Annotated in this window: 51 protein-coding genes; 10 read left to right on the top strand and 41 right to left on the bottom strand. The window is 59.7% G+C overall.

What is annotated here, in order from left to right; translation table 11 throughout:
* The 16 genes from VGK14_RS02575 to rlmD all read right to left on the bottom strand — a co-directional run.
* A partial coding sequence (locus VGK14_RS02575) for a flagellar hook-length control protein FliK (RefSeq protein ID WP_414691694.1) occupies positions 1 to 822 on the bottom strand: 822 nt, incomplete at its 3' end.
* A 56-nt stretch (positions 823 to 878) separates the two neighbouring features.
* On the bottom strand, positions 879 to 1,340 hold the full coding sequence (fliJ, locus tag VGK14_RS02570; protein ID WP_331507361.1) for a flagellar export protein FliJ: 462 nt from the start codon (positions 1,338 to 1,340) through the stop codon (positions 879 to 881).
* Positions 1,340 to 2,752, bottom strand: a complete 1,413-nt coding sequence (gene fliI / locus VGK14_RS02565; RefSeq protein WP_331507360.1) for a flagellar protein export ATPase FliI — start codon at positions 2,750 to 2,752, stop codon at positions 1,340 to 1,342. The genes fliJ and fliI overlap by 1 nt, the downstream gene beginning before the upstream one ends.
* 94 nt (positions 2,753 to 2,846) lie before the next feature.
* Positions 2,847 to 3,485, bottom strand: coding sequence for a flagellar assembly protein FliH (locus VGK14_RS02560; protein WP_331507359.1), 639 nt, complete (start codon positions 3,483 to 3,485; stop codon positions 2,847 to 2,849).
* A gap of 23 nt (positions 3,486 to 3,508) precedes the next feature.
* Complete coding sequence (gene fliG, locus VGK14_RS02555; RefSeq protein WP_331507358.1) at positions 3,509 to 4,504, bottom strand: flagellar motor switch protein FliG; 996 nt, start codon at positions 4,502 to 4,504, stop codon at positions 3,509 to 3,511.
* A gap of 2 nt (positions 4,505 to 4,506) precedes the next feature.
* Entirely contained in the window at positions 4,507 to 6,168 is a 1,662-nt protein-coding gene (gene fliF, locus VGK14_RS02550) for a flagellar basal-body MS-ring/collar protein FliF (RefSeq protein ID WP_331507357.1), read from the bottom strand.
* A 175-nt stretch (positions 6,169 to 6,343) separates the two neighbouring features.
* Positions 6,344 to 7,033 (bottom strand): Bax inhibitor-1/YccA family protein, encoded by a 690-nt coding sequence (locus VGK14_RS02545; protein WP_331507356.1) that lies wholly within the window; start codon positions 7,031 to 7,033, stop codon positions 6,344 to 6,346.
* A gap of 111 nt (positions 7,034 to 7,144) precedes the next feature.
* Positions 7,145 to 7,870: a hypothetical protein gene (locus VGK14_RS02540; RefSeq protein WP_331507355.1), complete on the bottom strand. Its 726-nt coding sequence runs from the start codon at positions 7,868 to 7,870 to the stop codon at positions 7,145 to 7,147.
* An 86-nt stretch (positions 7,871 to 7,956) separates the two neighbouring features.
* On the bottom strand, positions 7,957 to 9,012 hold the full coding sequence (gene nagZ, locus VGK14_RS02535) for a beta-N-acetylhexosaminidase (protein WP_331507354.1): 1,056 nt from the start codon (positions 9,010 to 9,012) through the stop codon (positions 7,957 to 7,959).
* Between the two features lie 4 nt (positions 9,013 to 9,016).
* The gene (locus VGK14_RS02530; protein WP_414691695.1) at positions 9,017 to 9,802 is read right to left on the bottom strand and encodes an ABC transporter permease; all 786 of its coding nucleotides are present in this window, start codon (positions 9,800 to 9,802) and stop codon (positions 9,017 to 9,019) included.
* 85 nt (positions 9,803 to 9,887) lie between these two features.
* On the bottom strand, positions 9,888 to 10,805 hold the full coding sequence (nikB, locus tag VGK14_RS02525; protein ID WP_331507365.1) for a nickel ABC transporter permease: 918 nt from the start codon (positions 10,803 to 10,805) through the stop codon (positions 9,888 to 9,890).
* 5 nt (positions 10,806 to 10,810) lie between these two features.
* Positions 10,811 to 11,290 carry a L,D-transpeptidase gene (locus tag VGK14_RS02520; protein WP_331507352.1) on the bottom strand — a complete coding sequence of 160 codons (480 nt, stop codon included), beginning with the start codon at positions 11,288 to 11,290 and terminating at the stop codon, positions 10,811 to 10,813.
* 42 nt (positions 11,291 to 11,332) lie between these two features.
* Positions 11,333 to 11,950: an FMN-binding negative transcriptional regulator gene (locus VGK14_RS02515; protein WP_331507351.1), complete on the bottom strand. Its 618-nt coding sequence runs from the start codon at positions 11,948 to 11,950 to the stop codon at positions 11,333 to 11,335.
* A gap of 13 nt (positions 11,951 to 11,963) precedes the next feature.
* Complete coding sequence (locus tag VGK14_RS02510) at positions 11,964 to 13,397, bottom strand: ABC transporter substrate-binding protein (RefSeq protein ID WP_414691693.1); 1,434 nt, start codon at positions 13,395 to 13,397, stop codon at positions 11,964 to 11,966.
* Positions 13,398 to 13,406: 9 nt separating this feature from the next.
* On the bottom strand, positions 13,407 to 13,565 hold the full coding sequence (locus VGK14_RS02505; RefSeq protein WP_331507350.1) for a hypothetical protein: 159 nt from the start codon (positions 13,563 to 13,565) through the stop codon (positions 13,407 to 13,409).
* Between the two features lie 26 nt (positions 13,566 to 13,591).
* Positions 13,592 to 14,902 (bottom strand): 23S rRNA (uracil(1939)-C(5))-methyltransferase RlmD, encoded by a 1,311-nt coding sequence (gene rlmD / locus VGK14_RS02500; protein ID WP_331507349.1) that lies wholly within the window; start codon positions 14,900 to 14,902, stop codon positions 13,592 to 13,594.
* A 283-nt stretch (positions 14,903 to 15,185) separates the two neighbouring features.
* Here rlmD and VGK14_RS02495 point away from each other — a divergent pair, with 283 nt between their 5' ends.
* On the top strand, positions 15,186 to 16,163 hold the full coding sequence (locus VGK14_RS02495; RefSeq protein ID WP_331507348.1) for a helix-turn-helix domain-containing protein: 978 nt from the start codon (positions 15,186 to 15,188) through the stop codon (positions 16,161 to 16,163).
* 6 nt (positions 16,164 to 16,169) lie between these two features.
* Here the strand turns inward: VGK14_RS02495 and eutC are convergent, their stop codons facing one another.
* The 11 genes from eutC to VGK14_RS02440 all read right to left on the bottom strand — a co-directional run bounded on the left by eutC (position 16,170) and on the right by VGK14_RS02440 (position 24,890).
* Positions 16,170 to 17,009 (bottom strand): ethanolamine ammonia-lyase subunit EutC, encoded by an 840-nt coding sequence (eutC, locus tag VGK14_RS02490; RefSeq protein ID WP_331507347.1) that lies wholly within the window; start codon positions 17,007 to 17,009, stop codon positions 16,170 to 16,172.
* Positions 17,006 to 18,397: an ethanolamine ammonia-lyase subunit EutB gene (locus VGK14_RS02485; protein WP_331507346.1), complete on the bottom strand. Its 1,392-nt coding sequence runs from the start codon at positions 18,395 to 18,397 to the stop codon at positions 17,006 to 17,008. The genes eutC and VGK14_RS02485 overlap by 4 nt, the downstream gene beginning before the upstream one ends.
* Before the next feature lie 66 nt (positions 18,398 to 18,463).
* A complete protein-coding gene (gene eat, locus VGK14_RS02480) occupies positions 18,464 to 19,843 on the bottom strand; it encodes an ethanolamine permease (protein WP_331507345.1) in 1,380 nt (459 codons plus the stop codon).
* 15 nt (positions 19,844 to 19,858) lie between these two features.
* The gene (locus VGK14_RS02475; RefSeq protein WP_331507344.1) at positions 19,859 to 20,299 is read right to left on the bottom strand and encodes a TorF family putative porin; all 441 of its coding nucleotides are present in this window, start codon (positions 20,297 to 20,299) and stop codon (positions 19,859 to 19,861) included.
* A 189-nt stretch (positions 20,300 to 20,488) separates the two neighbouring features.
* A complete protein-coding gene (locus VGK14_RS02470) occupies positions 20,489 to 21,265 on the bottom strand; it encodes a 3'-5' exonuclease (protein ID WP_331507363.1) in 777 nt (258 codons plus the stop codon).
* A gap of 83 nt (positions 21,266 to 21,348) precedes the next feature.
* Complete coding sequence (locus VGK14_RS02465; protein ID WP_331507343.1) at positions 21,349 to 21,762, bottom strand: YdbL family protein; 414 nt, start codon at positions 21,760 to 21,762, stop codon at positions 21,349 to 21,351.
* Between the two features lie 10 nt (positions 21,763 to 21,772).
* Positions 21,773 to 21,967, bottom strand: a complete 195-nt coding sequence (locus VGK14_RS02460) for a hypothetical protein (protein ID WP_331507342.1) — start codon at positions 21,965 to 21,967, stop codon at positions 21,773 to 21,775.
* Between the two features lie 51 nt (positions 21,968 to 22,018).
* On the bottom strand, positions 22,019 to 22,975 hold the full coding sequence (locus VGK14_RS02455; protein ID WP_331507341.1) for a hypothetical protein: 957 nt from the start codon (positions 22,973 to 22,975) through the stop codon (positions 22,019 to 22,021).
* 2 nt (positions 22,976 to 22,977) lie between these two features.
* Complete coding sequence (locus VGK14_RS02450) at positions 22,978 to 24,249, bottom strand: transposase (protein WP_331507340.1); 1,272 nt, start codon at positions 24,247 to 24,249, stop codon at positions 22,978 to 22,980.
* A 6-nt stretch (positions 24,250 to 24,255) separates the two neighbouring features.
* Entirely contained in the window at positions 24,256 to 24,675 is a 420-nt protein-coding gene (locus VGK14_RS02445; protein WP_331507339.1) for a DUF5615 family PIN-like protein, read from the bottom strand.
* A complete protein-coding gene (locus VGK14_RS02440; protein WP_331507338.1) occupies positions 24,675 to 24,890 on the bottom strand; it encodes a DUF433 domain-containing protein in 216 nt (71 codons plus the stop codon). The genes VGK14_RS02445 and VGK14_RS02440 overlap by 1 nt, the downstream gene beginning before the upstream one ends.
* Positions 24,891 to 24,955: 65 nt before the next feature.
* Here VGK14_RS02440 and tnpA point away from each other — a divergent pair, with 65 nt between their 5' ends.
* Positions 24,956 to 25,411 (top strand): IS200/IS605 family transposase, encoded by a 456-nt coding sequence (gene tnpA, locus VGK14_RS02435; RefSeq protein ID WP_331507337.1) that lies wholly within the window; start codon positions 24,956 to 24,958, stop codon positions 25,409 to 25,411.
* A gap of 19 nt (positions 25,412 to 25,430) precedes the next feature.
* On the opposite strand, the gene VGK14_RS02430 is transcribed toward tnpA, so the two are convergent.
* The 8 genes from VGK14_RS02430 to VGK14_RS02395 form a co-directional block, all read right to left on the bottom strand.
* On the bottom strand, positions 25,431 to 27,692 hold the full coding sequence (locus tag VGK14_RS02430) for a type I restriction endonuclease subunit R (RefSeq protein WP_331507336.1): 2,262 nt from the start codon (positions 27,690 to 27,692) through the stop codon (positions 25,431 to 25,433).
* A gap of 12 nt (positions 27,693 to 27,704) precedes the next feature.
* A complete protein-coding gene (locus tag VGK14_RS02425) occupies positions 27,705 to 27,980 on the bottom strand; it encodes a plasmid stabilization protein (protein ID WP_331507335.1) in 276 nt (91 codons plus the stop codon).
* Positions 27,977 to 28,234 (bottom strand): type II toxin-antitoxin system Phd/YefM family antitoxin, encoded by a 258-nt coding sequence (locus VGK14_RS02420; RefSeq protein WP_331507334.1) that lies wholly within the window; start codon positions 28,232 to 28,234, stop codon positions 27,977 to 27,979. The genes VGK14_RS02425 and VGK14_RS02420 overlap by 4 nt, the downstream gene beginning before the upstream one ends.
* 99 nt (positions 28,235 to 28,333) lie before the next feature.
* A complete protein-coding gene (locus tag VGK14_RS02415) occupies positions 28,334 to 29,761 on the bottom strand; it encodes a restriction endonuclease subunit S (protein ID WP_331507333.1) in 1,428 nt (475 codons plus the stop codon).
* A complete protein-coding gene (locus tag VGK14_RS02410; protein WP_331507332.1) occupies positions 29,758 to 31,521 on the bottom strand; it encodes a class I SAM-dependent DNA methyltransferase in 1,764 nt (587 codons plus the stop codon). Before VGK14_RS02410 ends, VGK14_RS02415 begins: the two co-directional genes overlap by 4 nt.
* Before the next feature lie 37 nt (positions 31,522 to 31,558).
* A complete protein-coding gene (locus tag VGK14_RS02405) occupies positions 31,559 to 33,328 on the bottom strand; it encodes a hypothetical protein (RefSeq protein WP_331507331.1) in 1,770 nt (589 codons plus the stop codon).
* 10 nt (positions 33,329 to 33,338) lie between these two features.
* Positions 33,339 to 34,226, bottom strand: coding sequence for a cysteine synthase CysM (gene cysM, locus VGK14_RS02400; protein WP_331507362.1), 888 nt, complete (start codon positions 34,224 to 34,226; stop codon positions 33,339 to 33,341).
* Between the two features lie 6 nt (positions 34,227 to 34,232).
* Complete coding sequence (locus VGK14_RS02395; RefSeq protein ID WP_331507330.1) at positions 34,233 to 34,727, bottom strand: disulfide bond formation protein B; 495 nt, start codon at positions 34,725 to 34,727, stop codon at positions 34,233 to 34,235.
* A gap of 80 nt (positions 34,728 to 34,807) precedes the next feature.
* Between VGK14_RS02395 and VGK14_RS02390 the strand changes: the two genes are divergently transcribed.
* Together VGK14_RS02390 and VGK14_RS02385 are read left to right on the top strand one after the other, a co-directional pair.
* Positions 34,808 to 35,431: a DedA family protein gene (locus VGK14_RS02390; protein WP_331507329.1), complete on the top strand. Its 624-nt coding sequence runs from the start codon at positions 34,808 to 34,810 to the stop codon at positions 35,429 to 35,431.
* 33 nt (positions 35,432 to 35,464) lie between these two features.
* Positions 35,465 to 36,697: a methyl-accepting chemotaxis protein gene (locus VGK14_RS02385; protein ID WP_331507328.1), complete on the top strand. Its 1,233-nt coding sequence runs from the start codon at positions 35,465 to 35,467 to the stop codon at positions 36,695 to 36,697.
* A gap of 42 nt (positions 36,698 to 36,739) precedes the next feature.
* On the opposite strand, the gene VGK14_RS02380 is transcribed toward VGK14_RS02385, so the two are convergent.
* The 3 genes from VGK14_RS02380 to VGK14_RS02370 are packed head-to-tail and all read right to left on the bottom strand — an operon-like array spanning position 36,740 to position 43,680.
* Positions 36,740 to 40,075 (bottom strand): UvrD-helicase domain-containing protein, encoded by a 3,336-nt coding sequence (locus tag VGK14_RS02380; protein ID WP_331507327.1) that lies wholly within the window; start codon positions 40,073 to 40,075, stop codon positions 36,740 to 36,742.
* Positions 40,068 to 42,761, bottom strand: coding sequence for a PD-(D/E)XK nuclease family protein (locus VGK14_RS02375; protein WP_331507326.1), 2,694 nt, complete (start codon positions 42,759 to 42,761; stop codon positions 40,068 to 40,070). The genes VGK14_RS02380 and VGK14_RS02375 overlap by 8 nt, the downstream gene beginning before the upstream one ends.
* The gene (locus VGK14_RS02370; protein WP_331507325.1) at positions 42,754 to 43,680 is read right to left on the bottom strand and encodes a 5'-nucleotidase; all 927 of its coding nucleotides are present in this window, start codon (positions 43,678 to 43,680) and stop codon (positions 42,754 to 42,756) included. The genes VGK14_RS02375 and VGK14_RS02370 overlap by 8 nt, the downstream gene beginning before the upstream one ends.
* Positions 43,681 to 43,795: 115 nt before the next feature.
* Here VGK14_RS02370 and greB point away from each other — a divergent pair, with 115 nt between their 5' ends.
* Together greB and VGK14_RS02360 are read left to right on the top strand one after the other, a co-directional pair.
* Complete coding sequence (gene greB, locus VGK14_RS02365; RefSeq protein WP_331507324.1) at positions 43,796 to 44,296, top strand: transcription elongation factor GreB; 501 nt, start codon at positions 43,796 to 43,798, stop codon at positions 44,294 to 44,296.
* A 159-nt stretch (positions 44,297 to 44,455) separates the two neighbouring features.
* Complete coding sequence (locus VGK14_RS02360; protein WP_331507323.1) at positions 44,456 to 45,724, top strand: diguanylate cyclase domain-containing protein; 1,269 nt, start codon at positions 44,456 to 44,458, stop codon at positions 45,722 to 45,724.
* Between the two features lie 32 nt (positions 45,725 to 45,756).
* Here VGK14_RS02360 and VGK14_RS02355 read toward each other — a convergent pair whose 3' ends face one another.
* Both VGK14_RS02355 and VGK14_RS02350 read right to left on the bottom strand, forming a co-directional pair.
* Complete coding sequence (locus VGK14_RS02355) at positions 45,757 to 47,040, bottom strand: serine/threonine-protein kinase (RefSeq protein WP_331507322.1); 1,284 nt, start codon at positions 47,038 to 47,040, stop codon at positions 45,757 to 45,759.
* A 1-nt stretch (position 47,041) separates the two neighbouring features.
* Positions 47,042 to 47,368, bottom strand: a complete 327-nt coding sequence (locus VGK14_RS02350) for a hypothetical protein (RefSeq protein WP_331507321.1) — start codon at positions 47,366 to 47,368, stop codon at positions 47,042 to 47,044.
* Positions 47,369 to 47,658: 290 nt separating this feature from the next.
* Here VGK14_RS02350 and VGK14_RS02345 point away from each other — a divergent pair, with 290 nt between their 5' ends.
* From VGK14_RS02345 to VGK14_RS02330, 4 genes are all read left to right on the top strand, one after another.
* Positions 47,659 to 48,723 (top strand): cytochrome D1 domain-containing protein, encoded by a 1,065-nt coding sequence (locus VGK14_RS02345; protein WP_331507320.1) that lies wholly within the window; start codon positions 47,659 to 47,661, stop codon positions 48,721 to 48,723.
* Positions 48,724 to 48,853: 130 nt separating this feature from the next.
* Entirely contained in the window at positions 48,854 to 50,017 is a 1,164-nt protein-coding gene (locus tag VGK14_RS02340) for a sensor histidine kinase (protein ID WP_331507319.1), read from the top strand.
* 42 nt (positions 50,018 to 50,059) lie between these two features.
* On the top strand, positions 50,060 to 51,559 hold the full coding sequence (locus VGK14_RS02335; RefSeq protein WP_331507318.1) for a PAS domain-containing sensor histidine kinase: 1,500 nt from the start codon (positions 50,060 to 50,062) through the stop codon (positions 51,557 to 51,559).
* A 3-nt stretch (positions 51,560 to 51,562) separates the two neighbouring features.
* The gene (locus tag VGK14_RS02330) at positions 51,563 to 52,396 is read left to right on the top strand and encodes a response regulator (RefSeq protein WP_331507317.1); all 834 of its coding nucleotides are present in this window, start codon (positions 51,563 to 51,565) and stop codon (positions 52,394 to 52,396) included.
* A gap of 202 nt (positions 52,397 to 52,598) precedes the next feature.
* On the opposite strand, the gene VGK14_RS02325 is transcribed toward VGK14_RS02330, so the two are convergent.
* Positions 52,599 to 54,509 (bottom strand): sigma-54-dependent Fis family transcriptional regulator, encoded by a 1,911-nt coding sequence (locus VGK14_RS02325; RefSeq protein ID WP_331507316.1) that lies wholly within the window; start codon positions 54,507 to 54,509, stop codon positions 52,599 to 52,601.
* Between the last annotated feature and the right edge of the window lie 264 nt (positions 54,510 to 54,773).

The following is a 54,773-nucleotide window of genomic DNA, read 5'->3' as shown; positions in this document are numbered from 1 at the left end:
CAGATTGGCCTGACCATCCGCGATATTAACCCGCACCTCCAATGGCCCAAGAGCCGGGGGATTCAGATGGATTTCGGCTCCGCGCGTCTGATTTCCCACCATCCACACCACTTTATCGCCGAGACCCGTGCCCCAGTTTTCCGCCCCCACTCGCTGCGGAACAGACAAACCTGGTTGACTGGTTGCCGGCACTTTATCCGTAGTCAATAAACTTGCCTGCAATTGTTGCGCGGGGACAGAGCTGCTCTGTGTCTGTGCTAGCGACGTGTCCGGCAAGACGAGATCGGCCTTTTTTTCGGCAAGTACAGCACCGAATTGCAATTGCCTCGGCTCAGCCAGATCCGGCATATCCGATGTTTCCGGCAAAATCCGGGAATTCGCTGCAGCGGTCGCATCAACCGAACCGGCATTACCAACCGGCAATTCTTTGCCGCTTGCCACTTTTACATTAGCCAGCGCCTCAGATAATCCTGCCGCGGAAGCTGCGGGAGCACTCGAAACAGCTGGTAGAACTTTTTGCATCGGGATCAGGGCGGGATCTACCAATACCTGCGGAAGCATCCCCAGCAACGATGCGGCATCCTGCACATCACCATCCTCGGCTTCCGTTCCTTTCGTGGTTCCTTTCAGCGCAGCCTCTGCAGTTGCGGCAGCTTGCGGAGCAGCCAACGCGATCTGCTTGGCTAGCAGAACGCCGAAATTGCCGGCGGCCGGCGCCTCCGCGGCAGCGATATCGGATGACGCGCCCACATTGGATGTTTCGACATTCTGCGCGTTCGTACCATGGGTAGAAAGCTGAGATGAAACTGCCAGGTTTTCCATATTGCCGGTTGCCAATTAATCAGTTAATCGACTTAAAGCAATCTATATGCCAAAGATTACTTGTGAGGCGGCGCATCCTCGGCGGCACGGCGTCTCAGATTATGCTGGGCAAACTCGTCCTGAACCTTCTGATCGCGGCGGTTTTCCTTCTGCAATTCGCTGCATTCGTGCCGCTCGCGCAGCACATGATAGGCTTTGACCTCGCGCTCGCGCTCTTGCCAGAGCAGTTGCGCATCCTCCCAACGCTGCTGGCAGCGCTGTACTTCAATCGATTGCGTGCGTATTGCCAGTTCGAGTTTGGCAATGAATCTTTGAAAATCCATCATCGCATGCACGGTCATGCCGCCGGCGCTATTGTTGACCAGCCGCGAATGATAGTCCGCAAGATAGCTCTCGAGCTGACGCAACTTTTCTTCAGCCTGCGTCCATTGGCCCCGCAGATGCTGCAGCTCCTGTGCCGCCGACTCGCTACGCTCCTCTGCAAACTTGACTAGTGGCTGCAGGCGAAAGGTGGCCATTAAATAAAGCTTTCGGTTGTCTCGCCGCCCAGCAATGCGGCAAGCTGGCTGCGACTGTCGGGTACATTAAAATGCTCAGGAATCGCTTGCCGCAGAAAAGTCTCCAGGCGTGGATAGATTGCAATTGCCTCATCGATTTCAGCGTCGCTGCCGCGCACATAGGCGCCGACGCTGATCAGGTCGCGGCTACGCTGAAAGCGGGAATATAGCTGCTTGAAGCGGCGCACCAGGTTGAGTTCCTCCTCCGACAACAACGCCGGCATGACGCGGCTGATCGAAGCCTCGATATCGATTGCCGGATAATGCCCGGAATCCGCCAGCGAACGCGACAATACGATATGGCCGTCGAGGATGGCGCGCGCGGCATCTGCGATGGGGTCCATCTGATCATCCCCTTCCGCCAGCACGGTGTAGAAAGCGGTGATGGAACCGCCCCCGTCGCTGCCGTTACCGGCACGCTCCACCAATTGCGGCAGCTTGGCGAATACCGAAGGCGGATAGCCGCGCGTCGCCGGCGGCTCACCAACCGCCAACGCGATTTCGCGCTGCGCCTGGGCGTATCGCGTGAGTGAATCCATAATCAGCAGCACGTTCTTGCCCTGGTCGCGAAAATATTCCGCGATCGCTGTCGCATACGCCGCGCCGTGCAGGCGCGACAGCGGCGAGGTATCGGCCGGCGCCGCGACTACAACCGAGCGCGCCAGCCCCTCCTCGCCCAGGATCTGCTCGATGAACTCCTTGACCTCGCGCCCGCGCTCGCCGATCAGTCCCACCACATTGACATCCGCGTTGGTGTAACGCGCCATCATGCCCAGCAGCACGCTCTTGCCGACGCCGGAGCCCGCGAACAATCCCATGCGCTGGCCGCGCCCCACCGGCAACAGGGCGTTGATGGCGCGCACCCCCACGTCCAGCGTTTGATTAATGGGGGCTCGCGTGAGAGGGTTGATCGGGCGACTTTGCAAGGGCGTGCGTTCGGCGAGATGCAACGGGCCTAGCTGGTCCAAGGGGCGACCGCTGCCATCCACGACGCGCCCCAGCAGTTCAGGCCCCACCGGCACTTGCTTGACGCGGTCTTCGGTGCGGCGCCGGAATAAATGCAGCAATTGACCGGCCTGGGGATGAGGCGGGGCGGTTTCCAGCAGCGCCACGCGCGCGCCCGGATGAACACCATAGACATCCGTAGACGGCATCAGCAGAAGGCGCTCACCGGAAAACCCGACCACCTCCGCATCCACGCTCTGGCCGTCCGGCAGCGACACTACGCAAACGCTACCGACCGGAGCCTTGATTCCGACCGCCTCCATCACCAGCCCCGCCACCCTGGTAAGGCGGCCGGTAACCATCCACGGCGAGATACGCGGCAATGCCTCACGGCAGTTGCCGAGCAGGTTGCGGCAGTTCTCTAGCATCGGAGTGGTCAAGTTGGCATCGAACCGAAATCAGTCATAGTCGTTGGCGTGCGCGCATTTACTGTACGCCTCTTGCCAGTTTAACGCGGTACAACTATTCGGCATCTTCCAGCCACGAATTATTCTGCCCCAACGCTGCAGCAATTCGCTGCCAGCGACTGGGCAGGCTGGCATCCACCTCGGCAGAAGCGGTCTCTATCAGGCAGCCGCCGCGCCCGAGGCGCGGATCTTCTACCAGCCTCCAGCCGGCATGGGTAAGCTCGGCACTCAGCAATTCACGGACCAGCACGGCATCTTCCGGATGCAGATGGATATGAGGATGCTGGGTATTTTGCGGCAGGCTCTCCATCGCGCTCCGGATCACTGAAAGCAGCAATTCCGGCTTCACCTTCAATACCTGCCGCAGCATTTGCTTGGCAATATCCAGCGAGAGCGCCAGCAACTCATGCCCCAACTCCTGCTCCAGACTCTTCATCGCGGACTCAAGCCCAGCTATCAGCATGCGCAAGCGTTCCGCTTCCGCCTGGGCCTTGGCCAGCCCATTCTGATAGCCGGTAGCCATGCCCTCGCGGTATCCTGCCTCATAGCCTTCGCGGTGCGCATCATGATGCACCCGCTCCAATTCCTCAGCCGTGGGCAGCTTTACTTGCTGACGGTCGTGACCATCCAGGTCTTTTGGCTTCCAGCGCAGAAGATCCGGTAAATCTTCACCGGGGGTGAAATTCCCGGCCATTTAAATCGTATCGCCCATGACCATCACACGAATGCCTCTTCGCCCTTGCCGCCCAGCACGATCTGCCCCTCGTCGGCCAGACGGCGAACGATCTTGAGGATCTCCTTCTGTTCCGCCTCGACTTCGGAAAGCCGTACCGGCCCCTTGGCTTCGAGGTCGTCGCGCAACATTTCCGCGGCTCGCTGGGACATGTTCTTGAAGATTTTCTCGCGCAATTCCGGTGTAGCGCCCTTCAATGCCACGATCAGCGATTCCGATTGCACCTCACGCAACAACAGTTGAACACCACGATCGTCAATCTTGATCACATCCTCGAATACGAACATTTCATCCTGGATTTTTTGCGCCAGTTCGGCATCGAGCTCCTTGATGTTGCCAATGATGCTGCTCTCCGCCGCGGTTCCCATGTAGTTGAGGATTTCCGCAGCGGTCTTGATGCCACCCATCGCAGTTTTCTTGATATGGTCTCCGCCGGACAGCAGCTTGGTCAGCACGTCGTTCAGTTCGCGCAATGCGTGCGGCTGAATACCATCCAGCGTGGCAATCCGCACCATGACATCGTTGCGCAAGCGCTCGACGAAATGGCCGAGAATCTCGCTGGCCTGGTCGAACTCGAGGTGCACCAGGATGGTGGCAATAATCTGCGGATGCTCGTTCTTGATCAATTCGGCCACGGAAGTCGCATCCATCCATTTAAGGCTTTCGATGCCGCTGGTATCTCCGCCCTGCAGGATGCGTTCAATCAGGTTGGCGGCCTTGTCGTTACCCAATGCCTTGGTCAATACCGCACGAATATATTCGTCCGATGCCATGCCAAGCGTGGTGCGCTCCTCGGTTTGCGCACGAAAATCGCGTAAGGTCGATTGAATCTCCTCGTGCGTGACGTTCGACAACGCCGCCATCGCCGTGCCTATTTTCTGCACTTCTTTCGGCCCAAGAAACTTGAGCACATTGGCGGCTTCCTCTTCGCCGATGCTCATCAACAGGATTGCGCTCTTGCGAACGCCTTCATCATCCATGCTCATACCTTGGACACCCAGTCTCTCACGACGTTGGCGACAATCTTGGGATCCTCCTTGGCCATGTCCTTGGCCATTTGCATATCATCTTCATAACTGTGCGCGCGTCTGCCGCCGCCAATATGCACCACATCTCCGCCGTGCCCACCTAACTCCAACTCCCTCTCTTCGAGCTCCTTCCGCTCCAGGCGCATGCGATGCGCTTCTCCTGCCGCCGCCAATTCGCTCAAGGCTGGACGGATCACCCCCATCACCAGGTATATCAGGATGCCGGCGATAATCAGGTATTTCACCACATCCTTGGCCAGCGCGACCATGGCCGGATCTTTCCATATCGGCGCACTCACGGTCGACGCTTCTTCGCCCGGATTGAACGACGCATTGACCACATTCAGGGTATCGCCTCGCGTCTGGTTGAAGCCCATGGCCTCGCGCGCGAGGTTGTAAATCTGCATCAACTCCTCTTTGGTCAGGGCACGGTAGTTAACTTTGCCCTTCTTGTCCTTTTCACCTCTGTTATTGACGACGACCGCCACTGAAAGCCGTTTAATGCTGCCAACAGAGGCACGCACATGGCTGATGGTTTTATCCAGTTCAAAATTAGTGGTGGATTCCTTGTGAGTCGTGCCGCTTGCGCCGGCTGCTGCATTATTTGCACCGGCCCGCCCGCCAGGCGCGTTAATCGGTGCGGTTGCGCCGCCCGGCGGCTGGTTCGACAAGGCGCCTGGCACACCCCCTGCCGCAGCTCCGGTGTCCGATTGCGTCTCCGACGTTTGCGAACTGCGGATGGCGCTTTGCTGCGGCGTCGGGTTGGGCTTGTAAGTTTCAGCCGTCTGCTCGGTCATCGAAAAATCGACATCGGCTGTCACTTGCGCACGCACATTATTTGGGCCGGTGATCGGCGCCAGAATATCCTCGATGCGACGGATATACGTCTGCTCCACTTCATGCAGATATTCCAGCTGGCTGGAGTCCAGCCCCAGCGAGTTCTGCTTGTTATTGGATGTCAGCAAGGTGCTGTTCTGGTCGATGATCGTAACATTGGACGGTGGCATGTCCGGCACGCTGCTCGCCACCAGGTGCACGACACCCTCCACCTGGGCCTTTTCCAGCGTGCGTCCGGGATAGAGATTGATCAGGATGGAAGCCGAAGGCTTTTGCTGCTCCCGGACGAAAACGGTTTCCTTGGGAATCGCCAAATGCACGCGCGCGCCCTGCACCGAAGAGATAGCTTCGACGGTGCGGGTAATCTCACCTTCCAGCGCGCGTTGATAGGCGATATTCTCCTGAAACTGGGTAACCCCGATCTTCATGTTATCCATCAGGTCGAACCCTACCGCGCCGCCCTTGGGTAACCCCTGCGAGGCCAATTTGAGGCGGGCTTCGTACACCATGCCGGACGGCACCGTGATGGCGCCGCCGCCCTCGGCCATCTTGAACGGGATATTCAGTTTCTGCAGGGAATCGATTACCGCGCCGCCATCGCGGTCGGAGAGGTTGCTGTAGAGAATGCGGTAATCGGGGGTCTGCACCCAGATCCAGGAACCGACGACAATGGCAACTACTACCGCTACTGCCACCATCAGCCCGACTTTACGGCCCGGTGGAAGGTCGTTGAATCCGCGCACCAGCGCGCTCAGAGATTGTCCGGATGCCTCGGCCATATTGTTCTAAAAGTTAATCGCAACGGCGGTTGCGGGAGCCCCGCCATTGTAAAGGAAAAGGCACCCAAACGGCTGCCTGACTATCGCATCGACAATGAAAAAGCGGGCCCACTTGCGTGCGGCCCGCCCGACTTTTTATTCGCGTCTAACCGCGAAATTTGTATATCGCCTCAACTCAATCGCGCTCGCCCAACAATGCCATCAACAGGCTCAGCAAGTTGACGAACAAGTTATAGATATCCAGATAAAGCGCTAGCGTCGCCATCACATAATTGGTTTCACCGCCCTGGACAATACGGCTGACGTCGTACAGGATATAACCGGAAAACAGCAGCACCGAAATTCCCGACAGCGCCAGCGCCATTGCCGGAATCTGGAAGAACAGATTGGCGAACGAAGCGATGACCAGCAGGATCAGGCCGATGAACAGGAAGTTGCCGAGGAAACTGAAATCCTTCTTGCTCACTGTGGCTATGCCCGCCAGGCTCATGAAAATAACCCCTGTGCCACCTGCTGCCAGCCCGACGATTTGACCACCGTTTCTCAAGTGCAATGCCACTTGCAGGATGGGGCCCAGCATCAGGCCCATGAAACCTGTCAAAGCCAGAAGCAACACGACCCCGACCGCAGAATTACGATTTGCAGAGATCCCCATGAACAACCCGAACATTACCGCCAGCATTACCAGCATCGCCATGAACGGGTGCAAGGCCATGAAAGAAAAATTCATGCTCATGCCGGCCAGCGCGCCTGCCACAGTGGGGAGCATCGACAAGCCCAGCAGCATATAAGTGTTGCGCAAAACTTTGTGAGTGCCCAGCGCGGTTGCAGTCGGCGAACCGGCAAGTTGGTATTCAGATGACATAAGGTTGATTTCCTGTGGTTGAAAAATATCTGGCTGTAAGACTAACCAATGCCGGCGAAAGTTTCAAGCTTGCCGGAATCCGGGGATGCGTACTCAACCGGAGATGCGAATTCAAAAAGAACCGACGCTGAAATAAGTAGCCACGGCATTACGGGCAGCGAAGCTGCTCGCCGATGCCTGCTGCGCAGCCAGCGCCTGCCGGGAAGCGGTTTGTGCAACTGCCCTTTGGGCATCGTTATGGTCGCTCTCGACGGCACTCGGGCGATGACTCAAGTTATTCCGGTTTTGGTCGCTAATGCCGCTACTGGAAAGTGGTTTGTCATTCACCTTTTCAAGACGGGAAGCAAGTCCGGAAAATGCCGCCAGCGTATTCGCCCGGTCATTCTCAAATGCCTTGTCGAGCCGCTGCTGATTGACGGCAAAACTACCGTCCTTCTGGCGTTCAACGCCGGACTTCAGCAATGCGGATGCCCCTGCGCCATCCTTGCCGGCAATGGCTTGATCGACATTGCCGAGGGTCTGCCTGGCGCGATTGTCGGAACTGGCGGCAGCCGCCGCTTGACGGAGGGAGTTGAGGGAACCGACCACACCTTCTACTGCGACCTTGAAATCCCCCAGGTTGGGTGGCCGGCTGAAGTCCTTGAGCGCCTGTGCCCTGGCCTGCAGATCATCTAGTGAAAATCTGACGACTCCGAACGGACTGAGCTTGGCAATAGCGCTGCTTCCCTTGCGCTGATCGAGAAGAACGGGATTTTGACTCGCATTGCTGCCCTGCGATTGCGCCGCAAAGACATCAATCGTACTGGAGGTTGAAACGGAGGTGCCGGATATTGCCACTTGATCCCCGTGTCCTTAATGATGCTGAACTGGTTCGAGTATAAGTCACGAACACATAAAGATCAAGCCAGGAAGCAGAATTTCTTTTACCCGTCAGTAAGTTGCAAATCGCCCTCGACGATGCCGATGGATGCCACCTGCTGCAGCGCCATGACAAATTCCGGGTCTTCGTGCAATTCGTCCGTGGTCGGCGGATGCGGTTTGCCGTGCATGCGTGCCAGACGCGCCATGCTGAGTGCCGGCATTTTCCACTGCAGCGTATCCAGCAACTCGTCCGCAAGCTCGGGCCGATTGCATACCAGCACCATATCGCAGCCTGCATTCAAGGCGGCCAGCGCGCGCTGGGTGACGTTGCCGGCCACGGTCGCGCCTTCCATCGCCAGATCGTCGCTGAAGATCATGCCGTGGAAGCCGAGATGCTTTCTCAGCACCTGCTGCAGCCAGATGCTGGAAAAGCCGGCCGGCTTGCCGTCCACCTTGGGATAAATCACGTGCGCCGGCATCAGCGCTACCATACCGGCATCGATCATGCGGCGGAAAGGTTCGAGATCATCCTGTTCGATCTGGCTGAACAGGCGCTCGTCCACCGGGATTTCGGTATGCGAATCGGCCGCAACAAAGCCGTGTCCGGGAAAATGCTTGCCCACCGCCGCCATGCCACCATGCTTGAGTCCCGCCATCAGCGACTGCGCCAGTTCGGCGATGGCTTCGGTCTTGCGGTGAAAGGCGCGGTCGCCGATGACGCCGCTGCTGCCAAAATCGATATCCAGCACCGGCGTGAAGCTGAAATCCACGCCGTGCGCGCGCAACTCGGCAGCCAGCACCCAGCCAGCCAGTTCGGCCAGTTGTCGGGCTTTCTTGGGGTTGCGGTCCCAGATATTGCCCAGTTCGCGCATCGGCGGAATACGGGTGAAACCGTCGCGGAAGCGCTGCACACGGCCGCCCTCGTGATCCACCGAGATCAAGAGCGGCGGCTGGCGCAGTGCATGAATGGACGCGGTAAGCGCCTTCAGTTGCGCCGGCGACTGGTAGTTGCGCCTGAACAGGATAACGCCGCCGACCAAGGGGTGCTGCAAACGGCGGACATCGTCCGCATTGAGTTCGGTGCCCTCGATATCGAGCATGATGGGGCCGAGCGACATGGTTTTACCTTTTTACGTCCAGAGTGTCGCGCAGTTTATCGCCCATTACGTTTACCGCCAACACCAGCGACATTAAACTCAGGCCCACAGCCAGCACATAATGCGGCGCCACCAGCAGATAGCGCACCCCGTCGCGCAGCATCGCACCCCAGGAAGCGTGCGGCGGCTGGATGCCGAGGCCGAGAAAAGACAGGCTGGCTTCAGCTACAACGAGACTGGCGATGCTGTAAGTCGCTTCCACCAGCAACGGCGCGGCCAGCAACGGCAGCATATGGCGCAGCAGGATGCGCGGCGTGCTGGCGCCCAGCACCTTCGCCGCCAGTACATGCTGCCTGCCGCGCAGCGACAGCGCCTGCGCACGGGTCAGCCGCGCATAACCCACCCACGACGTCAGGCACAGCGCCAGGATCAGGTTGCCGATGCCGGGGCCGAGCACGGCGGCAAATGCGATCGCCAATAAAATACCCGGAAAAGCCAGAAACACGTCGGTGACATGCATCAGCAGGCGATCCAGCCAGCCGCCGTAATAACCGGCAGCGAGGCCTACCAGCGTACCCAGAGTAAATGTGACCAGCGTCACCAGCGCCGCCACGGTCAGCGAGATGGATGCACCGGCCAGCAGCCGCGCCAGGATGTCGCGGCCGAGATCGTCATGGCCCAGCCAGGCCGACGCCCCCGGCCCGGTCAGGACTCTGTCCAGATGAATGGCGTCGGGTGACGTGCCCAGCCACGGCGCTGTCAACGCGGCAACGGTCCAGAACAGAAGAACGGCTAATGGGAAACCGCCGATGAACGCCGATGAACGCCGATGAATAATAAATCGGTAGCAACTGGGGAAATGATCTTTGTCGGCGTCCATCGGCGTCTATCGGCGGTTAATTCATACTTTCAAACCGCACGCGCGGATCGAGCCGGGCATAGGCCAGATCCGCGGCCAGATTGACCAGCACATAAGTCATCGCGATCACCAGCACGCAAGCCTGGGTCACCGGGTAATCGCGCTTCTCGATCGACTCCACCAAGAGCCGTCCCACGCCGTCCCAGCCGAACACCGTTTCGGTAATCACCGCGCCGGCCAGCAGCGAGCCCAACTGCAGGCCGACTACCGTGACCACCGGCAGCAGCGCGGCTTTCAGCGCATGGCGCAGCACCACGACGCGTTCCGGCAGGCCCTTGGCGCGGGCGGTGCGGATGAAGTCTTCGCCCAGGCTTTCCAGCATGCTGGCGCGGGTCATGCGGGTAAGAATGGCCGCCAGCCCGCAAGCCAGCGTCAACGCCGGTAGCCAAATGGATGCGCCGCTTTCCATGCCGCTCACCGGCAACAGCCCCAGCCACAATGCGAATACCAGCATCAACAGCGGCCCCAGCCAGAAATGCGGCATCGCCGACAACGTGAGCGCAAACAGCGTGGCCAGGTTATCCGGCCAGCGCAGATGGTTGAGCGCAGCCGCGATGCCCAGCGGCATGCCGATCAGCAGCGCAATGACGAGGGCCAGCGCCGCCAGTTTTGCGGTCGCCGGAATACGCTCCGCCAGCAGCTCGGCGATGGGCATGCGGGTATGGATGGAATGGCCGAAATCGCCATGCGCCAGCTTGCCTAAGTAAACGGCAAACTGCACCGGCAACGGCCGGTCCAGCCCGAGGTCGGCGCGCAACTGGCCGCGATCGGCCGTGGTGGCCGACTCCCCCAGCATCACCTCGACCGGGTCGCCGGGCACCAGGTGCACCAGCAGAAACGTGAGCAGCAAGACGCCGAACACCACCGGCACCACGCCGGCCAGCCGTTTCAGCAGCGCATTCAAGCTTTGATCATCACCGGCGTGCCGGCCGGAACCCTGTCGAACAGCTCCGCGACGTCGGCATTGCGCATGCGAATGCAGCCGTGCGACCGCGCGATACCCATCGGTTCGCTGTCCGGCGCGCCGTGGATGTAAATGTAGCGCTGCATGGAGTCGCAATGGCCGAGGCGATTCACGCCCGGCTCACAGCCGGAAAGCCAGAGGATGCGCGTCAGTATCCAGTCGCGCTGCGGCTCACGGACGGCAAGCCCGGGCGTCCAGATTTCGCCGGTCGGGCGGCGGCCGACGAACACCGCGCCCAATGGCTGCCCGGCACCGATCCTGGCGCGCACGACATGCCGCCCGCGCGGCGTGCAGCCGCTATCCATGGCTTCGCCCGGACCGTTCAGCGCGGTGGATACCGGATAGACGGCCAAACTCTCACCCATATCATCGCGCAGGGTCAGGATTTGATCCGATATGGAAATGACTATGTGCATGCGATATCCATAGGCAAACGCAGAGGCTTCATTCAGCCCAGCCTATTCATTGAAATAAGCCTGCATCAAGGCCGCGACTTCCCGATCAGCCACTGAATCGGACTGGCTCAAATGCCCGACAACGCCGCGCCGGTCTTCAATGCTGCGGTTCTGGCTTAATTTGAATTTTCCCTGGATTTCAGTCACTTCAATCTCGAAACCCGCAATCATGCCGAGCATGCGCGCGCTATCCCCTTCTTTCAGCCGAGGCTGCCATGGATTTGGAGCATTCGCCTCATACTTCTCCGTCAGCTTTTCGACAATGCCGATCACCCGCGCCTCATCCTGGATAATTTTCGCGGTCCCATAGAGATGGACAACCGCGTAATTCCAGGTAGGCACACCTGGCGCGGCATACCATGAAGGGGAAACATACGTGTGCGGCCCCTGAAAAACCACCAGCACCTTTTGTTCTTGCGCCAAATGCTGCCACTGCGGATTGGCGCGGGCCAGATGGCCTATCAACTTGCCATGCGCGCCATGTTTTTCATACAAAAAAGGAAGATGACTGATATAAGGCAACCCATGTTCAACCGTAGCCAGCATTCCGAAGGAATGGCTTTCGATGAGCGCGTATAGCCGTTCGCCGTCATCCTCATTGAAATACTTGGGAATGTACATGGAACTTCCGTCCTCACTGTTTTGTTACGGTTGCCAGACTATCCCAATTACCGTCGGCTCTGGGCTGGTAGCCTGCAATATTTTTGCGCATCGCCGCAAACTGCCCTTCGTACCACAGCGGCACGTAAGGCAGCAGTTGATGCGCGCGGGCGGTGGCGCCGCGCCAGTCGCCGTTTTCGATCAGCCGGTCCAGCTGCTTATCCTGCAAATGTCCGCGGTTGGCGCCCGCCGGCGGCATTGAATCGCTATGGAACGCCAGCCGATAGATCTCCGGCGTCTTGATGCCCACCCAAGTCAGCCCGTAGAGCTGAAATTTACCATGCTTGACATCATCGAAGAACGTGCCCCAATCCAGGCTGCGGATTTCCAGCGCGATGCCGGCGGGCCGCATCTGCGCCTGCATCGCGGTGGCGAGCCGCACGCGCTGGGCGTCGGTGGAAGTCTTATAGACCAGTTTCAGCGGCAGCTTGACACCCGCCTGTTGCAGCAAAGCCCGCGCCTGGGCCGGATCATAGGCATACGGCGGCAAGCCAGCGTTGCCGGCCCAGTGTTCCGGCGGCAGGATGGCCGCGGCGGGACGGCTGCCGCCGACCAGCACGTTGCGGATGATAGCGCCGCGGTCGACGGCCAGCGTAACTGCGCGGCGCACTCGTTCATCCTTGAGCAGCGGGTCTTGCAGGTTGAAGCCGAGATAAGAAAAGTTGGCGCCGGGCGTTTCCCGCACGGTGACGTCGGCCTGGCGCTTGAGGTAGGCCACCAGCTCCGGCGGCAAATCGCCTTGCAGCAGGTCTGCCTCGCCGCGCAGCAACTTGAGCACGCGCACCGTGGGGTCGCGCACTTCCTCCAGAACGATGCGTCTGTGGTCGGCTGTGCGCTCAAGTTTCAGCGTCTTGCTCCATGCCGTGAGCCGCAGCGGCCCGCTGCCCACCGGATGCCGGGCAAAATCGTGATGCTGCGCGATCAGCCGGGCCGGCAGGATGCCGATGATAAGGCGCGCGGGGAACTGGGCATCGGCAGCACGCAACGTGAAATCCACGGTATCGGCATCCGCCGCCTTTACCTCGGCGATATTGGCAAACTCGGCAGTGTGCGGGGAATCCTTGAGCTCCAGCAGGGACCGATAGGTGGCCGCGACGTCTTCGGCAGTGAGCGCGGAACCGTCATGGAAACGCCGTCCGTCTTGCCCCAGAGAAAACCTGCAATGCAGCGCGTCGGCGCATTTCCAGCCGGCCAGCGCGGGCACCGGGCGGAAATGGGCGTCGAAATCCACCAGCGGCCGGTAGATCAGGCGGTTGACTCTTTCGGAAGCGGCGTCGGTGGCGTAGCGGGGATCGAGGGTCAGCGGCGCCTGGGCCAGCGCCATGCGGATCTCGGATGAAGCCACCGTCCGCGTACAGCCGAGAAGAGCCAGGCAGCACAATGCCCATGCCGTTGCCAGATACCTCACGTCAGCGGATCAGCCGAGCAGCTTAACCAGCACCGCGACCACCACGGCCACGGCGAGATATTTGAGATAGGTTTTCACCATGTCGGATTTTCTGCGCTGGGTTTGGCGGCGGTCGGGGGTGCGCCGCTTGCTGCCATCGTAGACCAGTCTTTCGTTGCGTTCGACCATGACGGATCCTCCGGAGAGAGCATCATTTACAACTCAAAGATCGCCACCGATTCCACATGCGCCGTATGCGGGAACATGTTGACCACGCCGCAGGCGACCAGATGGTAACCCTTGGCCTGCACCAGCACGCCGGCATCGCGCGCCAGCGTGGCCGGATTGCAGGACACGTACACGATGCGCGCCGGGCGATTGCCACCGTCATCCGGCAAGGCCTTGATGACTTCAAGCGCGCCGTCGCGCGGCGGGTCGATCAGCCATTTATCGAAGCGGCCCAGCGCGGCCAGCTCTTCCGGCGTAATCTCGAACAGATCGACGTCGCGGAATTCTGTTTGCTGCGTGAGGCCGTTTCTTTCGGCATTCTGCCGGGCGCGGCGCACCAGCGAGGCGGAGCCTTCCAGGCCCAGCACCTGCGCACCGCAGCGGGCGATCGGCAGCGTGAAATTGCCCAGGCCGCAGAACAGGTCGACGATGCGCTCATTCGATTGCGGGGCGAGCAGCGCCAGCGCGCGGCGCACCAGAATCTGGTTGATGCGCGGGTTGACCTGGGTGAACTCGGTGGGCATGAAGGGGTACACCAGGTCGAATTCCGGCAGCGAATAAGTCAGTTCCGGCGCATCCAGCGGATAGAGCGGCGTGGCGGTTTCCGGGCCCTTGGATTGCAGCCAGATCTGCACGCGGTGGCGGTTGCCGAACGCGTGCAGCAGCGCCTCGTCCGAGGGGCTCACCGGCTCCAGGATGCGGAACACCAGCACCGAAATGTCATCGCCTACCGCGACTTCGATCTGCGGCATGCGGTCGCGGATGGAAAGCTGCATCACCAGTTCCTGCAGCGGCACGATCAGCGCGGAAATATGCGGCGGCAGCACCTCGCAGCCCTTGAGATGCGCGACAAAGCTGGAGTGTTTTTCATTGAAACCCACCAGCACCCCGCCCTTGCCCGGTACATAGCGCGCGCGCAGCCGGGCACGATGGCGATAGCCCCAGGCCGGGCCGTATACCGGCGGCAGCATGGATTCCGGCTTCACCTTGGCGATGTGCCACAGACCGTCTTCCAGCACGCGCTGCTTGACGGCGACCTGAGCCGAAAACTCCAGGTGCTGCATCGCGCAGCCGCCGCACATGCCGAAATGCACGCATTTGGGCTTAACGCGGCTGGAAGATTCCTTGACGATGCGTTCGATGCGGGCGAATTCGTAGCTGGGTTTTTTGCGGTAGCTGGTGTAGGCGACTTTTTCGCCGATCAGCGCGCCTTCGATGAAAATGACCTTGCCCTCGACATGGGCGACGCCGCGCCCTTCCTGGTCGAGCGATTCGATGGTTGCGATGGGATTTTGCATAAGAGTTGCGATTTTACCGCAGAAGGCGGGCTATCTGCTCAATAGCGCCCGATCCGGCACATTCATCCATCTGCACCTCGGATATAAGCAACGCACTGAAGAGGTGCATTGCCAATGAGTATTGCAAGCGCAATTTATTCCGTATTTCTTGCAAAATCGCCGGTAATGACCGCATACTTGGGCTGGCTCATTTATTGCTATTTTTAGGTACATAGCAATGGATAACCTGTGCAACCGGGTTTCCTAACCATCGAACTCTGAAGCTGATCGAACGCAGGACGCCATGACTATAATTTCAGGATGTCTGAAACAGGTTCACACTCGGGATTTCGCCGAACAGGCTTCGCTGCTCCAAGGATGGAACCAGCATTACGCGCAATTGTCTTCCGGGGCTTTCAGCGGATCCATTTCGGAACTGCTGTTCGACGACATCCACCTGTTCGAGGAATCCACCAGCCGGGTACTGTTCCAGAGCGGCAATCTCGCGGCCAATGTAGTTGCCATCGGCATTCCGCTTGCCACCGAAGGGCATGGGCTGTTTTGCGGCAACGCCATGCACAGTGCATCCGCGCATATTTTTTCCGGTTCCGGCGGATTTGAATTCCTCTCCCCTCCCGGGTTGATGATGGGCGGGATCGCGGTATCCAGGGATGCCCTGATCGAAAGGCTCCCCGAAGCCTCCCAGGAATCGGTCATCACAGACATCTCCCATGCTCATCTGAAATGCGTGCGGCCGCAAAAAATCCACGCGGTACGGGAGTTCATGCGCGACGTATTCAATCCATGCCGGGAATCGCCGGCATTGTTGCAGGACATCCGTTTCCGCCGAAGATTGCGGGAGATCACGCTGACGCATGTTGCAGAGGTTCTGGCCGACGTTCCGGCCGCTGAGGATGAGGATCGCCTCACTCCGCGCCGGCGCTGGAAAATCGTCATGCAGGCGCGCGATTACCTGTCCGGCATGGCGGACGCCCCGGTAAGCGTCGAGACGCTCTGCATGCACCTCGGCGTCAGTCGCCGCACCCTGCAGTATTGCTTTCAGGAATTGCTGGGTATGAACCCGGTCGCTTTTCTGCGCGCGCAACGGCTCAATGGCGTACACCAACTGCTTAAAGATGCGCATTCCGTGACGGAAGCTGCCACCGCCTGGGGATTCTGGCACTTCGGGCATTTTTCGCAGGAATACAAAAAACTGTTTGGCGAATTGCCTTCGGATACCTGGCGTCGCCAGCACCAGTGCCATTCCCGGAGCAACCGGTAAAGCGCGCTACTCGCCGGACAACCTGGGCTGCGCCACCGCACCGATCTCGGCAATATCGCTCTGGTCCTTCAATCCGATGCCCGACACTTTCAACCGCATCGCCTCACTGACCAGCCACAGCGTCTTGCGCGCTGCCGCCCCATAACTCAATCCCTCGGGACGCACGTTGGAAATGCAGTTGCGTTCCGCATCCTGGCGCCCTGTCCGCGGCGCATAGGTGATGTAAACCCCAAGGCTGTCCGGGGAAGTCAAACCGGGGCGCTCGCCAACCAGCATGACCACCACGCGCGCATGCAGCGCTTCGGCAACGGCGTCGCTCAAGGCAACACGCGCCTGCGTGGCAATCACCACCGGTGCGACGTTCCATGCGGGCGGCGTCACCGCGCGCAGCTGTTCCAGCAGCGGCTGCGCATGGTTCTTGATGGCCAGCGACGACAGACCGTCTCCCACAACGATCGACAGGTCGAAGCCCTTGTGCGGGTAATCCTGCAAAGTTGCGGCGGCATCCGCATCCAGGCGCCGTCCCAGGTCGGGCCGCAGCAGGTAGGCAGCGCGATCCGGTGCTGCGCTCCGCACGCGCAGGGTTTCAAACCCGGCATCCCCCAGCGACCGGCACAGCGCATCAACATCCAGCGGCAGATGCACCGCATCGCGCGCCATCGCATGGGAGAAACCGAAACGTAATACCTCGTCGGTGGGCATGCTGTTGCCCGCCCGACCCAGCGCAATGCGCGCCCGCGTAAATTTTTTCAGATGCTCCCACGGATCTTTTGAAACCGGCGCTTTTGAGGCAGCCTCGCCGGCAACCATCGGACCGGCGACAGTCGCAGCGGGGTTTTCCGTCATGCCGGGAGCGCCTTCGGCATCCTGGCGAGCAGCGGATGCGCCGGCTCCACCGGCCGTATCGCGCCGCCCGAATCCATGATGTTCATTTTCTTGAGCCATTGTTCATACTCCGGCGCCGCCCGCAGCCCCAACACATTACGCAGGTAAAGGGCGTCGTGAAATGAGGTGCTCTGGTAATTCAGCATGATGTCATCCGCGCCCGGCACACCGATGATAAAGGTGATGCCAGCCACGGCCAACAGCGTCATCAGGTTATCCATGTCGTCCTGGTCCGCTTCGGCGTGATTGGTGTAGCAAACGTCGCAACCCAGCGGCACGCCCAGCAATTTGCCGCAGAAATGGTCTTCCAGGCCGGCACGGATGATCTGCTTGCCGTCGTACAGATACTCCGGCCCGATGAAGCCGACCACGGTATTGCTCAGCAACGGTGAAAAGTGCCGGGCGATGGCGTACGCACGCGCCTCGCAGGTCTGCTGATCCACGCCGAAATGGGCATCGGCGGAAAGCGCCGTGCCCTGCCCGGTTTCGAAATACATCACGTTATTGCCCACCGTGCCGCGGTTCAGCGACAGCGCGGCCTGCTGCGCCTCGCGCAGGATGGCCAGATCGATGCCGAAACCGCGATTGGCCTGTTCGGTACCGGCGATGGACTGAAAAATCAGGTCCACCGGCGCGCCTTTTTCCATCACCTGAATCTGGTTGGTCACGTGCGTCAGCACGCAGGATTGGGTGGGAATGGCGAACTCGCCGATCACTTCGTCCACCAGATAATACAGATCCATCAGCGCGGGGATGCTATCGGTGGCGGGATTGATGCCGATCACAGCATCGCCCGCGCCATACAGCAGCCCGTCGACAATGGAAGCGGCGATACCGCGCACGTCGTCGGTGGGATGATTGGGCTGCAACCGCGTGGACATGCGGCCGGGCAAGCCGATGGTGTTGCGAAAAGCCGTCACCACGCGACATTTGCGCGCCACCAGGATCAAATCCTGATTGCGCATCAGCTTGCTGACCGCGGCGGCCATTTCCGGCGTGATGCCGGGGGCGAGCCGGCTCAAGGCGGCGGTATCGGCAGCCTCCGACAGCAGCCAGTTGCGGAAATCGCCCACCGTCAAATGGCTGATTTCGGCAAAGGCCTGCGCATCGTGCGTATCGACAATCAGACGCGTGACTTCATCGTCTTCATACGGAATCACCGGCTCTTGCAGAAAGCGCTTGAGCGGTACCTCGGCCAGGCACATCCTGGCCGCCACCCGCTCGGCAGCCGTCTCCGCGGCGATCCCGGCCAGATAGTCGCCCGACCTGCCGGGCGTGGCCTTGGCCAGCAACGCCTTCAGATCGGCAAAATGGTAGGTGTGCAATCCGATGGCGTAACGATATTGCATGCTTGCCCTTAATTCCCCATATCAATGCTTCCGGGGCCGCAAGCAGCCCGGAAAGAGTCTCACGGATTACGCAACGGCAGGCGCATGGTGCTTGTCCACCGCCGCATCGCGATGGTGCTTGGTGAGCAGGAAGTAGCCGAATGCCGCTGCCATCAACGCCATGAATACACCTGCCAGCAACTGGTTATAGTACGTCATGGTCACCAGGCTGACCACGGCCAGCACCAGTGCGATCACCGGGAACAGCGGATAGAGCATCGCCGGAAAAGGCCGATGGAGATCGGGCTCTTTCTTGCGCAGCGCAAACAGGCTGAACATGGAGATAATGTACATCACAATCGCGCCGAATACCGACATGGTAATCAGGTTGGACGTCAGGGTCTGGCCACCGAAGGTAATCAGGTTATCGCTGAAGATAGCCGCGATGCCCACCACGCCGCCGGCAATAATCGCGCGATGCGGCGTCTTGAACCTGGGATGCACGGCGGAAAAATACCTGGGCATGTAACCGGCACGCGCCAAGGCAAAAATCTGCCGCGAATAACCCAGAATGATGCCATGGAACGAAGCCACCAGACCAAACAGACCAATCCACACCAGCATGTGCAGCCAGCCGCTGTTTGCGCCCACCACCAGCTTCATCGCCTGCGGCAAGGGGTCGTTGATGTTGGAAAGCGCCTTCCAGTCACCCACGCCGCCTGCGAATATCATCACCCCCATCGCCAGCACAACCAGCGTCAGGATACCCGCGATATAGGCAGTCGGTACCGTGCGCTTGGGGTCTTGCGCTTCTTCTGCGGCCATCGCCACCCCTTCAATGGCGAGAAAAAACCAGATCGCGAACGGAATCGCCGCCACAATGCCGGGAATCACCGCCATGCTGAAACTGTCCCGCCCGGCCCAGCCGTGCGCCACGAAATTGCTGACAGAGAAACCCGGCGATACCACGCCCATGAACACCAGCAGTTCCGCAATCGCCAGCAAAGTCACGAACAGCTCAAAAGTCGCCGCGATATGCACGCCGATAATATTGAGCGCAATAAAGATCACGTACGCACCCGCCGCCATCGTCTTGGGATCGACGGATGGGAACTGCACGTTGAGGTACGCGCCGATCGCCATCGCAATCGCGGGTGGCGCAAACACGAACTCCACCAGCGTGGCGAATCCGGCAATAAACGCCGCTTTTGATCCGAAAGCGCGGCGCGCATAGGCAAACGGCCCGCCCGCATGCGGGATGGAGGTCGTCAGTTCGGTAAAACTGAAAATAAAGGTGGTGTACATCACCGCAATCAGTATGGACGTGACCATGAAACCTAGCGTGCCGGCCTTATCCCAGCCGTAACTCCAGCCGAAATATTCACCGGAAATCACCAGGCCGACGGCCAGACCCCACATATGCCAGACATTCAGCGTGGGCTTGAGGGAATGACTTTGATTACTCATATTCATGCTCCATAGTTAAGCCCGGCATCCGCGCATGGGCAAAGGCAATCCAAAGCCCGACCCATCAGAGTTTCCGCCCGGGTAATAGACATAAATAGCGCCAAGATCGTAGGTGAAATCGGACATCTCTTCCGGAAATGCGCCGCGCAAACCGCTGTAGGCATCCAGTTCCAGGTTAGCTCCCGGCACCCATTGGGAAGAAACATTCGACGCCCAGAACCCGGCATACGCACCCGAGGCATGATCCGCCTCGATACTGAACTGCACGGCAGGCTTATCCCAGATATTGCTCTGGCCGCGCCAGATGTAGTCATTGACCAGCGCGACCGAAGTTACGAACGTCCAGGCCGGTGCGGGTGCAGCTGCCGCAGCTTCCGCCAAAACGTTAATGGATACTGCGCCCAGCACGGCAACAGCCAGCCCACAGGTACGTTTCAGAAATGGACGATGGTTCATTGCTCCCTCTCTCGTTTCACGATTAACCTCAGCGAGCCGAAATCCGGCTCGCATTGGAACTCATTAAAAACGAGGGGGAACGAGTGTGCTATCCCATTTTGGCAAAACAGTTTATTGCAGGCGTATGAAGATCATCAGAAAGAAATATGACACAGAAGCGCAACAACCAGGAGCCTATTTCAACAGGCTTTAGGCAGCCCAGGCTGCCAGAAACTCCTGCCAATGGGGACCGGGGTAGGAAGCCAGCGTCTCGCGCACCAGCGCTATTTCGCGCTGGTAGGCTTCGGCGTTGAGAATGCCGCGCATCCGCTGAAAACGCAGGAAAACCAGGTGGGTATTGGCGACATCGGTTTCGCAATAGTTGCGGATGGCTTCGATCTCGCCGCGCTGGAAAGCATCCCACACCTTGGAGCCGTCCATGCCCAGCTTGCCGGGGAAACCGCACAACTGCGCGACCTCGTCCAGCGGCGCATTGGCGCGCGGCTGGTACATCGCCACCACGTCCATCAGGTCGAGATGGCGCATGTGGTAGCGGCTGATGTAGTTGTTCCACTTGAACTCGCGGTCGTCCTCGCCCAGGTCCCAATAGCGCGCCGCCTGGATGCCGTGGATCATCGCCCGGTAATGCAGCACCGGCAGGTCGAAGCCACCGCCATTCCAGGAGACGATCTGCGGCGTGTATTTCTCGATGCCGTCGAAAAAACGCTGGATGATCTGCGCTTCATTATCCTCCGGCGAACCCAGCGTCCACACCTTGAAATTGCCGCCTTCGCGCAAGGCGCAGGAAATGGCGCAGACGCGCTGCAGGTGCAAAGGCAGAAAATCGCTGCCGTTGTGCTGGCGGCGCTGATGGAAAGCCATCGCGGCGATATCCGCCGCGGGGGTGCCGGCCGGCAGGCCGTTGAGGCGCGCGATACCGTCGGTATCGGGGATGGTTTCGATGTCGAAGACTAGCGTTGGTGTCATCATTTCAACCGCCGATGAACGCAGATAAACACCGATGAATCTGGGTGTTATCTGCGTTCATCGGCGTTTATCCGCGGTTTATTTTATTTTTTAACCCAGCCGCCGCCGGCATCCTGATACCACCAGCCGCCCTGCGCTTTTTGCACCCAGCGCTGCGCAAAGGTGTTGCGCACTTCGGATTCCCATTCGGGATGGCCATTGGCGACGGCGATTTCCCTGTACAGCGCGTTGCGGTCGCCGTTTTCGGCGGAGACCAGGCCGTTGACGCCCTGGCGCTGCGCCAGCGGCACCGCATTGGCGTCGTGCATCGCCACCAGGCCGTCGCGCGTCAGGCCGACCGCACCGCTGGCGTAGTGGGACGCCAGTTGGCCGTGTCGCGCCTGCATGCTGGCCTTGAGCGAAGCGATGGCCGGGGTGTTGATTTCAAGATCGGCACCGGCTGCGAATACCGATGTAGTCAGTATCAAAGCGAGAAATGCGAACAGCAGTTTTTTCATGATCGGTTCCTTATTTACCTTGCGCCGGTTGGTCGGCAGGCTGGTCGACGGGTTTCTGTTCGCCCTTCTTGATCTGCCAGACTTCGTCGATGATCTTGTCAGCGGCCTTTTCCGCCGCTGCCGCGGGGAAGTAGATATTGATGGTAACGCAGGCCGGTAAAACCACTATTGCAGTCAGCAATCCAGCATAGAAAATTCGCTTCATCTAAATTCCTCTCATCCTCAATAATACTGTGATTCTACGCGCTCATCGCCGCTATTCCGAGCGTTCACGCAACGCCTCGTAAAGCTGAGCCGGTCCCATCAAAACATCGCGAAGACCATAGCGTACTTTTTCCGAATTCAGCGCCTGCTTGCTCATTGCACTATGCGCGGCAGAAGCTCCAAGAATAGCATCCACGATGGCGTTTAAAAGGTCCGGCGAATTTTTGAGCTGCTCCTTGGTGTTGCTGGCCGCCTGCCGCACCAAAATCTCCGATTCCAGCAGCTTACCCTTGAGTACGTTGTTCACATACACCAGCTTGTCATCCTCCGTCACATCCCCTTCAAACAGATCGTTAAGCTTGGCGATGATTTCATACAGCCGCGACTTCTCCTTCTCATGCACCGCGCCGCCGCCCGCATCGGTGAGCGGGGACAACTTCGGATATTCGCCGTTCTGCAATGGTAGCGCACGTTTGCCCTGATCCTTGAGCTTGTGATGTGTCATGACGACTTTGGACAAATCCACGCCATCGCGCTCCCGTCCAAACTCCAGCAAGGGCAGCAGGCACTTGAAGAAAATCGCCCGCTTTTCGATAGCTGTGTTGCCGTAATCAAAAATCTGGGAAAGAAACGCATACAGCCGCAAATAAGCGCCCATATCGCCCTTGAACAGCACCAGGCTATCCAGTTCGTTCCTGGCCTCCTGCTCCGCAGCGGCATCCCCTTTGTCACGCGCGGCCTGCACTGCAACCTGTCCCGCCTTGTAGCGCTTGAGCAGCCTATCCACCACCGGCTCCAGCGCTACGACCAAATCGCCTTGTTTGGCCTTGGCATCCAGCGTCACGGCGACCACGCGCTCTACTTCAAAATCGTCGTAGAACCCCGCGCCATCGAGCTTGGCGCGCAGGTCGTACACCAGATGCGGATCGGTGATGCCTTCGAGTTCGGCAGTGGCGTAATAGGTCTTGAACGACGCCAGCACTTCTTCGGGATCGATGAACTCTCCCACCGCTAAACCTGTGCGGTTGTAGCGGGGGTTTCGCGGGTCAAGGACTTCGACTTGGCGCGTTGCCGCGCCAGCGGTTTCTGTCTCGCCGCCACGCCCGTCCCAGGCGTGTGCGCGTCGATGAGTACCACCAACGCGCTGTTCTGGTCGCGCGGCATCGTGTGGCCGCAATGCGGACACCGATGTACCCGTTGCGCCAGCGTCTTGGGGACGATCTCCCAACACGCCGAGCAGCGTTGCGACGGCTTAAGTTGGCGCGTGTTCGACATATGCAGGCGCGTACCAGCCTCTACCGCTTTGTACGCGAGCATTTGATGCGCCATGCCCAACCCCACCGAAAGAATCTCTCGGTTAAGGCCGGCTTTCTGCTTGACCATTCGACCCGGCTTTTCCAGCGTGCCTTTGGCCGAACGGCTCATGTTCTTGGTTTGCAGTTCTTCGGTGGCGATCACTGCACACGTCCGAACCAACTCAGTTGTTGTCTGGTGCAGAAACTCCCGGCGCAAATTGCCGATGCGCTCATGGAGTCGGGCCGCTTCCTGAGACAGCCGCTTGTAGCGCACTGAGCCTTTTTTCTTCTTCGCCCGTTGCCGTTGCAATGCGGCCAGGCGAGGTAGTTCGTTTCGCGTCCAGCGCGGATTCGCAATCGTTTCGCCATTGTCGAACGTAGCCCAGTCGGTGAGGCCGAAGTCGACACCGCGATGCTGATGGTCCGTCCGCTCACGGGCGCAGGCGGTTTCCGGCACGCGCAGGGTGACGGAGGCGAACCACTCGCCGTTCTTCCGAATGATGGTCAGATCGTTGGGCTTGGCTTCTGCAAAACGGTGGCGTCCGCGCACGCGAATCCCCATGGCATCCGCGCCGGAACCAAGTCGCAGAGTGCCGCCGCGCCGGCCTTGTTGCAGGAGTTTCCAGCCAGCCGGATCGGGGTAACTGAATCCCGAGAAGCGGGCGCTGGCCTTGAACCGGGGAAAGCCCGGTGTTTGCCCCGCCTTGACGCGACGGAAGAAGGCTTGAAACGCCAGATCGAGACGGCGCAGTGTTTGCTGCAAGGCATGACTGCCAAGTTCGACAAACTCAGGCCGTGCTGCCTTTATTTCCGGCAGGACGTTCTGCTGATCGTAGTAGCTGATGGATTTGCCGGCTTTGCGGTACGCTTCGATGCGCTCTTGGAGCGCGGCGTTGTAGAGTTCGCAATGCAGCCGCACCCACGCCGTGAGCCGTTCGGCCTCACGGGCGTTCGGGTAGAGCTTGAAGGTGACTTTGCGACGCTCCACGTTGAATTAACGACCGACGCCGGATGCCTTGAATACGTGAGTGGTATGTTGTGCGTCACGTTCGATGGCGTGCAGCCGCATGGCTTCCCACGCATTCGCGTCCATTCCCAAGTCCATCACGACCTTCTGCCCTGGTTCCAGGTTTTCGAGCGATTGCCGCAAGGCCGAAATGCATTTTTGCACCAAGCGCCTCCGATTGGTCGGGATAACGACAGCGGAAATCTGTAGACCATCGAAGTTCTGCTGGTAATGCATGTTCTTGTCGGCAGTGACCAGGGCATCGAAACCGGCATCATTGGCAGCGCGCAGCAGTTTGCCGTTCTTGACACCTTCCCAGCCCATGTCTTGCACTGTGGAAGTATCGAAATAACGCGAAATCCAACCCCGCAACTGCTTTGGCAAGCATTCGTCGATGAGAACGCGCATCAAGCGGCCTTCTTTAGCTCAAGAAGGGACTCGGCCTGGTGCAACGCCTCAATTGCCTGTTCGCGTTTGATGGATGGATACGAATCCAGTATCTCATCCAACGTCAAGCCATCGGCAAGATTCTCGAATAGCACAGCAATGGGAACACGAGTGCCCGTGAACACAGGGGTTCCACCGAGAATATCGGGGTCTGAAGTGACTACGGAGGTATCCATCGCAAACTCCTTGTTGAGTGCTAATGCTGCTATTGCTATACTACAGCAAACCATTAAGGCGCACAATGCACAACACCAATCGCTCTAGCTCCCACGCCGTATTTAACATTAAGCTGCATATCGTCTTAGTAACGAAATATCGGCGTAAAACGTTGACGCCGGCACTGTTGGATTATCTCAAGGAGGCGTTTGCCGATTGCCTCACCGCTTGGCGCTGCAAGCTGGTTGAATTCGGCGGCGAACCCGATCACGTCCACCTGCTGATCGACATCCACCCGGCACTCGATATTTCCGTACTCATCAACAACCTCAAGACGGCCAGCGCTCGCCGTGCCAGAAATCGTTTTGCCGAGCACTTGGCACCTTTCTATCGCAAGCCGCAATTCTGGCATCGCGCCTACTTTGTTGGCAGCGTTGGCGGCGCTACGCTTGAGACAGTGCGTGCTTATGTCGACGCGCAAGGAACCGAAGAACATGCGAGGAAGTCTGCCGCAAAAAGTAAATCCAAACCGCCCGCTTGACCCCCTCCTGTCGTCGCGCTCACGCGCTGATATGGCAAGCCATCGTGCGACTAGGAAGGGGAATGCGCGGGCATGTGTTCACAAAGTCCAGCACATAGGTCGTATCCTTGCCCGGATAAGCACGGTTCAACCGAGACAATGTCTGCACCGCCTGGATACCCGCCAGCCGCTTATCCACATACATGCCGCACAGCAAAGGCTGGTCGAAACCGGTCTGGAATTTATTGGCAACCAGCAGTATCCGGTATTCCTCCGTCGCAAACGCCTCGCGGATATCGCGACCGCGTAAGCCGGGGTTCAGCAGCTTGCTGTTTTCGGTAAACGGCTCGCCACCGGATTCGGCATCGTTCACCTCGCCGGAAAACGCCACCAGCGTACCGATGCCATAACCCTGCGCCTTGATGTACTTTTCGATGGCCAATTTCCAGCGCACCGCTTCCACGCGGCTGCCAACCACCACCATGGCCTTGGCTTCACCGTCCAACAAAGGCGACACATTCTCGCGGTAGTGCTCCACCACCACCTGCACCTTTTGCGAGATGTTGTAGGGGTGCAGCTTGACCCAGCGGATCAGGCTTTTCAGCGCCGCGCTGCGTTCCACGTCGCGCTCGTCCAGCGCCTTGCCCTGATGCGCCAGCTTGAAAGCCAGCTTGTACGGCGTGTAGTTCTTCAGCACGTCGAGGATGAAGCCCTCCTCGATGGCCTGGCGCATGGAGTACACATGGAACGGCGCGGGCAGGTTATCCGGTCCGGCGGGCAACTCGGGATGCGGACGACGCCCGAACAGTTCCAGCGTCTTGGCCTTGGGCGTGGCGGTAAACGCCACATAGGTAATCCCGGCATCATTGGCGCGCGTCGCCATTTTCACGGCCAGCACATCCTCGGTGCCGATTTCTCCGCCATCGGCCAGCTCCTTCAACTCTTCCGCCGAAAGCACCGCCTTGAGGCTGGAGGCGGCAGCGCCGGTTTGCGAACTGTGCGCTTCGTCGGCAATCACGGCGAAACGCTTGCCTTCGGTAGCCGCCAGTTTCTGCACGGCTTCCAGCGCAAAGGGAAAAGTCTGGATCGTGCAGACCACGATTTTCTTGCCGCCGGATAGCGCCTGCGCCAATTCACCGCTCTTGCTGGCGCTGTCGCCGGTGATGCTCGCTACCACGCCGGAAGTCCGCTCGAAATCGAAAATCGCCTCCTGCAACTGCGCATCCAGTACGTTGCGGTCGCTCACCACCAGCACGGTATCGAACAGTTTTTTGTGCGCGACATCGTGCAAGTCGGCCAGAAAGTGCGCGCTCCAGGCGATGGAATTGGTCTTGCCGGAACCCGCCGAATGCTGGACCAGATACTTGCCGCCCGCGCCCTCGGCCAGCACCGCCGCCATCAGTTGGCGCGTGGCATCAAGCTGGTGATAACGGGGGAAGATGATGGATGTCATCTGCTTCTTGCTGTCGCGCTTCGCCACCAGATAGCGGCCGATGATTTCCAGCCAGCTTTCGCGTGCCCATACCTGCTCCCACAAATAAGCCGTGCGGTGGCCGCCAGCCTCTCTCCCCTCGATCTTTGGGAGAGGGGCCGGGGGAGTGGGAGGATTCCCCGCAGCGCCGTCATATCCCCGGTTAAAAGGCAGGAAGGTTGTCGTCCCACCTTGCAGCCGCGTCGTCATGCACACTTCGGAATTGCTCACCGCAAAATGCACCAGCGCACCGCGCGGAAACTCCAGCAAGGGCTCGGCGGCGGATTGCCCCTTGGGACGCGGGTTACGGTCAAAACGGTATTGATCCACCGCATCGCCCACCGACTGCGTGAAATCGCTTTTCAGCTCCACGGTAGCGACTGGCAGGCCGTTCAGAAATAGCACCAGGTCGATGGCGTTCTCGTTATGCAGCGAATAGCGCACCTGCCGCACCACGCGCAGCCGGTTGGCCGCATACTTCGCCAGAATCTCCTTGTTCATCGCCAGCGCCGGGCGGAACTGCGCCAAACTCAAGGGCTGGCGCAACCCCAGCATCTCCACGCCGTGGCGCAGCACATCCAGCGTGCCGCGGTCGTCCAGTTGCTTGCGGATACGGTCGAGCAGCGCTGCCTCAGCTGCCACGCCGTGATTTTTACTGAGGGCTTCCCAGGCTTGGGGCTGCGTTGCCTGCACCCAGGCCAGCACATCGGCGGGGAACAAGGCACGGGCGCGGTCATAGGCCTGCGCATCGCCTTCGGCATAGTGCCAGCCTTGCACCGAAAGAGAGGCGCAGACTTCGTCTTCCAGCTTGATTTCCTTGTGCAGGCTCATACTCGCTCGCAATCAATAAACAGCTTCGTGGTCGCCCACATTCACCGGGATGATTTGCTCATCCTGAATCAGAAATTCCAGCGTAATGCGGTAAGACAGGTTGATGGAAACCGAATGCAAACCCTGCAGTTTGCCGCTCAAGGCATGCAAGCGCAGCGATGGATGAAACGGATTCGCTTCCAGCAGTTGCAGGGTTTTAAGGTATTGCTGGCGTAAATCCGGGTGCCGTTTCAGCCACCGCAAGGCACGGCGCTCATAAGCCTCGGTAAAAACCAGCGTATAGCTCATGCCTGCTTTTCAAGCCTGGCCAGATGCGCTTCGGCAGAGCCTTGCAGCGCTCGCCCGGCAGCCAGATCGGCACGGGTTTCGGCCAAGGCGGCTTCCAGCTCGCATTCGCGCAGGTAGTGGTACTGGGCAATCTCCATCACCACGAATTTATCCTTGCCGCGCACCGAGATCACCGCCTCCGGCTGATGCTCCAGCATCGCCTCGATGGCGGAAACTCCCTTGGTTTTAAGATCGTTGGCACTGATGTTGGACATGGCGTACCCCTACATAAATTAGATCGCTCATTTAATCACACTGTTAATCGCACTGTAAAGGATGTGCTTTCAGGGCGGCCATACGATTAACTCGGGTGTTCAATGTTCACTTGCCGTATCGGCCTTGCGATCAACCAATAGCTGCGCGGTTGCGCCGCCCTGGCCTCGCCCACGAAAATCTTCGGCATACCCGCGCACATCAATCTTGCCGGTCACGGCGGCGGAAATCAGCGCACTGCGGCGCTCTTGCAGCAGGGCAATGGCGCGGTTGGCTTCGGCGGTAAGGGTGTCGAATTTGGCGGTTTCGGTGTCAAGGAATGTGGCGATGCCTTCCTGTTCTTCGATGGGCGGAAATGCAATTTCAAAATTGCGCACAAAGTCATCTGGTACGCGCTTCTGACCACCCGCACCATACATGTGACCTTCGCCATTCTTACGAAATACGACAGATGTAAACAGGTAATGAAGATATTCGCTGCCGGTTTGATTAGCTATAGGCCGCGCCACAATCAATTCGGTTGTGCCAAAACCAATACCCTGCGTAAGCCCTCGCATTACTGCACCTTTGCCATTTTCAAAACATGGCGTGATCTTGGCAACGGTGACATCACCGTCACGAAAAAATGTATAGCCATTTTCAACATCGGCAATCGGCTTCTCCCGTTCAAAATTAAGCTTTCCATCATCGCCAATTGCATCCATAGGCAAAAAAGAAACAAGCGTATCTTTATCCAAGGTCGCAACCTCAGACTTGGAGGGATTTAACTCAGCAACAAAACGAAGCCGCTTCACTTCCCAATGCTCCGGCACTTCGTCCAGCCATTCGATGCCGGAATCTTTCATGGTGGCGTTGGGGTTCAGCCCCTTGGTGACGGCGTGCGAAATCACCGCCTGCCGCTTTTCCGCCAGCAGTTCCACCAGACGCTGCTGCTCGGCAATCAGCGCATCGACCTTCCCCGTCTCGCAGTCGAGAAAGGCGGCGATTTGTACTTGCTCGTCTATCGGCGGAAAGGGAAGTTCGAGGTTGTCTATTTCATACTGACCAAGACCGACACGGGTCAAACCGTTTGCCCGAACTGCGACACATGACTTGACGTAGCTAGAATCAAACAACCGCTTTACGAATGCGCCATTGATGTCAGTCTTTGGGCGGATCATCGATAGGTGATAACCACAAACCACACTGGGCAAGTCTGCTGGAACATATGCGCCAATGGCGATGTCGTCGGCAGTCTCGGAGTCTTTGGTGATGATCGTATCGCCAGCACGAAGCGTGAACTTGGCAATCTGATCGTCCGAAGCAGTGGCCGCCATGAATTCCATATCAGCGGTTATTGTGTCGTTGTAATAAACGTCCGTGTAGTTGCAGAGATTCACAGGCGTTTCACCATCGTATGATTTCTTATCCACATTGCTTGGAAATACATGACAGGCTTGTTTGAGCCGCTTTACCTCCCAATGCCCCGGCACCTCCCCCAACCAAGCTACGCCGCTGTCCTTGTATGCGGGGTAACGCGGCAAGCTCACGCGCTCAGCCCCGCAATCATGCTCAATATCCGATCCGTACACTGCTTCAGTTCGGCATCGATCTCCGCCAGCGGGCGCGGTGGTTCGAACACGTAGAAGTGGCGGTTGAAGGGGATTTCGTAGCCGACTTTGGTTTTGTCTTGGTCTATCCACGCATCCGGCACGTGGGGCAACACTTCGCGTTTGAAGTAGGCTTCCACGTCTTCGCTCAGCGGGACGTTTTCAGTATCGCGCAAGGCGCTGTCCGGCTGCGGCTTGCCCTTGAACTTGCCTTTTTCGCCCAGCACGAGCTTGCCTTGTGCGTCTTTCAACGGGCGTTCGACGGTGATGGTGCGGTAGCCGAAGGTGCTGTTATCGAAGATGCGGCTGATGGGCCTCCCTCTCCCCACCCCCTCTCCCGCTTGCGGGAGAGGGGCTTCCTGAAAGTCGCCGAACAGGCGGGTGATTTCGTCGATATGCACCTCGGAGAGCTGCTTGCGCTTGCTGCCCAGGCTTTTGCGCATCTTCTGCCAGAAAGACGAGGCATCGATCAACTGCACCTTACCCTTGCGTTGCGCGGGCTTGCGGTTACTGACGATCCACACGAAGGTACTGATGCCGGTGTTGTAGAACATGTCGGTGGGCAGTCCAATAATGGCTTCGAGCAGGTCGTTCTCGATCACGTAGCGGCGGATTTCGCTTTCGCCGCTGCCAGCACCCCCGGTGAACAGCGGCGAACCGTTAAGCACGATGCCGAAGCGGCAACCGCCGTCCATCGCCGGGCGCATCTTGGAAACCAGGTGCAGCAGAAACAGCATGGAGCCGTCGGAAACGCGCGGCAGGCCGGGACCGAAACGGCCGTCGTGGCCCTTCTGTTCGTATTCCTGGCGGATAGCTTTTTCAACTTTTTTCCATTCCACTCCAAAGGGCGGGTTGGAGAGCATGTAGTCGAATTTCTTGTCCGGGTGGCCGTCATCCGAGAGCGTGTTGCCGAAAATGATGTTGCTGACATCCTGCCCCTTGATGAGCATGTCGGCCTTGCAGATGGCGTAGGACTCGGCGTTGAGTTCCTGGCCGTAGACATTGAGCCGGGCATCCGGGTTGTGGGCGTGCATGTAGTCGGCAGCCGCGGATAACATTCCGCCCGTGCCCGCCGTTGGATCGTACAGCGTGCGGATCACGGGTTTGTTGAGTTCGTCGTCGTCCTCGACAAACAGCAGGTGCACCATGAGATCGATAACTTCACGCGGGGTGAAGTGCTCCCCGGCGGTTTCGTTGGAAATTTCAGCGAACTTGCGGATCAGCTCCTCGAACACCAGCCCCATCTGCTCGTTGCTGACTGCTTTTGGATGCAGGTCGATATTGGCGAAACGTTCCGTGACATGGTAGAGCAAGCCGCATTTGTGCAAGCGCTCGACCTGCGTGAGAAAGTCGAAACTTTCGAAAATATCCAGGATGGAGAACGAAAATCCTTCGACGTATTGCCGAAGATTTTCGCGGAGACTATCCTGATCGCCCATGAGCGTTTTCAGATCCATCCGCGAAGTGTTGTAGAACTTGTGCCCCGCGGCCCGTTGCAGAAAAAGATCCGGGTTGATCCCGGCTTTCTGTTTATCCGCCAGTTCGGCCAACACAGCTTTCTTGGTTGGTTCCAGCACGCAATCCAGACGGCGCAGCACGGTGAACGGCAAAATGACCTTGCCGTATTCCGATTGCCGATAATCGCCGCGCAACAGATCAGCCACGGACCAGATGAAGGAAGATAACGCTTGTTGGTTCATGGGTTATTTTTATCTGAAAAATGCGAGTAGCTTAATGCTATTTGACGACGGGCTTGGTGTTGCCCTGCGTGATGCGCTGCACGCGCTCCAGCAGTTCTTCCCAACTGACGTTTCGATTGTAACCCAACACCGTAATGGCCGGGATGCCGCTGCCCTTGACGATCACGTAGCCGCCTTGCACCGGCTCTATCCCGTCCATCGCGCAGATGCCGTTGCGCAGGCGGCACGACAGGCCGATGCGGTCGTAATTGAATTCCTTGAAGAAGCGCAAGAAACTGCGCTGTATCGCCGCGGCGGCGCCGGCGCCGCCCAGCGCCGAGATGTTTTCCACCGCGCGCTGCGAAATTTTCTTCGGATAGCGTCCCGGACTGCTGCGGAAACTGGCGTCGAACTTCACCGGCTTCCAGGACGACAATTCCAGCCCGCTCACATCACCGTCAAGATGGCCGCTCATCGCGCCGAAAGAGAAGGTGCGGGTGAGCAGGTCGAGGTCGAGGTTGCGCATGCGGATATCGGCGTTAAATCTGGGCGCCAGTCCCAGCGGTTGATGCAGGGCCAGGTTGCTCACGGCCACTTGGCCGTCGAAAATATCGAACTGCATGGCTCCATCCATCGCCAACTCCCCGTCCGAATAAGTTACCAGCGGCACCGTCGCGCCCAGTCTGCCCTCCATGCGCGGCCACCCCAGCGCATGGGAAAATTCGCCCATCGAGATCGGCGCGAGCTGCGAGGCGAAGTGGCCGTACCATTTGCTGTCACGCACGGCAGCCGAAATATTCCGCAGAATGACCGCGCCATCCAGTACCGGAACCTTCCATTCGGTCGCGGTGAGCGACCAACCTTCAAGATTGGCCGCGAGATCGGCCTCGCCCAGCGCCAATTTCAATATTCGCCCGCCGTTAAAGCGCACATTGGCGGTGGTTATCGAGTTCAACACCCAGGGCACGCTGGCGTTGACCTTGTAGAGCGCGAAACGGCCGTTCTTGTCCTCGACGTCAACATCGTGCAGCATGAGGCGAAAGGCGTTGAGCTGCCCGCCGCTCAGGCTGGCCTGAATATCGAGGCTGCCGGCGGTTTCCAGATTGCCCAGCATGGTCTTTCCCAGAAAGGGCTTGGCCAATGCCTCATAGCCTTTATCCGCATGCAAGTCCCGGCCGGAAAGTTCCAGGCTGGCAACGGACTTGTCCGCCATATTCAGGCGGCCGCTGAAGGCGACCTTGCCGATGCCGCTCAGCTCGGCGCTGCCCACATCCACCTGCAGCGATTCGGTTGTCCACCAACCCTGGACTTGTAGTGCATGCCCCGCGGTCAGGTACAAAGGCTGCCAGAACACTTCGCCCTCGCGCCATTGAATACCGGCCTGTCCTTGCCAGCGCTCGTTGCCGCGGCTGGCATCGAGCTTGACGCGGCCGCCGATCTTCTCGCCGGCGTGCAAACCATCGGCATCGCTGAACGTCGCGTCGCGCAGGTCGAGGTCGGCCTTCAATCGCTTGAGTTCGCGCCCTTCTCCTGCAAACTCGGCACGGCCGGAGGCCGTACCCTTGCTCACATTGACGGGCAACGCATAGTTCTTGGACAGCGCGGCGAGGTCGGCCTGCTTGAGGTTGGCAATTCCCTGCCAATGTCCGTCGGCATTTACCGTAGCAGTGAGGTTTTCAACCTGCGCGGAGGGGTGGCTGATCTGGCCGATATGGATTTCGATGCGGCTGACGGCCAGCGCCGGCGTGGCGGCAAACAGCCAGAGACACGGAAGCAACCGCCGATGCACGCCGATGAACGCCGATATCGGATGCTTATCCGCGCTCATCGGCGGCCGATCAGTCCGGGAATACCCCGGTGGAAAGATAGCGGTCGCCGCGATCGCAGACAATCGAGACGATTACCGCATTTTCCACTTCCTTCGATAATTCCAGCGCGGCGAACAAGGCCCCGCCGGAGGAAATTCCCGCGAAAATGCCTTCTTCGCGTGCCAGACGACGCGTGGTTTCTTCGGCGTCCTGCTGGCCGACGTCCATCATGCGGTCGATGCGCCTGAAATCGCAGATTTCCGGCAGGTATTCTTTCGGCCATTTGCGGATGCCGGGAATCTGCGCGCCGTCCTTGGGTTGCACGCCGACGATCTGGATCGCCGGGTTCATTTCCTTGAGGTAGCGCGATACGCCCATGATGGTGCCGGTAGTGCCCATGCTGGAAACGAAGTGGGTGATTTTTCCATCGGTGTCGCGCCAGAGTTCCGGGCCGGTGCCTTCGTAGTGCGCCAGCGGATTATCCGGGTTGGCGAACTGGTTAAGGATGATGCCGCGGCCTTCGGCCTGCATCCTGTCGGCCGTATCCCGCGCCAGTTCCATGCTGCCCGCCTTGGGGGTCAGCACCAGTTCGGCGCCATAGGCTTTCATCGTCTGGCGGCGCTCCAGGCTCTGGCTGTCGGGCATCACCAGAATCATTTTATATCCCATGATCGCCGCCGCCATCGCCAGGGCGATGCCGGTATTGCCCGAGGTCGCCTCGATCAGCGTATCGCCGGGCTTGATTGCGCCGCGCGCTGCTGCGTGCCGAATCATCGACAGCGCAGGCCGGTCTTTCACCGAACCGGCCGGGTTGTTGCCTTCCAGCTTGACCAAGATCGTATTACTGGTTTGGCCCGGCATGCGCTGGAGCCTGACCAGCGGCGTATTGCCGACGAAATCCTGCAAGGTTTTATACATGCTCATTTATTTTTTAACGAATGCCAGAATAATTGCATAGACAGCCAATGCGCTAAATGCGATCAATGACAATTGCGGAATGGTGAGGCCGAACAGCGTCCAGTCGATTGCCGAGCACTCGCCGGTGCCCTTGAACACCAGTTCCATGGCCTTCTTGAACGGAAAGCGCTCGAAAATATAGTCGAAGCCCGCGCCACACTCGGCCATCACTTCATCCGCGTGGTTCTGTATCCAGATATGGCGTAGCGCGATGCCGGCGCCGACGGCCGCCACCGCAAATTGCAGCGCGCCATGGACCTTGCGCCAGATGCCGGATGGATTATGCAGCGCGGCGATCAGGAATGTCGTCCCCAGCGCCATGAAAGCGATGCGCTGCGAAATGCACAAAGGGCAGGGTTCGAGGTGGTCGCGCACCTGGAGATAGAGAGCCAGCGCCACCAGGCCGAACGCCGCCAGAAAACCCAGGCCGTAGCCCAGGCGGCCGGAAAGCAGTTTATTCATGAATCACCGGACACCAGAAATGAAAGCCGTCAGTATAATGGACGCCGTCAATTTTCTGTTCGGCCATTCATTTCATAATCATGCTAGAAAAACTCATCGCCATCCTTGCCGGCTGGATCATCGCCGTCATTTCCACCCTGGGCTACGGCGGCATCGTGCTCTTGATGGCCATCGAATCGGCCTGCATTCCGCTGCCGTCGGAAATCATCATGCCGTTTTCCGGCTACCTGGTGTTCAAGGGCGAAATGACGTTGTGGGGCGTGGCGCTGGCCGGCGCAATAGGCTGCGTGGTGGGATCGATTCCCGCCTATTACCTGGGCGTCTACGGAGGCCGGCCGCTGGTGGAAAAATACGGCAAGTGGGTGTTGATCTCGCACCATGATCTTAAGCTCGCCGACCGCGCCTTCGAAAAATACGGCGAGATTATCATTTTCGTCGGCCGACTGTTGCCGGCGGTGCGCACTTTTATCGCTTTCCCTGCCGGCATCGCCCGCATGCACATGGGGCGCTTCATCGCCTACACCTTCGTCGGCTCGCTGATCTGGTGCTGGGTGTTGGCGTTTGTCGGCATGAAACTGGGCGAAAACTGGACCAGCCTGAAAGTTTATTTCCACAAATTCCACATTGTGCTGACCATCGCTGCCGTGGTTTTTCTGATATGGTATGTACGGCGCCACTTGAAATTACTGAGACATCATCATTAGAATAGGCCGCTTATAATCGGGGGAATTAATCAGATGAACAAGCTCATCCACTGGCTCACCGGCAGCATACGCAACAAACTGTTGATGATTACCGGTACCGGCACTTCCTTGTTACTGGCGGCGGCGTTGCTGGGCCTGTGGAACGCCTGGAGCGTAAGCCTGCTGCTGAAGCCGGAGGATGCCGCACGATTCCAGCAGAACATTTACATCACCATGGGCCTGATGGTGCTGGCCGTCATTCTCGCTTTCGGCAGCTTTCTCTGGCTGGTGCAGAAAAACATAACCACACCGGCCCACCAGCTTGCGCGCGACCTCGACCGCCTGGCCCAAGGCGACTTCACCCAGGCCGTGGCGAAGACCACGCACGACGAATTCGGCGAAGTGGCTGCCAGTGCGGAAAAAATCCGCCGCGATCTGGGGACCATCATTACCCATGTAAAAAGCTCGACCATCAAGGTTTCGCAAGCCGCCAGCGCTTTGGTCAGCGCTTCGGCACAGGTGGTTTCAGGCTCGCAGAGCCAGAGCGAATCAGCCGCGGCCACCGCGGCGACTTTCGAAGAGGTAACCGCCAGCATCAATTCCGTAGCGGCAAACGCCGAAAATGTACGCAAACTGTCGCAGGACAGTCTGGGCCACACCGCCACCGGCAACCAGCGTCTGGAGGAATTGACGCGGCAAATGGATGACGCCGTTGCGGCGATCGAGGCAATCATGCGCTCGGTGAACGAGTTTGTCGCCAATACTAGCGTCATCACCACGATGACCCAGCAGGTCAAGGATATCGCCGACCAGACCAATTTACTGGCGCTCAATGCCGCCATCGAAGCTGCGCGTGCCGGCGAGCAGGGGCGCGGCTTTGCCGTAGTGGCCGACGAGGTGCGCAAGCTGGCGGAAAAATCCGCCCAATCCGCCAACGAAATCGACACCGTCACCCGCGCGCTCGGCCAGCAATCGGAGCAGGTCAACAGCACCATAGAGCAGGGCCGCCAGCTACTGCAGGCCAGCAAGAACAATACCCAAAACGCCGCCCAGGCCATGCATCACATCAATGAAGCGGTGGAACGCTCCAACCTTGGCGTGGATGCTATCGCGCTCTCGGTCAAGGAGCAGACTTCCGCCAGCAACGATATCGCCAGTCACATCGCGCTCATCGCCAGCATGGCCCAGGAAAACACCACAACCGTGCAGCAAACCGCACAGGCGGCGCAGCATCTGGAGGAGTTATCCAGCGAGCTGGAAAAATCCGTCAGCGGCTTCAAGGTTTAAAAAACTTTCAGCAAAACCAATGCGCTGGCTGATAGCCGATAGCTATTTTAATTCCACCAGCTGCCCATGCGCCATGAAAAATACGCCCTTGCGCACCGGCAGCCCTTCCCCGACGAATAAGCCGGCATAACGCTCCAGCTGCGGACGGTAGCGTTCGGCCTGGCGGCTCAGCGAATCCGGCGGCACCTCGTCGCCCAGGCGGGCCGATTTATAGTCGATCACCCAGCGTTCGCCGTTTTCGATGAACGTCCTGTCGACGATATGCGTGGCAATGCGCCCATTGTCGGCGGTCGCCAGCGCCAGCTCCGACGCAGCGTTTCCCCTGGACTGCAGCACCCAGCGCCCGGATTCGCTGCCCAAGGTCGCGCACAATACCGCGGCGACACGCCGGGCACTCCGCGAGGCCTGGTCTTCGGCATGGCCTTGCCGCATCAGCCAGCGCTGCATCGCGGGATGCAGTTCGCCAACCCGCTGTGCCGACCAATTGGCCACTCCTTCGCCGACGATCATTTCCATATAGAGATGCGCCAGCGTGCCGCAATCGGCTTCCAGATTGCCGCGTTCGGGCGGCGCGGCCTCGGCATCGCCAGAATCCCATGCGGGAGCGGGCTCGGCAGCCCCCGTCAGCAAGGCCGGCACAGCCGGCCGATGCAGCCGGATCAGCTTGGGGATGAAATCGGCTTCATCGGCAGCCGCAGCCTCCGGCATCCGGCGTGGCGGCGTATGGAGATATTCGCCGCCCACCGTATCCCATAACAGCGCCAGAAAAGTATTGGCGGGCGGCTTGATCTCGCCCCTGGCATCGAGGCAGACCGCCCCCACCAGATGCAGCCGGCGCTCCGTCCGCGTCGCGGCCACATACAGCACGCGCGCCGCCTCATTGGCCCCGCGCTCCCGCTCCAGGCTCTGCAGATAATCGTAGGCGCTGGGGAAAGCGCCGCGCCTGTGCCCGGGCACCATCGGCGCGGCGATTAACTGCGGCCCGGCTTCCGCGATCGACACTTCTTCCCACAGCAACAGGGATTCATCGGTCTTTTTCGGAATGCGGTGCAGGCCGGGCAGGATGACGGTATCGAACTCCAGCCCCTTGGATTTATGAATGGTCATGAATTGCAGCGTGCCGTCGGCCTGTACGTCCGGCGCGGCGTAGAGATGCTCCATTGCCGCTTCCAGCTGCGCAAAGTCGAAGCGCCCCGCGGCGTCCAGATTGTCGATCAAGTCGAGAAACGCCTGCACGTCGCGCACGTCGCCGCTATCCCACAGGCAATACGGCCCGGCCAGCTTGAGCCAGGCCGCCTCGATCCAGCGCCGCGTGGTCTGGCGACCGCGATGGGCAAACGCCTCGCCGATGACGCTGCGCACGTGCAGCAACCGCTGCCTGCCGTCATCGGACAAGCGGGCCAGCCTTTGCTCGTCCTGCATCAGCTGCCAGATGGTCGCCACATGGTCATCCGCGGCCAGCGCATGCAGATCGGAAAGCCGCAGCCCGCACCAGGGCGCACGCAGCACCGCCAGCCAATGCACGCGGTCGGCGCGATGATGCAGGGCTCGGGTCAGCGCCAGCACATCCTGCACCGTCTGCCGGCCTGAAAGCGCCTCGATTTCCACTGCCTGGAAGCGCAAGTGTGGCCGATGGCGCCGGATTTCCGCCACCAGCGCATCCAGATGGGCGCGGGCCCGCACCAGCACCGCGATGCTGCGGCCCGGATGTTCGGTCCGTTCGCGTTCGATCAGGTCGGCTACAAAGCAGGCTTCCAGCATGGCGGCCTCGCCGCCCCGGCTGTTTTTCTCCAGCACCAGGGGATGCACGGTAACGCCCTCGCCGGGCGCGCGCTCGCGCGTCGCGGCGAACGGACGATAGCGAATCGCCCCCCGGGTAACGCTATCCTTGGGCGGAAAAACGCGCTCGAACGCGCGGTTGACCCACTCCACCACCGCCGGGCAGGAACGGTTGTTGCGCGTGAGATGCAACGGCTGCAGCCTGAGGTGGCCGACACCGAACTCGGCCACTTGCAGGAACAGGCCGACGTCGGCCTTGCGGAAACGGTAAATCGACTGCATCGGGTCACCGACGCAGAACAGGGTGCGCCCGTCGCCCTCCTCCCAGCCCTGCGTCAGCCGCCGCAATAGCTCGACCTGCGCCGGGCTGGTATCCTGGAACTCGTCCACCAGCAGGTGCCGGATGCGGTAATCCAGCCGCAACGCCAAGTCGGTGGGGCCGGTGTCGTCCTCCAGCGCCTGCAATGCCCGGTACGACACCTCGACGAAATCCACCTCGCCCGCTTCCTGGAACACCGTCCACAAATGCATGGCCGCCAGCTGCAGCACCCGCGCCAGGCTGCCGATGATGCGCCATTCCTCGTCGCCGTGCCGCGGCGCCGGCAAGTCGCGGATACGGGCCAATGGCTGCGGATCGGGCAGGGCGGCGATGATGTCGAGCAATGCCTGCTTGTGGCTGCGGCCTTCGTCGGTGGCGGGAAAGCCCTGGCGCTTGTCGAGCGCCTTGCGCCAGCCGCCGTCGCCGGTCAGCAGCAGCTCGCACACGCTGCGCCACAGGGGCAGGGCTTCCGGCGTCGCCGCAAGCGGCGTCTCCCAGTCCAGCAACAGCGCGATTCCGTGGCCGCAAGCCAGATTGGCCGCAGCGAAGCGCGCGACCGGCATCAACTTGGTCTGCCACGCCGGCGGCAGGATCTCGGCGGCGCGCGCGATGTCGTGCCGCACCAGGTGGCGCAGTGCGGCCTCTACCTCCAGCTGCACGGATTCATGCCCGGCATGCTGCAGCCACTGGTCGCGTTTTGCCAGCATGGTTGCGAGCTGGTCGGTCAGCCGCACCGTGTCGTTATCGAAGTAGCGCAACGCCTCCGTCACCGCGCCTGCACCGCCCTCTTCCTCCAGCATCGCCAGCGCGCGGCGCGCCGCTTCGCGGTAGTGCACCGACGCATCGTCGCTCATCCCCGGCTGCGCGCCGAAACGGCTCATCAGCGGCATCTGCCGCACGAGAACGCTGGAAAGCGCATCGATGGTATTGATGCGCAGCCGCCCCGGCTGCGCCAGCAAATCCCAGCCCAGCGTGCCGGAGCGCGCCAGCGCCGCAGCCGCGACCTCGCGCGTGGTCTGCTTGTGCGGCCTGTCGACGGCAACGCCGTCCGCCGCATCCTGCAAGCTCTGCAACACCCGGCTGCGCATCTCCGCGGCGGCCTTGTTGGTGAAGGTAATGGCGACGATTTCCTCGGGCTCGCCCACCACCGACAGCAGTTTCAGGTAGCGCTGGGTCAAAAGCTCGGTCTTGCCCGCGCCGGCGGGGGCCTCGACGATGAAGGATTCCAGTGTCAGCGCACGTTCGCGACTGGCTGCGTCTTCAAGCAGCAAATCACGCATGGTCATTTCCGCCCGATTTCCGTTCGAACTGCAGTTTCCGTTCCGGCAGCCGCAGCAAGGGCTTCACCTCGCAATACGCCAGATCGTCCTCTTTCGCGAAGCTCACCGCCGCCTCCCCCGCCCTGATTTCATTGGCGATGGCTGCGATGCTGGTCTTCCAGTGCGCCAGCACGCTGGGCCAGTCGGGAAACGAGACTTCGTCAAACAGCTTGCGCGCCTGCTCCAGCCCATCCACACCGGGCAGGGTGTCGGGCAGATGGGCAATGCCGATGAATCTCTGCTCGTCGGCGCGCACCTTGGCGAAACAGACGGCGGCGATTTCGCCCTCGGACAAGGCCAGGGCTGTATAAATCGGCAGTTGCGGCTCGGTGATGCGGGTCTCCGCCCAGCTTTTATGGCTGACGACGGAGCCGGTCTTGTAATCGAGCACCACCAGCCGGCCGTCTTCCAGCGCATCCACGCGATCCAGCGTGAGGTCGACCGCGATGCCTTCGATCGTGAGCGATACGCGACGCTCGCATTCCCGCACGGTGAACGGGCTGCGGCCCCGCTCGAATTCCAGCCAGGCCGTGAGCAAAAATTGCAAACGCTGCTTTTCCAGCGCGAGAAAATGCTCGGGCAAAGGCTTGTCCAGCGCCAGGCTGAACTGCCGCACGCCCTGCTCCACCGCCTGGGTGGCGGCGTGTTGCAGCGCGGTTTCATCCATCGCCAGCAAATCGGCGGAACCGCGCCCGTTCCAGAAGCATTGCAGCACGGCATGCAGCAAGGTGCCTCTATCCATGCTGTCCAGCCCTTCCACAGGCTCTTCCAGCGCGCGCGCGCCGAGGCGATATTGGTAATACGCCCAGGCCGGGCAGATGGCTTGCGCGCGCAGCAGGCCGGCGCCGCCGCGCACTTTCTCGCCTTCCGCCACCGGCGGCGCCAGGTGATCGTCCAGCCATTGCAGCTCCATTTTCTGAGCCAGACGTTCGGCCAAGGTCGCAGCGGGCAGCGGGGCCTCTTTAATAACTGCCATGCCCGCCAGTAACGGGCTAGGACGCAGTTCGCGCTCGCCGTCGCGGCACACCCACGAGAACACCACCTGCGGCGCGCTATGCAGCAGGCGCTGCTGTATCGCCGCGGCAAACTCCGCCTGCACGCGGCTGCACGAGTTCGGCGCATTGGCGCGACGCTGCGCCTCGGCCGGCAGCAACGGGTTGGGCCGCGCGGGCGGCGGCCAGACGTGGTCGTTCATGCCCATTACCCACACCGCGGTGAGCGGCGCGCCCTGGGCTTCCAGCATGCCCATGACCTGCAAACGCGGCTCGCTCGCCGCCTCCGGCTGAAAGATGCGCTCGCGGGTGAGGCGCGCCAGCCGTTGCAGCGCTTCGGCCGCCGCGACGGGGCCCAACACTGCATCGAGGCCGGAAAATTCCAGCAGCGCTTCCGTCCATGCCTGCCGCGCCTGGAATTCATGGCTGGACAAGCCGCGCGCTCCCGGCCAGCCGGTATTCTTGAGCAACTGGACAAACGCGGCGGCCCAGGCCGATGGCGTCTCTCGTTTCGGCCAGGCGGCAGCAGCTGCGATCAAGGCTGCAAGATGCTGGGCCAGGCGCGGCAAGCCCTCCATCGTATTGGCGAGCCGCAACAGCTGTTCCAGCGACAGCGTCGCGCCCAGCTTGCGGCGCATGCGCGCATCCAGCCGGGCACGGGCATCGGCTTCGCTCTCACCGGCCGACCAGTAGACATCGCCCAGCAGGCTCGTGACGTCGTGCTGCGGCAAGCGGTAGCGCTGCGTCGCCAGCCGCAGCAGCGCCAGCGCGGTGGAAACCAGCGGGATTGATGCCAGCGGCGCGCCCAGGGAAAAATCGTAGCAGCGCGGCGCCTCGGCCTCTCCCGGGTGGATCGTCTCGGGGTGCAGCACGTCGTCGAGAATAGCCGACAGTCTGCACCGCAGCGCGCCCAGTTCCGGCGCCACGATGGCGATGCGCGCCTGCGGGTTGCCGGCCAGGCAGGCTTTGGCCCACGCGGCGGCGGCGCGGCATTCCGCCTCGACGTCATCATAGGCAGCCTGAACGGCATCGGCCGCGGCATCCAGGCTCAGCGGCCAGCGCTCCATCCGGATTCCACGCGCCTCGAGAACATCAAATAAGCGCTGCTCCTGCGGGCTGATGCGGTCGAAACCCGCCAGAAAAATAACGGCAGGCAATAAGCCACTGTACCGTTGCAGGCACTCAACCTGAATCTCCGTCAGGCTGGTCGCGTCCAGCGCAGCGCTTTTGCGGCACAGCGTTTTGAAGGTGCTGCGCCAGTGCAGGAATTGCCGCGTTTCCTCGGTCTGTTCGCCCGGCGCGAGCAAGACATTCCATTCCGTCAGCAGCCGGCTTGCTTCCATCGCCGCATCGGCCATGCCGGCGCGGTCGAACAGCGCGGCCGCGGGTTCGTTCTGCAGCCCGGCCTCGATCGCCCGCTCCCACAGAATCCGCTCCTGCATCGCGCCCAGCAGCATGCGGGGCGCACGGTCGGCCTCCACTTCGCCCGTCAGCCAGGCCTGGTTAAATACCCCGTCCAGCCATTGCGCGACTGTCAGTGCCCGCAACGGCTGCCACTGGCTCAAACCTTGCGCGATTTGCGTTTTACCGTGCGCCAGGCACAGGCTGCGCGCCAGGCGGTGGGTGGAGCACAGCACAACGGTGCTATCACCCATGCTTGATCTCGTTGGCTATGCCGTGCGGCACATGCCCGGTCGGCACATGCAGCCGGGCGGATTCGCAATGCTTTTGCTGGTCGTCGAAAAAAATATCCGCGCCGAAAGCCTGCAAGAACGGCCCCTTGCCCATGCCCGCCAGGAACAGCGACTCGTCGATGCGGATGCCCCAGTGGCGCAGGGTGCGAATCACCCGTTCGTGCGCCGGCGCACCGCGGGCCGTCACCAGCGCGGTGCGTATCGGCGAGGCGTCCGGCGGATATTCCGACTGGATGCGGTGCAGCATCCCCAGGAAGTTCTTGAACGGCCCGCCGGGCAGGGGCTGTTTCGCAGCAGACAGCTCGCTGCTGGAAAACGCCTCCAGCCCCTCCTCCTTGAACACCCGTTCCGCCTCGTCCGAGAACAGCACCGCATCGCCGTCGAACGCGATGCGCAGCTGCGCGGTTTCGTTCTGGCCGACATGGGACGGCAGGATGGTGGCCGCCGCGTAGCCCGCCTCCAGCGCCGTGCGCACGTCGTCCGGGTTGGCCGACAGGAACAGGTGGATGCCGAAGGCCGGCACATAGCGGAACGGGCTCTCGCCGCGCGTGAACGCCGCCCGCGTGATGTCGAGCCGGTGATGGCGGATGGAATTGAAAATACGCAGGCCGGTATCCGAGCTGTTGCGCGACAGCAGGATCACCTCCACGCGCGGATGATCGAGCCCGGCATCGTTCAGTGCCAATAGCTTCCTGGTCAGGCCGAATGCCACCCCCGGCTGCAGCGGATCGTCCTCGTGCTCGATCTGGTAGCGGCAGTAGGCTTCCACGCCTTCAGTCTCGAACACATGGTGGCTGGCGGAAAGATCGAACAGCGCGCGCGAGGCGATGCCGATCACCAGCCTGTCGCCGGTGATTTCCGGTTTTAACGTATTGCTCATGGCTTGATTAGAGCGCATTTCAGCGGGAAACGAAAGATGCTCGCCAGCCCAATGATTTACCCTCGACGGAAAACTTTGACGGCACCTGACCGCAGAGCGCGATAAAATCCGCTTCATGGCAGACCAGAAAAACTACATCACGCCCGAAGGCTACGCCCGGCTCAAGGAAGAATTCGACCACTTGTATCGCAACGAACGTCCCAAGGTGGTGAGCGATGTGGCCTGGGCGGCGTCCAACGGCGACCGCAGCGAAAATGCGGACTACATCTACGGCAAGCGCCGGCTGCGGCAGATCGACTCGCGGCTGCGTTTCCTGATGAAGCGCATGGATCTGGCAGAAGTGGTCGATCCGGCGCGACAGCAAGGGTTGGAGAAGGTGTATTTCGGCGCCTGGGTAACACTATATTCGCCAGCCCAGGAGTCGGAGCAGACTTACCGCATCGTCGGCCAGGACGAGCTGGAACCGTCGAAAGGCTGGATCAGCTGGATTTCGCCGCTGGCCCGCGCGCTGCTCGGCAAGGGCGAGGGCGACACGGTGCGCTTGCAGACGCCGGGCGGCGCGGAAGAGTTCGAAGTCATTGCGGTGAGCTACGCGTCGCCGGAAACCGGCGGCTGATCGGCCTGACAGCCCTGCGCCCACCTTGATTGCGGCTTTCACCCTGGAGTGCGTAGTCACTATTTCTTGTGCCTGATCAAGGGAAAACTCAGTACAATTCAATAAAATATGTCGGCCGGAACAACCTGCGGCCGGCCCGAATCTTCCTGAGAAACAATCATGGCAAAACGAAAAATTCATGGTTACCCGGTCCTCATCCTCGGTGCCGGGCGTGGAGGTTATGCGCTGCTCGAGATGTTCATGGAAGACGAACTGGTACAGGTGGTCGCCATTGCCGATCCGAATGCCGATGCGTCCGGCATGAAGCTGGCGGAGAGCCATGGCATCCCGGCTTATACCGATGTGCGTGAAGCCTTGAAGATGTGCAAGGAATATTCCGACTGCATCGTCTACAACCTGACGCACGCCGACGACGTGGTCGCAGACGTGGAAGATATTTTCGGCAACAAAAAAGTTACCAGCGGTCCGGAAGCCAAACTGTTCTGGCAGATCGTCACCAACCTGAAGCGCATCAAGGGCGAACTCGAAAACAGCCAGAACCAGCTCAATGCGATCATCCATCACGCGATGGACGGCATCATCACGATTACCGAGTCGGGCGAAATCCAGGGCTTCAACCCTGCCGCCGAAGAAGTGTTCGGGTATAAGCAGCAGGAAGTGTTGGGCAAGAATGTGCGCATGCTGATGCCCGAGATCACCCAGCGCGAATACGACACTTATATCAATCGCTATTTATATTCCGGCGAAGGAGAAATCCTCGGCGTGCGCGGACGCGAGGTGGTCGCCGTACGCAAAAACGGCAAGCAGTTCCCGATGGAGCTGTCGGCCTCGGAAATGATGCTGAAAGGCCAGCGCTACTTTGTCGGCATCGTCCGCGACGTAACCGAACGCAAGCAGGTCGAGCAGAAAATCACGCACCTGGCCCATCACGACTATCTTACCGGCCTGCCCAACCGCGCCCTGTTCCTGGACCATCTGGAAAGAGCGATCCCGCTCGCAAGACGCGGCTATTACAAGGTGGCGATACTGTTTCTCGACCTCGACGGCTTCAAGCGCGTCAATGACACGATGGGCCACGACGCGGGCGACCTGCTGTTGAAAGAAGTTTCCGCCAGACTCAAAAGCATCATCAGAAACTCGGACACCGTTGCCCGCATAGGCGGCGATGAATTCACGTTCGTGCTGAACAATATCGGCGAGAATGAAAATGCGTCGGTGGTGGCACAGAAAATCATCAATGCGCTATCCGCCCCGGTCGACCTGAAAGGCCGGCAATGCCATATCGGCGGCAGTATCGGCATCTCGATCTATCCCGACGATTCCAAGAATTTCGACACGCTGCTGAGCCAGGCGGATGAGGCCATGTATCTGGCCAAGCAGAGCGGCAAAAACACCTTCAAATTTTACCGGGAGCTCGGAGAAGCATGATTCAGGCAGCGCAGCGACTTTGAGGACGGCTTTCAGGCCATCAGCGAAGCCAGTTCGGTATTGGCTGCCGCCAGCCGCCGCACCAGAATCCCGAGGAAAGCGCGGTTGAATTTCAGCTGCAGATTGTCGGAGGCCTGCAACAGTGCATCGGCCTTGATCTTGATCAGCGTGACCGTGCCGGCTGCGGTAATGCTGGCGCTGCGCATGGACCTGGTCTGCTCGATGTAGGCCATTTCGCCGAAACAATCGCCTGTTTTCAGCGTGCTGAGCAGTTTCTGCACTTTGGTCACGCGCACCTCGCCATCGGCCAGGATGAAGAACGAATTGCCGATGTTACCTTCCTTCACCAGCGCCGTTCCCGCAGAGAGCTTGCGCCATCCGCTGATACGCAGCACCTCCCACAGCTCCACCTCGGTAAATCCTTCAAAAAAAGACAATCCCTTGAGCAGATTGAATTTTTCAGAATCGGTAATGACTTTTTCCGTAACCCTGGCCGGCCTGACGCAGGCTGCGAGATCAGAGGCAAAGTCCGCCCAGTTGTGGTAACGCGCAGCAAGCGTTTTCTCCATCGCCTTGTGTACGATGCGCGCCAGTTCCGACGATATTTCCGGACGTAGCGCACGCACGTCGTGCGGCGCTTCGTTCATGATCTTATGGATCAGCGCATAGGCATTATCGGCGTCGTAGGGAAAACGACCGGTCAGCAGGCGGTACAGCACCACGCCCAGCGAATAAATATCGGTCTGGTGGGTCAGGTTTTCTTCGCGCACCTGTTCCGGCGACATATACGCGGGCGAACCGACGCCGGCCAGTTGGGTCTGTTCCATGCTGGGCATCAGCGCTGCGCCGAAATCGGTTATCTTGATCTCGCCGTTGTCGCACAACATGATATTGGCGGGCTTGATGTCGCGGTGGATGATGCCCTGGCGGTGGGCGAAATCGAGTGCGGTACAGCATTTGAAAATGATCTGCATCACGCTGGCGATCGGCAGCAGGCCGTCCGGCACGGCGTGTTCGTCCAGCGCCGTGCCGCGCACCAGCTCCATGACGATATACAGCTGCTCGCCCTCGACCGAGGCATCGAAAATATTGACGACGTGCGGATGGTTGAGCTTGCCCACCATCGCGGCTTCGGTCATGAACAGCTTTTCGAACTTGCGGCGCTGGTCGTCGTTGGCGAAGCCGGCGGGATTGAACACCTTGATCGCCACATCGCGGTTGGTGAACGGATCGATGCCGCGATACACCACGCTGGTGGCGCCGCGGCCCAGCTCATCGAACACCGCGTATTTGCCGATGTTGAGAGGTGTCGTCAAGCTATGCTTGTTCTGCTTCTGTGGCGATACGAGGGAACTCGCTGTCGGCCCGGCCTTCGAACAAATCCACGGTGCGCGGGCAGCGCGTAACCTTGCTGCATTGCGTGCGTTTGCTGCGGGCGGCGGCAAGGTCGACGTAGGGCGTTTCGCTCACGCGGAAATATCCCGCGCCGGCCAGCTTGTCGGCATCGGTTTCGAAAATGCTGGCGGGAGTCCTGAGATTTTGCAGGGTCAGCCGTCCCTTGCGGTCGACTTTCAATACCAGGTAGACGGTCACGTTGCCGGCCGCCCGGCGTTTTCCCCATGTTTCGCCTGCGTGAATTTGCATAATCGGCAGTCTAGCAGCCTCCGGGCGCAAAATAAATCGCTTCAGCACCGGTACGCATCGGATTGTTTGGCAAACCCCAGCCCAAAAACATCGCCAGGGCTATCCGTCTGCTTTAGAATCCTCCGGTTTTCAGTCTTTAAAATGGAATTTTTTCATCCTTGCACGCTCACAGCTCCGTCGCAGCAATTTATCGGCAGGATTTAAGGTTCCATTAAGCATTTCCACATAATCTGACGATGACATGATCGGTTGCGATACATGCCACAACACAACACCAAGGAGATCACCGCATGAATCAATCGCGCTTCAACCCCGGACTGCATGCCGCACTGCTGTTCGCTCTCGGCCTGACCGTCGCCCCGGCGGCATTGGCGGATGGCAAGGGTGTGGCTTATGTATCCAACCAGGATGGCGGGGTAACCGTCGTCGATCTGGAATCCATGGAAACCAGGGGCACCCTGGACATTGAAGCCAAAGGCCCGCGCGGCATCGGCATCACCGCCGACGGCAAGCTGCTGGTGACCGCCAACAAGGACGACGGCAATATCTCGGTACTCGATACGGCCACCGGCAAGGTCGTCAGACACATCGCTATCGGCAAGAATCCGGAGTTTGTGCGGGTGTATGACGACAAGGTCTATGTGACCTACGAACCCAGCTCCAAATCGGGCCCGCCGCCCAAGCCTGGCAGCGAGGCCGACAAAAATGACGACGACAAGATTCCGGGCCGCATCGCCATCGTCGATTTGAAACAGGGCAAGGTCGTCAAGGAAATCGTCGGCAAGCTGGAGACCGAGGGCGTCGAGTTTTCCAGGGATGGCAAAAAAATGATCGTGACCAATGAATCTGACAACTCGATTACCGTGCACGACATGAAAACCGGCAAACTGCTCAAAAGCATTGCGGTGGGTTCGTTCGGCGAGCGTCCGCGCGGCATCAAGGTCGCACCCGACGGCAAATCGTACGTAGCAACGCTGGAAATGTCGAACAAGCTGCTGGTGCTGGACGACAAACTGAACCCGGTGAAAACCATAGACACCGGGAAATCGCCTTACGGCGTCTCTTTCGACCGCGACGGCAAGCGCCTCTTTGTCGCCAGTTCCAGGGAGAAAGCGTTGCAGGTATTCGATGCCAGGACTTTCGAGAAGATCGGGGACATCCCTACCGGCGACCGTTGCTGGCATTTCAGCTTCACCCCGGACGACAGCCAGATTCTGCTGGCCTGCGGCAAATCCAACGAAGTACTGGTTATCGATACCGCGAAACTGGAAGTCACCAAACATCTTGGCGACAAGGACATGCCATGGGGTATCGTGACTTATCCGAAATCGATGGGCAGTCTGGACCGGCCCTGACCCGTCACACAATCTGCAGTTAAAGCAATCCGATTGCACCCCGCTACCGGGGTGCAATTTTTTTTGTAGTGCCGTCGCGTTTCAGGCTATGGCGCAGGAGTTGTTTTGCTGCTAGATTGCAAGCTATGGCGTGAAGATCGATTGGATAGAAGCCATGACTGAACAAGGCATACATGAGCGGTACGGCACCGATGCCGACACGACATCGTCCTTGCCGGCGCACGCTGGCCTGCGCCCTTCGGAAAACCGTTACCGCCGGCTTTTCGAAACTGCGAGGCACGGCATTCTGCTGCTCAATTTCGATACCGCGCACATCGAGGACAGCAATCCTCACCTGGCCCAGATGCTCGGCTATCCGCATACCGAACTCCTGGGAACAAGACTGTGGGAAGCGCCGCCCTTCAGAAATACCGCGCTCGACCATGCCTCGTTTATCGAACTGCAGCGCGCAGGATATCTGAGACTGGATAACCTTGCCCTGGAAACAAGGCAGGGAACCAGTATCACGGTCGAATTCACGGCCCATGTATACGAGTGCGAAGGCAGCCCCGTCATCCAGTGCCATATTCGCGACATCGAAGAAGCCGGAAATCGCTTGCAGGAACTGGCCCGTCAACTGGAAACGGCCAGGCGGGACCTGGAATCCTTCTCGCATTCGATCACGCACGACCTGCGATCGCCGCTGGGGCAGATTGACGGTTTTGCCTTTCTGCTGGGCATGGAATATGCCAACGCGAAGCTGGACGCCAAGGCCCAAGGCTATATTCAGCGCATCCGCGCCGCCACCAAACAGATGGTTGCCCTGATCGACGATTTATGGAGCCTGAGCCGCATCAGCCGGGCCGAACTCCATTCTCAGCAGGTCGATCTGAGCGATATGGCGCAAGCGCTGGCGATCGACCAGCGCAATCCGCCGCAACCGCGTAACGTGGAATTCGTCATTGCCTCCGGCCTGACCGCGACTGCGGACGCCGATCTGATGCGGATCGTGTTGGACAATCTGCTCAAGAATGCCCGCAGATTCACCGCCGGGCAAGAGCATGCCCGAATCGAGTTCGGGATGTTGGAGAATGAGGGCGAACCGGTCTATTTCATCAAAGACAATGGCGCAGGATTCGACCTTGCTGACAAGGTTCAATTGTTTACGCAGTTGCAGCGTATGAACTCGATGCAGGAATTCGACGGAGCAGGGATCAGGTTCGCGAAGGCCGAGCGCGCAATTCAACGCCAAGGCGGAAAGATATGGGCCGAAAGCGCAGCAGGCAGGGGGGCGATTTTTTATTTTACACTTTAGCTTTTACCTCAAAGTACCGGGCTGCAATGAAAGAACAGGCATATGTCATTTGACGACTTGATACTGGAAGAAATCCCCGATGGCATCATCGTCACCACCACTGACGGCAAGGTGACGCACTGGACCAAGGGCGCCGAAAGCGTGTTCGGCTATGGCAAAGCCGAGGCCATCGGGCGCTTTCTCATCGAAATCATCGTTCCCTCCGACCGCATCGAGGAAGAGCAAAGAATCCTCCGGCAGACACTGGAAAACGGCATTGCCCACTTCGAGTCGTTGCGCAAAAAAAAGGACGGCTCCTTCATCTATGTCGACGTCACCAGCAAGGCCATCCGCAACGCCGGGGGCGAAATCGAATTCATCCTGTACAGCAAGAAAGACGTCACGCCGCTGAAAGTGCTGCGCGACGCCAAACTGGTGGAGGCCAAATTCCGCGACCTGCTGGAATCCACTCCCGACGGTATCATCATGACCAATTCCACCGGCCGCATCGTGCTCGCCAATTCCCAGGCGGAAAAGCTGTTCGGTTATCGGGCCGGAGAACTGCGCGGCCAGCTGATCGAAATACTGCTGCCGGAGAGGTTCCGCGGCGGCCATGTCGGGCATCGCTCGGGGTATGTCGCGCACCCGCGCACCCGGGCGATGGGGGCGGGGCTGGAGCTTTGCGGCCTGCGCAAGGACGGCACCGAGTTTCCGGTGGAAATCAGCTTGAGTCCGCTGACCACTGAAGAAGGCACGCTGGTGATGAGCGCGATTCGCGACGTCAGCGAACGCAAACATATAGAGCGCGCGCTCAGCGAGAAGAACATCGAACTGGAAAATGCACTCCTGGCCAAGGACCGCTTTCTCGCCAGCATGTCGCACGAACTGCGCACCCCGCTCAACGCCATCATCGGCTTCACCGGCACGCTGCTGATGAAACTGCCGGGACCGCTGACGCCGGATCAGGACAAGCAATTGAAGACCATACGCTCGAGCGCCAAGCATTTGTTGTTATTGATCAATGATCTGCTCGACCTGGCCAAGATCGAATCGGGCAATGTCGAGATGCGCCTGGAACCGGTTTCCTGCCAGGAATTGATCATGGAATTGACCGAGTCATTAAGGCCCTTGGCGGAACAGAAGAATCTGGCCTTTGAGGTCAACATGCCTGAGCATCCTATCGTAGTGGAGACCGACCGGCGAGCCTTGAGCCAGATATTCATCAACCTGGTCAACAATGCGATCAAGTTCACCGACCAAGGCACGGTGCGCGTGACGCTGGACCAGCGCGAGGACAACGGCACGTTATCGACCGCAATAAGCGTGGCCGACACCGGCGTCGGCATCAAGCAGGAAAATCGCGACAAACTGTTCAAGGCCTTCAAACAACTGGATGCCTCGTCGACACGGCGGTACGAGGGTACCGGGCTGGGGCTCTACCTGAGCCAGAAATTGACCGATCTGCTGGGCGGCAACCTCTCCTTCGTCAGCAATTACGGTCAGGGCAGCACATTTACCCTGCTGCTGAAACCGCAACAGCCATCCGTATCGTCGGAGAATTGAACCATGCCCGCCCGCATCCTGATCATCGAAGACAATCCGACTAATATGGAGCTGATTGCCTTTCTGCTCGAGGCTTTCGGCTACATCCCGATCCAGGCTTATGATGGTGAGCAGGGGCTGGCGGCCGCCGTGCGCGAAATGCCCGACCTGATCGTGTGCGATGTGACGCTGCCCAAGCTGGACGGCTACGACGTCGTGCGGGCGCTGAAAAACGACCTTGCGTTAAGCCATACTCCCGTCATCGCGGTCACCGCGCTGGCGATGGTCGGCGATCGCGAAAAACTGCTCGCGGCAGGCTTCGACGATTACATCAGCAAGCCCATCGAGCCGGAAATATTCGTCGGCCAAATCGAAAAACTGCTGCATACCGACCTGCATACCGAGCGCACGCAGGAAACGCCGCCTGTGGCAGACACCGCAGCCGCGCCGTGGGCAACAGCGAAAAAAGCCCGCATTCTGGTAGTCGACGATTCGCCGATCAACCGCGAGCTGATCCGCTGCACGCTGGAGCCGTCCGGTTACGGGCTAACCCTGGCCGACAGCGTGCAACAGGGCGCGAAACTGGTCAGGCAGGCGGACTTCGATCTCATCTTGAGCGACCTGCACATGCCGGAAGAAGACGGCATCGCGCTGCTGAAACTGGTCAAGGCCGACCCCGCACTGGCTTCGATCCCGTTCATGTTCATCAGCGCGTCATACCAGGAAGACAACAATTTTCCGCTGGCGATGGAGTTGGGTGCATTCCGGTTTCTGCAACGGCCGATCGACCCGCAAGCGCTGGTCGCGGAAATTGAGGCTTGCCTGTCGGCAACCAAGGAAAATTACGCAACGCGCTAGATCCGGTTCAGATATCCATCGATTCCAGATGCCGGAAAGCGGATATTTCATCGCGATGGGCAGCGTAATATCGGTTCCCAATTAATGCCCAGCATATCGATGGCAAGCCTCAATACTGCGTTGATGAAAAGTTCGCCGGGAGCGCAACCGGCGGTACTGTTCTTTAGGAATCTTGCGAATTCATCTGGAACAAGCGTTTCGCCTAAGCCAGCCCCAGAATTTTGAGCTTGCGGTACAGCGTGTTGCGACTGATCCCCAGCTGACGGGCGGCGGCCGAAACATTGCCCGCATGCGCGTGCAACGCCTTGCGGACGACTTCCAGTGTCAGGCTGTCGAGAGACGCGGTATCGGTCTCGACATGCGCGGCGCGCATGATGTCGTCCAGAAAGTCCTGCGTCAGGTGCGGCTGGCCGATGGGTCCGTCCGCAGAAAGCGCGAGCGCCGTGCGGATGACGTTGTGCAACTGGCGGATATTGCCCGGCCAGGGATGGGCCTGGAACAGTTCCATGATGTCCGGCGTGACCGCCGTGTTGTCCGCATGTTCGATTTGCAGCAGCATGTCGATGAGCGCAGCCATATCGGCACGCTGGCGCAGCGGCGGCAGCGTGACGCTGAGGCCGTTGAGTCGATAGTACAGGTCGCTGCGAAATTCCCCGCGCTCGACTTTTTCGCGCAGCTTCTGGTTGGTGGCGCTCACCAGCGCGAAATCCACCGGCCTGGACCTGGTGCTGCCCAGGGGCGTCACGCTGCGTTCCTGCAGCACCCGGAGCAGTCTTGCCTGGAGCGAGAGCGGCATGTCGCCGATCTCGTCGAGGAATAACGTGCCGCCGTGGGCCTGTTCCAGTTTGCCCGGACTGCCCTTGCGGCGCGCGCCGGTAAAAGCGCCCTCTTCATAGCCGAACAGCTCGGCCTCGATGAGGCCTTCCGGCAGCGCCGCACAGTTGACGGCGACCCAGGGGCCATCGCAGCGATTGCCCGCTTCGTGTACGGCCCGCGCGAACAGCTCCTTGCCGACGCCGGTTTCGCCCTCGATCAGAATGGAAATGTCCCGGTTCAATACCAGCTTGACTTGGCTGATGGCGCGGGCCATGCGCGCATCGCCGCTGTCCAGCATGTCGAAATTCGCAGCGCAGTTTCTTTTTGCGGGCCTCACGGCGGGAAGCGGAGCCGGCGGCGCCGAGCTTTTAAGCAGCGGGTCGAGTTCCATGCTCGCGAAAATCCGTGCGCCGTTCTTGAGCCGCAGCGAGAATATCAATTTGCCGGTATCGCCGGTTCTTCCCAAGAGAGCACCTAGCGGCGCATCGAACACATCGTCGAAATGAATCTCCTGCCCGTTCAGATTGAGTTCGAGCTGGAATTGTCCGCTGCGGTTGGTCGCCACCAGTTTTCCGTTACCGGAGAACATTGCGATGCCCTCCCATAGCGTGCCGATGAATTCGGGGCGCGCATGGAAATGCAAGGCGATTTCACTCTTGTGATGGGCGCGGAACAGCCGGTTTTCGATCATCTGCGCCGCCATCTTGACCAGCGCCAGCGTGTGCTGCTGCGGCAGCAGGAAATCGTTGGAAACGTCGAGCGTGCCGGCAAGCCCGTTCTTTGCGCCGAAGATCGGCACCGCGGAGCAACTCAGAAAATGGTGGCGCTCCATGAAGTGCTCGGCGCCATGTACTGCAAGCGGCAGCTTCTCGACCAGCGCGGTGCCGATGGCATTGGTGCCGCGATGGTTCTCGTGCCAGGAGCAGCCCGGGGACAGCGAAATGCGCTGCGCCTCGCTGAGGAAACTGCTGTCGCCCATGCTATGCAGAATGACGCCCTCGTGGTCGGTGAGGATGACGATGCTGCGCGTATGCGAAATCTGCTCGTTGAGCGTCGCCATTTCGGGCCGGGCGTGGGAAATCAGCAGGTGATGCTGCTCCAGCCTGCGCGCGAGCTCCTGCTGGGTAATGACTTCATTGTGCGGCGGAGAAGTCGCATCGACCCCGTTCTCAAGGCAGCGTCGCCATGAACGTTCTATCACATCCGCCACCGCCCCTTGCTGCAGGCTGCCTTTGGCAAGGAATTCTTGCCGTGCGCGCAGCACGGTCCGGCTATCGTCGAACATGGGATGATTCATCCAGGTACCTGAAATCTGGTTTAACCGACATGTCACGCAAAGTGACACCTGCTCATTCCCGGCACACATCGGCTCCAGCCGGGAAGCACACTTGAAACGTTCTGAGACTTATTGCCGGCCCAATCCTGAAGCCGTTTATGGAGGTTTTTTCTACTCAGCTAAACACCTCTGGCATACCGCTTGCGTTTATGTGTTGTGTTGATGATACGGCACAGTCCCTATTGCGACAAATAATATCAATTTTTGGAGGCGATTATCTTGAGA

Source organism: Novimethylophilus sp. (assembly GCF_036504375.1).
Lineage (GTDB): Bacteria > Pseudomonadota > Gammaproteobacteria > Burkholderiales > Methylophilaceae > Novimethylophilus.
The sequence above is the reverse complement of the archived record's forward strand: the minus strand, read 5'-3'. Positions and strand labels throughout refer to the sequence as shown.

Excerpts from the sequence above, each read along its gene's own strand:
- fliF (WP_331507357.1), bottom strand. The coding sequence starts at position 6,168 with ATGGCCGAGGCATCCGGACAATCTCTGAGCGCGCTGGTGCGCGGATTC.
- VGK14_RS02380 (WP_331507327.1), bottom strand. The coding sequence starts at position 40,075 with ATGCGTGATTTGCTGCTTGAAGACGCAGCCAGTCGCGAACGTGCGCTG.
- VGK14_RS02350 (WP_331507321.1), bottom strand. The coding sequence starts at position 47,368 with ATGCAAATTCACGCAGGCGAAACATGGGGAAAACGCCGGGCGGCCGGC.
- greB (WP_331507324.1), top strand. The coding sequence starts at position 43,796 with ATGGCAGACCAGAAAAACTACATCACGCCCGAAGGCTACGCCCGGCTC.
- VGK14_RS02330 (WP_331507317.1), top strand. The coding sequence starts at position 51,563 with ATGCCCGCCCGCATCCTGATCATCGAAGACAATCCGACTAATATGGAG.
- fliG (WP_331507358.1), bottom strand. The coding sequence starts at position 4,504 with ATGGATGATGAAGGCGTTCGCAAGAGCGCAATCCTGTTGATGAGCATC.
- tnpA (WP_331507337.1), top strand. The coding sequence starts at position 24,956 with ATGCACAACACCAATCGCTCTAGCTCCCACGCCGTATTTAACATTAAG.
- VGK14_RS02370 (WP_331507325.1), bottom strand. The coding sequence starts at position 43,680 with ATGAGCAATACGTTAAAACCGGAAATCACCGGCGACAGGCTGGTGATC.
- VGK14_RS02465 (WP_331507343.1), bottom strand. The coding sequence starts at position 21,762 with ATGAAAAAACTGCTGTTCGCATTTCTCGCTTTGATACTGACTACATCG.
- VGK14_RS02505 (WP_331507350.1), bottom strand. The coding sequence starts at position 13,565 with ATGGTCGAACGCAACGAAAGACTGGTCTACGATGGCAGCAAGCGGCGC.
- cysM (WP_331507362.1), bottom strand. The coding sequence starts at position 34,226 with ATGTATAAAACCTTGCAGGATTTCGTCGGCAATACGCCGCTGGTCAGG.
- VGK14_RS02545 (WP_331507356.1), bottom strand. The coding sequence starts at position 7,033 with ATGTCATCTGAATACCAACTTGCCGGTTCGCCGACTGCAACCGCGCTG.
- eutC (WP_331507347.1), bottom strand. The coding sequence starts at position 17,009 with ATGACGGAAAACCCCGCTGCGACTGTCGCCGGTCCGATGGTTGCCGGC.
- VGK14_RS02440 (WP_331507338.1), bottom strand. The coding sequence starts at position 24,890 with ATGGATACCTCCGTAGTCACTTCAGACCCCGATATTCTCGGTGGAACC.
- VGK14_RS02520 (WP_331507352.1), bottom strand. The coding sequence starts at position 11,290 with ATGCACATAGTCATTTCCATATCGGATCAAATCCTGACCCTGCGCGAT.
- fliJ (WP_331507361.1), bottom strand. The coding sequence starts at position 1,340 with ATGGCCACCTTTCGCCTGCAGCCACTAGTCAAGTTTGCAGAGGAGCGT.
- VGK14_RS02470 (WP_331507363.1), bottom strand. The coding sequence starts at position 21,265 with ATGACACCAACGCTAGTCTTCGACATCGAAACCATCCCCGATACCGAC.
- VGK14_RS02425 (WP_331507335.1), bottom strand. The coding sequence starts at position 27,980 with ATGAGCTATACGCTGGTTTTTACCGAGGCTTATGAGCGCCGTGCCTTG.
- VGK14_RS02325 (WP_331507316.1), bottom strand. The coding sequence starts at position 54,509 with ATGAATCATCCCATGTTCGACGATAGCCGGACCGTGCTGCGCGCACGG.
- VGK14_RS02460 (WP_331507342.1), bottom strand. The coding sequence starts at position 21,967 with ATGAAGCGAATTTTCTATGCTGGATTGCTGACTGCAATAGTGGTTTTA.
- VGK14_RS02485 (WP_331507346.1), bottom strand. The coding sequence starts at position 18,397 with ATGCAATATCGTTACGCCATCGGATTGCACACCTACCATTTTGCCGAT.
- VGK14_RS02405 (WP_331507331.1), bottom strand. The coding sequence starts at position 33,328 with ATGAGCGCGGATAAGCATCCGATATCGGCGTTCATCGGCGTGCATCGG.
- VGK14_RS02445 (WP_331507339.1), bottom strand. The coding sequence starts at position 24,675 with ATGCGCGTTCTCATCGACGAATGCTTGCCAAAGCAGTTGCGGGGTTGG.
- VGK14_RS02345 (WP_331507320.1), top strand. The coding sequence starts at position 47,659 with ATGAATCAATCGCGCTTCAACCCCGGACTGCATGCCGCACTGCTGTTC.
- VGK14_RS02385 (WP_331507328.1), top strand. The coding sequence starts at position 35,465 with ATGAACAAGCTCATCCACTGGCTCACCGGCAGCATACGCAACAAACTG.
- VGK14_RS02475 (WP_331507344.1), bottom strand. The coding sequence starts at position 20,299 with ATGAACCATCGTCCATTTCTGAAACGTACCTGTGGGCTGGCTGTTGCC.
- VGK14_RS02515 (WP_331507351.1), bottom strand. The coding sequence starts at position 11,950 with ATGTACATTCCCAAGTATTTCAATGAGGATGACGGCGAACGGCTATAC.
- rlmD (WP_331507349.1), bottom strand. The coding sequence starts at position 14,902 with ATGCAAAATCCCATCGCAACCATCGAATCGCTCGACCAGGAAGGGCGC.
- VGK14_RS02375 (WP_331507326.1), bottom strand. The coding sequence starts at position 42,761 with ATGGGTGATAGCACCGTTGTGCTGTGCTCCACCCACCGCCTGGCGCGC.
- VGK14_RS02495 (WP_331507348.1), top strand. The coding sequence starts at position 15,186 with ATGACTATAATTTCAGGATGTCTGAAACAGGTTCACACTCGGGATTTC.
- fliI (WP_331507360.1), bottom strand. The coding sequence starts at position 2,752 with ATGCTAGAGAACTGCCGCAACCTGCTCGGCAACTGCCGTGAGGCATTG.
- VGK14_RS02395 (WP_331507330.1), bottom strand. The coding sequence starts at position 34,727 with ATGAATAAACTGCTTTCCGGCCGCCTGGGCTACGGCCTGGGTTTTCTG.
- VGK14_RS02360 (WP_331507323.1), top strand. The coding sequence starts at position 44,456 with ATGGCAAAACGAAAAATTCATGGTTACCCGGTCCTCATCCTCGGTGCC.
- eat (WP_331507345.1), bottom strand. The coding sequence starts at position 19,843 with ATGAGTAATCAAAGTCATTCCCTCAAGCCCACGCTGAATGTCTGGCAT.
- nagZ (WP_331507354.1), bottom strand. The coding sequence starts at position 9,012 with ATGTCGCTCGGCCCCATCATGCTCGATATCGAGGGCACCGAACTCAAT.
- VGK14_RS02560 (WP_331507359.1), bottom strand. The coding sequence starts at position 3,485 with ATGGCCGGGAATTTCACCCCCGGTGAAGATTTACCGGATCTTCTGCGC.
- VGK14_RS02335 (WP_331507318.1), top strand. The coding sequence starts at position 50,060 with ATGTCATTTGACGACTTGATACTGGAAGAAATCCCCGATGGCATCATC.
- VGK14_RS02430 (WP_331507336.1), bottom strand. The coding sequence starts at position 27,692 with ATGAGCCTGCACAAGGAAATCAAGCTGGAAGACGAAGTCTGCGCCTCT.
- VGK14_RS02390 (WP_331507329.1), top strand. The coding sequence starts at position 34,808 with ATGCTAGAAAAACTCATCGCCATCCTTGCCGGCTGGATCATCGCCGTC.
- VGK14_RS02410 (WP_331507332.1), bottom strand. The coding sequence starts at position 31,521 with ATGAACCAACAAGCGTTATCTTCCTTCATCTGGTCCGTGGCTGATCTG.
- VGK14_RS02420 (WP_331507334.1), bottom strand. The coding sequence starts at position 28,234 with ATGTCCAACATCAGTGCCAACGATCTTAAAACCAAGGGAGTTTCCGCC.